The organism is Actinoplanes sp. NPDC051405 (genome assembly GCF_055586185.1).
Window position 1 is genome coordinate 56,186 of the sequence record NZ_JBVJIR010000021.1, and the last position, 54,214, is coordinate 110,399.

Genomic DNA, 54,214 nt, shown 5'->3' on the forward strand with positions numbered 1-54,214 from the left:
CAGCCGGCCAGGGCGAGCTGGGCCCCCTCGCCCTCGAACAGCTCGGCGCCCAGCTGGCGGACGGACAGCACGAGCCGCCGGGCCAGCCGCAGCGCGCCGCCGACCTTGAGCTGGCGGGCCAGTTCCAGACCGGAACGCACCGGCGGGAACGGCGTGAAGAGCACGTCGAGCATCTGCTGGGAGACGTTCCGCCAGTCGTCGTACGCGTGCAGCCACCGCTCCCCGTCCCCGGGGGCGAACTGCTCCATCGAGGCCATGGTGGTCTCGACGTCGCGGTTGACGGTGGCCGCCCGGCCGTCCGGCAGCAGATGGGTCAGCACGTCAGGGGCGTTGGTCCAGCTCAGCCCGTGGTCGCCGAGCTCCAGCCCGCGCATCACCGGCGAGGCGTAGCCCAGCGGGTAGAACGAGCTGAACAGGTCGCTCAGGTAGCCCGGGGCTGTCACGTAGCCCGAGCGCACGGCACCGCCGGGATGCGGCGTGGCCTCCAGCACTTCGACACTCCAGCCGGCATCGGCCAGCAGGTTCGCGGCCACCAGCCCGTTGTGTCCCGCTCCGATGACTATCGCGTCCGCTCGTTCCACGTCACCCGCCGCCTCTCGTCGCGCTCGCCCTACCCGTTCGAGTTTGTCGCAAACAAGGCGCGGGTAGTGCTGTGTGTGCACGGCGTGACGGATGAGGAGCCCCACCATGACTGCCGCCACGGCCCGTACCGAGGCAACTCCGCTGCCCACACGCCTGCGCCAGTTGCGCTGGTCGACCTGGCGCGGGGTGTTGTGGCGCAGTGCCAACGGCTTCCTCGACGACGACTGCGGTGACCTGGCCGCCGCCCTGACCTACAACGCGGTGCTGGCCGTCTTCCCCGTCGGCATCGTCGTGGTCGCCCTGGTCAACCTGGTCACCGACGGCCGTACGGCGGTCAACTCGATCCTCGGCATCCTGGAGGACCTGGGAGCCGGCTCGATCGTCGCCGACCAGAGTCTCAGGAGCGTGCTGGACGCGATCATCGTGCAGCAGAGCTCCGCGAAGGTGCTGCTCGGCTTCGGTCTGCTCGGCGCCCTGTGGTCGGCGTCGAACTACGTCGGGGTCTTCACCCGCGCGTCGAACCGGATCTACGGGGTGCGCGAGGGACGGGCTTGGTGGAAGTTGCGCCCGCTGCAGATCGGCCTGAGCGCGATCGCCCTGGTCCTGATGGCCACGGTCGCGGCCGGCCTGGTGATCAGCGGTCCGCTGGTGGACGCGGTCGGCAACGCCCTGCACGCCGGCGAGGCGGCCAAGCTCACGTACTCGATCGGCCGCTGGCCCGTCCTGGTGCTGATCCTGATGCTGCTGCTCTCGCTGCTGTTCTGGATCGCGCCCAACGTCAAGCAGCCGCGCTTCCGCTGGCTGACGCTCGGCGGCGTGGTGGCGTTGCTGGCCTGGGCCGTCGCCACCTTCGGCTTCGGCCTGTACGTGGCGAACTTCGCCTCCTACGACAAGACGTACGGCAGCCTCGGCGCTGTCATCGCTTTCCTGGTCTGGCTCTACCTGTCCAACTCCGCCCTGATGCTCGGCGTCGAGATCAACGCCGAGGTGCAGCGCGGCCGTCAGCTCCAGGCCGGCAAGGAGGACCCGGACCCGCCGCTGCCGCCCCGTGAGGAACCCGACGACCCGGTTTAGCCGTCCCGAGGCCGGGCACGTTTCCTGGAGACGGGTCGCGAGAGCGACCCGGGCACCACAGCAAGGCGGGGCAACAAAACTGAAGGGGAATCACCGTGAGTACAGTCACCGAGTCCGTTGACGTCAACGTCCCGGTAACCACCGCGTACAACCAGTGGACCCAGTTCGAGGAGTTCCCTCGCTTCATGGGCGGCGTCGAGGAGATCAAGCAGCTCGACGCCACCACCACGCACTGGAAGACCAACATCGACGGGGTCAAGCGGGAGTTCGACGCCAAGATCACCGAGCAGCTGCCCGACGAGCGGGTGGCCTGGACCTCGATCGAAGGCTCCAAGCAGGCCGGCGTCGTGACCTTCCACCGGCTCAGCGACACCACCACCCGCGTCACCTGCCAGATGGACTTCGAGCCGCAGGGCGTGGCGGAGACGGCCGGCGACAAGCTCGGCTTCCTCGACCGCCAGGTCAAGGGCGACATGAAGCGCTTCAAGGAGTACATCGAGCAGCGCGGCACCGAGTCCGGCGCCTGGCGCGGCCAGGTGGACCGCCCGGGAGCATGATCGCGTGAAGAACGGAACGGCCGCCGGCTCACCGGCGGCCGTTTCGCCGTCCCGGACCCCGGGTACGCCACAGACATGACTGATCGCGAAGACGGCGTGTGGCGCGACGAGGAGAAGACCTCGGTGAAGGACCTCAGCGAGGCGATGGCCAGCTGGGACACCGACGGCCAGGGCGACCCGACGGACAACGACGCGGGCCTGGAACAGGCCTTCGGCCACGACGCCCAGGTGACGACGGAGAACGAGGCGGGCCAGACGGACCCGGACCGCGAATACCGCCCCAGCACCACCGGCCGCAGCGGACCACACTAGTTTCTGGCCGGTCGCCAGGGTTCAGCCCCAGACGGTGACGCTGCCTACCTCGGTTCCTACGTTCATCGTGTAGCGGTCCGGGGCTTCGGACCAGGTTGCCGGGGCCAGAACTGTGTTGGTCGGGGCTCGGGTCCGGCCCGCCCACGGGACGGCGACCAGGCCTGCGCCGCCTCGGAGGTGCAGGCGGAGCGGCGTACCCGGGGGCAGCGCGACCGCCACCTCGCCCACTCCGCCGGCCACGATGATCGGGACCGTGCCGCGGGGCGCCGGGAGGCGCATGCTGACCAGGCCGGTGCCGGAGCCGAGTTCCAGGCGGCGCAGCCGGCCGGCCGACAGGTCCAGGTGCTGCTCACCGGCCCCCGCCGGGAGCCGGATGTCCCAGCTCACCGCCCGGTTCAGCAGGATCTCCACGGTGTCCGGGCCGTCGGCGCCGGTCGGGCGCAGGCCCAGCCGGACCCGGCCGTGGGTGCCGGTGACCGCCGGCGCGAGGCCCGAATCGGCCGGGGTGCTGATCCGGTAGAGCAGGCCCGGCAGGTCCGCAAGGCGGACCTCGACCCGCGACGCGGAGTCCCGGACAATCAGAAACGCACCCGTACGGCCGTGCAACGCGCCCGCCAGCACGTGCTCCTGCGGGCCGTCCGCAGCCGGCATCTGCCGGGCGCCCAACGTCGTCACCGGAGCGCAACCGGCCCCGAAAAGGCCCACGATCATGGCGGCGAGCAGCGCGAACACGGGTCGCGAACCACCCGTGGACCGACGATGACGCTGCGCAGTAGGCACCATCGGACAACCCGAGATCGGCCGAAAGGGTGACGGTGAAGCACCCAAATCGGGCCACAATATCCGGATGCGTTCAGCCGGTTTTCTGTCCGAGCGTCAGCGCCGCCTCGCGTGGGTGGGTTTTCTGCTCGCCGCGTTCCAGGCCCCTGCCGCCGCCCAGCTCATCGACGACGCCTCCTGGCTCTTCGCCGTGGTGGTCGCTCTGCTCGTTGCCGCTGTGATCATCGCCGACGACACCCAGCGTCGCCGGCCTACGACGGAGTAGTCCCCGGACCTCTCCGCGTCACCACCCGGAGTCCCGAGCCCAGCGGGCTCGGGACCTTTCACGCGTGGTCCCGTCAGCGGGCCTCGTGGCCCTCGCGTCCCCGGGTGCGCCGGCGTTCCTTCAGCTCGGCCTCGTAGAGGTGACGGCGGCCGCCGGCCAGCTCGTCGCGGGCGTCCTTCTCGAGCGCACGGAACTCGGCGTAGTAGCCGTCATCGAATTCCTCGACGAGCTGGAACGTCCAGTGCCCCGGCACGACGTTGCGCCCGATCAGCTCCTGCGCGATCCGTTCCGCGAGCTTCGGCTGCCCGGCCTGCACCAAGAGCGAGACGGCTTCGTCGAGCTTGAAATCGGCCTCGCCGACCAGCTGGTGCAGCGAATACAGGTGCCCGCGCACCCGCTCGACCGTCTCGAGGGCCTCGCTGAGCTTGCCCAGCGCCTCCACCGTGACGTCGTCCACTCCGTCGGGCCGCCGGTGCTCGCTGTCCGGGCCGTCCACCATCCGTGCCTCCCTGGGCTCTAGGTCCGGTTCCAGGCTTTCCCCATCGGCGCGAGTTCAACCGAGCTGCACCGATCGGGGACACCGTTGGCTACCCCGCGATCCCTACCTTTGCATCTTATGAATGGCCTGTTCAGCGGCGCTGCCGCCCGTGCTGCCCTGCGTTCCGCCCACGCCTGCCTCGAGGAGCTGATGATCTCCGTCGGCGCCGACGGCCTCGATGCCGCGACGCAGTCCCCGGGACTGCTCGCCACCGTCGACCAGCACGCCGCGGGCATCCGCGACAGCCTGTCGTCGGACGTCCGCCCGCTGACGGCGGTCATCCTCGCCGCCTACGCGGAGGGTGTCCGCGACGCGGCGTTCAAGCACGGCTGGCGCCCGCCGGCCGGCCCGATCGACTGGACCGAGAACGACTGGGTGCTCAACCGCCTGCTGGCGGTCTGCTCGCTCGCCCGTACCCTGCCCTGATTTCTCGCTGACAGGCCACACCGACCATTCGGGGCCGGTACCGGATCATCCGGTGCCGGCCCCCTTTCGTGTCCGCCGTCAGGTGGCCGGCCCGTCGTCCCGGCGTACCCGGATGACCTGGGTCTTCTCGCCGTCCGCGGGGTTGCTCTGCTGGGGCAGCGCCTGGCGCAGCTCACTGCGCGAGATCGCGACCGTGCTGTCCGGATCGGCCTCTGTCCCGCTCGGCCGGGCGGTGACATCCGCCGTCGTCTCCGCGGCGTCGTCCGCCGAGCCCGAGGCGTCCCCGCTGTCGCCCGCTTCCGCCGGCGCTCCCCCGCCGGTCGTGTCGGCGGTCGCGTCCGGTCGGCCCGGGGCTGCGTCATCGGCGGTTTCCGGCTCAGACCCGCTATCCACCTGCGACGAGCCGGCCGCCGACGCCGAGACAGCTCCGGCAGCGTCCTGGCCCGGTTTTCCTCCCGCGCCCCGCGCATCATCCGAACGAGCATGAGTGTCGGCGCCGTCATCGGCGCTGGCGTCTTTCTCCGCCTGGCCACCCGCATGCGAAGCGGTATCGGTGCCGTCCTCCGGCCGGCCAGCTGCGTCCCGGCCGGCGTCGCGATGCAACCAGGTCGTCGTCTCAGCCGACTCCGCCGGCTCCGGGTCGTCGAAGCCGGGCACCACATGCGGCCGATCATCACTGCCCGGCCAAGGCCGCTGCATAGGAATGACCTGCGTCTTCTCCGCCGCCGCAGCAGCCGCCGCCCGCTCCCGCGCAGCCTCTTCAGCCGCCCGCGCAGCCTCCTCAGCCGCCCGAGCCGCAGCCTCAGCCGCCCGCGCCTCAGCTTCCGCAGCCTCAGCCCGCGCTGCCTCAGCCGCCGCGTCCTCCCGCTTGCGCCGCTCTGCTTCTTCGACCCGCGCCTGCTCAGCCAGCCGCGCCTGCTCAGCCGCCAACGCCGCCGCGCGCCGGGCCGCTTCTTCCTCGGCCGCCTTCTTCTCGGCCTCGGCCCGGGCCCGCTCGTCCGCGTAGCTGCGGGCGTGCTCCCGGATCGCCGCCGACTCCGCGCTCGCCCGCTCCAGCCAGACCTCCCAGCGCCGCTGCATCGGGCGGATCAGTCCGCCGCCGACACCGACGATGACCACCCCGGCCACGGTCGCCAGCACCGCGATCAGCACCGGCTGGGTCACCGCCGTGGCGATCTGCACCTGCTCCAGCGCCGCGATGACCCCCAGGGCCACGATCAGCCAGTACGCCACCTGCGCGAGCACCCGCCCGTACGCGAGACCGCCGAGCGCGCTGCCGATCAGGTCCCGGACCGCCCCGCCGATCGCCGCGGCCACCACGATGATCACGATGGCCACGAAGGCCCGGGGCAGCCAGCCGATCAGCGCGGTGAGCAGGTCGCTGACCGCGTTCGGGCCCCAGATACCGAAGGCCAGCTGGAGCGCGAAGAGCAGCACCGCGTAGAACGCGATCTTGGCGCAGAGGTCGCTGGGCTCCACCCGGCCGCCCAGTGCCTTGCCGATCGCGCCGCGTTCGACCGCCCGGTCGAAGCCGATCCGGCGCAGGGTCTTGACCACCACCGTGCGGACCAGCCGGGCCAGCACGTAGCCGATGAGCAGGATGGCGAGGAAGGCCAGCGCCGTCGGCACGAACAACAACACGGAACGCCACATGTCGCTCAACGCATCGCTCAGATCGGCGCCGCTCATCTGCTCTCCCTGGAAGGTGTCAGCGGCCGGTGTCGATGCGGCCTGCGCCGACCATAGGTCGCCGGACCCCGATCCGCACCGTCAGCGAGAGGTGAAGCTCAGGAGCAGGGGCTGCCGTCGATCGCGCAGGCGCCCGGCAGGGCGGACAGCAGACCGGCCACCTGGAACGAGAAGGTGACCGCGCCACCGGCGGGCACGGTCGGCTCCCCGGCCGGCGTGAACGTCACCGTCTCGCCGTCCTGTGCGACCGAGGCGCCGGTGGCGGTCACCGCGTTGCCGCCGGGCACGGTCAGGGTCACCCGCCAGCCGGTCACGTCGCGGGTGCCGGGGTTCTCGATGCGGACCGTTCCGGCGTACGCCAGAAGACCGTCCTCGGCCGGGTCCGCGACGTGGCTGATCGTCGCGAGCAGTGGCAGCGGCGGGGCCGGCGCGACGGCCGGCTGCGTCGCGGCCGGTTCCGTCGGCGCCACCGTGGCTGCCGGCGGCGGATTCCAGGGATCGGGCGCGCCGGGCAGTGTCACGGCGTCAGGCCGTGGACGGTCGGTCTCCGAGGTGCCGGAAGTGGTCGCCGCCGTGGTGGTGCTCGTCGAGGCGGGGCCGGTGGTGCGTGCGGCGACCGGTTGCGAGCCGGGCAGCGCGGGGTCGAGCGGCAGCAGCCCGTGGGTGGGCACGGTGGTCGGCGCGGTGCCCTGCGCCCGCGTGCGGGGTGCGTCAGCGGAGCCGTCGAGAGCGGCATAGCCCAGACCGGCGCCGGCCAGGATGGCGACGGCCGCGGCGGCGAGGATCGCGGTCCGAGTCCGGCGGCGCGGCTGCTGTCGAATGTGCGACACGATCGGCGCCGGGGTGGCCGGCGGCGGTGACGGAACGAGAGCAGCCGGCTCGGCCGGGTGCAACTCATAGACGTACGGCGGCACGGGATCGAATTGCTGCAGCTCAGCGACGTATCCCATGACGCCGCGGCTGGGCCGGGGCCGCGGGTTCTCGCTCACCGCGGGACTATAAGCGAGCCAAGATCGGAAGAGCCAAGCCCAATTTCCGTACGGCCGGACTACGCACCGTGAGATCACGCTCGATCGGGTCACGGACGGCACATGCCCCTCACCCAGGCGTACCGGGCATAATCGGACGTCCGTATGGTGCCCCCATCGTCCGAACGGCCGAGGCGGGCTACGCTCATCTCATGGTCGGCATGGGGAGCTCTCTCGCGATGACCACGCTGCCCGATCAGACCGGCGTGCCGCCGGAGCGCGCGATCGACTGCGCCGAGCTCGTCCGCCTGCACCCGTGGGCGGCGACCTCGCTGGGCCCGGCCGAGGCGTGGGATCCGATGGTGCGCGCGACGGTCGACATGTTGCTCGCCTCGCCGGTGCCGATGGTGCTCGCGTACGGCGACGACCACGTGCTGGTCTACAACGACGCGTACGCCGAAGTGCTCGGCGCCCGGCACCCGGCGGCGCTGGGCCGCCCGGCCGCCGACGTGTTCGGCGAGCTGTGGCACACCCCCGGCGTCGGCGGCGTCATCGCCGACGTCTACCGCACCGGCCAGCCGTTCCTCGAGGCCGAGACCCAGGTGGCGGTGGCCCGTGGCAGCGCCGGGCACGTCGAGCAGGCCTCGTTCACCCGCGGGCATTCGGTCATCCGCGACCAGCAGGGCGCTGTCGTCGGCGTGCTGACCGTGGCCGCCGAGACCACCCAGGTGACCCGCCGGCTGCAGAGCCTCGGTGACCTCACCGCCCGGCTGGCCTCGGCATTGACCATCGACGACGTCGCCCGGGTCGTCCTGGCGTACGCGATGACCTCGTTCGACGTCGACCACTGCGTCTTCGCCGTCGACGACGGCGCGGAGTTCCGCTATGTCCGGCGCATCCGCGGCGAGATGATGGACGAGGCGGACGAGCGCCTGCCCCCGCTGTGGAAGAGGTTCGCCGCCGGCCCCGACTCGCCGATGGTGACCGCCGCGCAGACCGGCCGTCCCACCTTCCAGGCCGACGGCGCCCCGCTGGCCAAGATCGCCAGCGACCGGCACGAACGCCGGATCCGCGCGCTGGCCGCGATGCCGCTGCGCACTCCCCTGCTGCGCGGCGCCCTGACCATGGGCTACCGCACCGCGCACACCTGGCTCCCGGCCGAGCGCGCCCTGCTCTATGCGGCCGCCGAGCTGGTGGCCCAGGCCGCCGAACGGGCCCGCCGCTTCGAGGCCCAGCACGGCACCGCCCAGCTGCTGCAACGCAGCATGCTCCCCGAGCACCTGCCGGAGCTGGACCGGTTCCGCATCGCGGCCCGCTACGACGTCGGCGTGGACGGCAACGCGGCCGGCGGCGACTTCTACGACGCGTTCGAGCTGTCCGACGGCCGCCTGGCGATGGTGCTGGGCGACGTGGCCGGCCACGACGTACGGGCCGCCGCCGTGATGGGCCAGGTCCGGGCCGCGCTGCGGGCACTCGCGCTGACCGACCCGGCCCCCGGCACCGTGCTCGCCGGGCTGGACAGGCTGGTCGGCTCGCTCGGCGCGGAGTCGCGCAACGAGGAGATCTTCGTGACCGTCGTGTACGGGGTCCTCGACCCCACCGACGGCACCATCACGCTGGCCAGCGCCGGCCACCCGCCGCCGGTGCTGCGCCGCGCGGGCGCGCCGGGCGGCCCGGCCGGCGCCGAGCTCGTCCAGGTGCCGCCGGGTGCGCCGCTCGGGCTGGGCGGCCGCTGGCGTACGACGGTGCTGCAGCTGGAGCCGGGCGACTCGATCCTGATGTTCAGCGACGGCGTGGTGGAGCGCCGGGACCGGCCACTGAGCGCGGGCCTCGCCGACCTGGTGGCCGCGGCAGCCGGGGCGACCAGCGGTGACCCGCGCAACCTGTGCTCGCTCGCGACGGCGGCCGTGTCCGGCAGCACCGATGACGACGTGGCGGTGCTGGCCGTCGAGCGGGCCGTGACGCTGAGCCGTTCGGCCACGATGCTGGTCCCGGCCGAGCCGACCGGCCCGAGCCGGGTCCGGCAGTGGATGTCGACCCGGCTGCGGGAGTGGTCGGTGCCGGAGCCGGTGATCGGCGCGGCCATCCTGTGCACCAGCGAGCTGACCACCAACGCGCTGCTGCACGCGGGCACCCCGGCCCAGGTGCACATCGACCTGAGTGCGGAGCGCCTGCTGGTGTCGGTGGCCGACACGGGTACGCGCGGCAGCGTGACCCGGGCCCGGACCGACGCCCTGAGCAGCCGGGGCCGGGGGCTGGGCCTGATCGAGGAGCTCAGCGACACCTGGGGCACGGACCCGACGGTGCGCGGCTCCACGGTCTGGTTCGAGATGCTGATCCCACCTCGCTGAGTTTGCGGGCGCCGCACGGGGTAAACGCCCAGGTATGACAGCGAAGCCGGGGGTCCTCTTCGACGTCGACGGCACCTTGGTCGACACCACGTACCTGCACACGGTGGCCTGGTGGGAGGCCCTGCGCCAGTTCGACCACGACGTACCGATGGCGGAGATCCACCGCGGCATCGGCATGGGCTCGGACAAGATCATCGACCACCTGCTCGGCACCGACCGGGACAAGGGCGCGGACGACGAGATGACCACCGCGCACGACATCCTCTACGGCGCCTGGTGGGAGCGCCTGCGCCCACTGCCCGGCGCCGGCGACCTGCTGCGCGCCTGCGCCGGCCGCGGCCTGGCCGTCGTCCTGGCCTCATCAGCCAAGGAAGCGGAACTGAACATCCTCCGCAAGGTCGTCGACGCCGAGGAGGCGATCACCGCGGCAACCTCGTCGTCGGACGCGAAGCAGAGCAAGCCGGCGCCGGACATCCTGGAGGCGGCGCTGGACCAGTCCGGGGTCGACCCCCGGCAGTCGGTCTTCGTCGGGGACGCGGTCTGGGACGTCAAAGCGGCGGCGAAGCTCGACATCCCGTGCATCGGCCTGGCCTGCGGTGGCACCAGCGCGGCGGAGCTGAAGGCGGCTGGTGCCGTAGCAACGTACAAGGACCCGGCGGAGCTGCTGCGCGATCTGGAGAACTCACCGATCGCCGAGCTGCCGAAGCAGGCATAGGCCGTAGGTCACGCCTTGTGCTCGGCGGTCCGCGGTCGGTCGCCCGCGAACAGCGAGAACAACGCCAACGCGACGGCCAGCCCGGCCGCCACCGAGATGACGAATCCCCGATCCATGCCTCGCGGCGCCAGCAGCACCCCGGCGATCAAGGCGACCACGGCCGCGGCAGCCATCGCGAGGCGGACGGTCCGCTGCGCCGTCCCGTTCGCGGTGCCACCGCTCGGGCGGACGCCTCCACCGGCCGAAACGTTGGTTTCCCCGCGCTGTAGGCGCCACACGGCCACGGCGATGACCGTGGCGCCTGCTGCGCCCGCGACACCGGTCACGATGAAGGGCACCGCCAGCCCGTAGAGGCCCGGCCCCGCGGTGCCGATACCGGACAGGGCGAGCATCGCGAACACCACGACCGCGATGCCGTGCTGGGCCACGCTGCGGCGCAGCCGCCGCCGTTCGGAATTCGTCATCGGGTTCGTTCTCCGCCCGCCGCTCCGGTCGGCTTCATCGTCCCACGCGGGCCCGCCTGCTCCGTCCGGCCAGGCCAGTCCGTGACCTGACAAATGGCCGAGCCCGGCCGCGACGCCGAACCGGACCGCGGCCGGCAGAGGGCCGACGCGAGGCAAGCCAGACAAGGGCAAGGGCGGTCGGAGCGCGGCAGACGGCCGGGCGGTCCGCCGCCGGCCAACGGTCAGGGCGGTCACAGCGCGGCGGTCGGCCGAAGCCATCCGCAGCCGACCAACAGCCACGGCGACCCGCGACCGACAAATGACCGGGCCGGTCCGCGGCCAGCGCAAGGATGGCCGAGCCCGGCGCCGGCGCAGCAACACCGGCCCCCACGCTAAGGCCGGCGCCAGTCGTTGCTGGTCAGGTGCGAGCCGGCCTGCGGCCCCATGTTCAGCATCCCGCCATCGACCGGCCACGAAGCCCCGGTCACGTACGTAGCGCCCGCCCCGGCCAGGAAAGCCACCACCGCCGCCACCTCCCGAGCGTCACCCGGCCGGCCCAGCGGCACCCCAGGCCGTTCGACCCCGGTCGGATCCACGTCCTCCTGACCAGTCATCGGAGTCGCGATCTCCCCCGGCGCCACGGAGTTCACCGTGATGCCGTGCTCCGCCAGCTCCAGAGCCAGAACGCGGGTCAGCAGGCCCAGACCACCTTTGGCCGCGCAGTACGCCCCCGCCCCGACCCGCGGCGCCGTCTCGTGCACGCTCGTGATGTTGATGATGCGACCGCCCCGGCCCGCCTCCACCATCCGGCGGCCGGCCCGTTGCGCGCACAGGAACGGCCCGTCGAGGTCGACGGCGAGCACCTGGCGCCATTCGTCCCAGCCGGTGTCCAGCAGCGGGGTGGTTGTGCCGGTGCCGGCGCAGTTGACCAGCACGCCGAGGCCGCCGAGCGCGTCGGCCAGCTCGTCGATGACGTCCGCCGCCTGGGGCAGCCGGGTGAGGTCGAGGTCGCGGATCTCGGCGCGGCGGCCGGCCTTGCGGACCTCGTCGGCGGTGCGCTGTGCCTGCTCGGCGTCGCGGTGGCTGGTGATGCCCACGTCGTAGCCGTCCGCGGCCAGGGCGACCGCCACCGCCCGGCCGATGCCGGACTCGGACCCGGTCACCACCGCCACCCGGGGATGGTTCACGTTTCTGCCAGTCATGGCGGCCGCTTACCCCGGCGCGGTGCCGACAATCACCCCCGCGACGGCATGTTTTGCCCACGCGACGGGCAGTGCAGAGCGGTGCAGCTGTCCGACCTTCTCTTCGCCCTGCTCGGTGTGGGCGCCCTGCTGGCCGGAATTCTGCCTCGGGTCCTCGAACGCCGTCCCCTGTCCATGCCGATCGTCTTCCTCGCCCTCGGGATGGTCGTCTTCGCCCTCCCGCTCGGGCTGCCGGCCGCCGATCCGCTCGCCCATCCGAAGCTCACCGAGCACCTCACCGAGGTGTGCGTCATCGTCGCCCTGATGGGTGCCGGCCTCAAGATCGACAGGCCGCTGACCAGGCGCCGGTGGTCGTCGACGTGGCGGCTGCTGGCCGTCGCGATGCCGGTCACCATCGCGACGGTCGCGCTGTTCGGCTGGTGGTGGGCCGGGCTGGTGCCGGCCACCGCGCTGCTGCTCGGCGCGGCCCTGGCCCCGACCGACCCGGTGCTGGCCGCGGACGTCCAGGTCGGCGAGCCGACCGACGAGGAGGATTCCGAGGACGAGGTGCGGTTCGCGCTGACGTCGGAAGCGGGCCTCAACGACGGGCTGGCCTTCCCCTTCGTGTACGCGGCCATCGCGCTGGCCACCGTCGCCGTGACCGGGGAGAGCTGGTTCGGCGAGTGGGTCCTGAAGGACGTGCTCTACAAGATCGTCATCGGTGTCGCCGGTGGCCTGCTCATCGGCAGGTCATTGGGCCGGCTCTTCTTCCGGGCCCGCAACCGCAACCTGCGCCTGGCCCATCACGCCGAGGGCTTCCTGGCGCTGGCCGCGACGTTCCTGGCCTACGGACTCGTCGAGGTCGCCGGGGGCTACGGCTTCCTGGCCGTCTTCATCGCCGCCCGCGGGATCCGCTCGGCGCAACGGTCGCACGAGTACCACCAGGTGCTGCACGACTTCGCGGAGCAGATCGAGCGGCTGCTCACCGTACTCCTGCTCCTGCTCCTCGGGGGCGCCGTGGTCGGTGGCCTGCTCGGCTCGCTCACCTGGCCAGCCGCCCTGGCCGGGCTGGCTCTGATCTTCGTGGTCCGGCCGGTGGCCGGCTTCCTGTCGCTGCGCGGGGCGCCGGGGCACGCGGCCGAGCACGCGGTCATCGCGGCGTTCGGCATCCGCGGCATCGGCTCGTTCTACTATCTCGCGTACGCGATGACCCACGCCACGTTCCCCGACGTGGATGTCGTATGGGCGACAGTGGCCTTCGTCGTGGTCGTGAGCGTGGTGTTGCACGGCGTGGCGGTCACGCCCGTGATGCGGCTTCTGGACCGATACAACGAGCGGACCCGGACACCCGAGGAGCGCCACGCTCAGTAATCACCGTAACTATGAGTAATCTGCATGCCGTGAAGTCGTAGTTCTTTTAGGACATTGAACCCGGGCGTAGTGGCAGAGCGTATTCATAGCTGTAAGGTGATCGGCATCTCCCCCTGGGCCGAGATTCCACGATGGAACGACAGGAAAGGTGCGGCCGATGCGTATTCGGGGCTTTGCGCCGGCGACACCCTGCTGGGTCGAGCTGGCGAGTGCTGATCCCGCCCGCGCGGCGGACTTCTACGCCGGGCTGTTCGGCTGGGAACCCGCCGGCGACCGCTTCAAGCTCGGCGGCCGGGCCGCGGCCGGGCTGACCCGCGCCCGCGCCGACCGGCCCGCCGGCTGGCTCACCTACCTGACCGAGCACAATCTCGAAGCGTCGATCACCCGGGTCCGCGAGGCCGGGGGCCGCCTGGTCAGCGAGCCGATCGAGGCCCGCGGCGGACGCTCGGCACTGATCGCCGACCCGGCCGGCGCCCTGCTGGGCCTCTGGGAGAGCGCCGGCTTCACCGGTGCCCAGGTCGGCGGCGAGCCGGGCACGATGACCTTCCCGGAGCTGCTCACCGACGACGCGGAGGCCGCGGCCCGGTTCTACGGCCAGGCGTTCGGCTGGCTGCTGCGCGACGAGTACGGCAGCGACGGCACCCGCGGCGAGTGGATCACCACGGCCCACGACGCGATGGCCGGCCTGGCCCCGAGCCGTGGTGGCAGCTGGTGGCGCGCGGCGTTCCAGGTGGCCGACTGCTCGGCGACCATGCGGGCGTGCCGCGACCTCGGCGGCGATGTCATCTCCGGCCCGACCGACATGGGTTTCGGCAGCTATGCCGAGCTGCTGGACCCGTGGGGTGTGCCGTTCGCGGTGGCGGCCCCGGCGGCCCTGCCGGTGGAGCTCAGCATGTCGTTCACCCCCACGGCAGGCATGGAGTTGACATTCGGGGGGTAGTAGCACGCCTGTTCGAGATTTCGAGGAGGCAAGGCCATGGCGAATACCGACCAGGATCCGGCGTCGAACACGATCAAGGATCCGGCCGACTGGACCACCGGTGACGAACCGGCGACCGGCGCCCAGCAGTCGTACCTGCACACGTTGGCCTCGGAGGCCCACGAGGACGTGCCGGAGGACCTGACGAAGGCCGAGGCGTCCCAGCGCATCGACGAGCTCCAGGAGAAGACCGGCCGCGGCCAGTAGGCCACCGCCACCAGAAAGGCGTCGGGCAGTCCGCCCGGCGCCTTTTCTGCGCCCCGATTGTCAACCGAAGTTGACAACAGCGCCGTGTCAACGTAAGTTGACAGCATGACCGAAGCAACCGATCTCGCCGCCGCCGCCGGCAGCGCCGATCCTCGGGTCGGCCTGCGGGCGGTCGTGGCACTGCGCCGCCTCCTGGAGGGCCTCGAAAATCTCCAGGTGGCCAATGCGCGACGCAAGGGCTGGTCCTGGCAGGAGATCGCGGACGCCCTCGAGGTGACCCGCCAGGGCGTTCACAAGAAGCACGCCGGTCGCGTGCCCATGCAGGATCCACGGGAGGGCTGAGATGTTCGAGCAATTCACCCATGGCGCACGCGACGCCGTGATGCGGGCCCAGACGGAGGCCCGCGAGCTGCGGCAGAGCCCGATCGGCACCCAGCACGTGCTGATCGCCCTGCTCGCGGACGCCGCCGGCCCGATCGCCTCGGCCGGCGCGCTGACCACCAAGGGGGTCGACGCCCGTTTCGTCCGGGCCGAGGTCCAGCGCCGGGTGGGGCCCGGCCCCGAGCCGAGCGTCCCGGTGCGCGACACCGACGCGGAGGACGCGGCGGCTCTGAAGGCGATCGGCATCGACCTGGACGCGGTCCGCCGGGCGATCGAGGAGAACTTCGGCCCCGGCGCATTGCGGCTGCCACTGGCCACGGCTCCGAAGCGCCGCGGTCTGCTGCGCCGCGCCCGTCCGCGCACCCGCACCAGCGGGCACATCCCGTTCTCGCCGCGGAGCAAGAAGGTGCTCGAGCTCTCCCTGCGCGAGGCGCTCCGGCTCAAGCACAACTTCATCGCGCCGGAGCACATCATGCTGGGCATCCTGCGCGAGGGTCAGGGACTGGCGGTGCAGATCCTCGCCGGCGCCGGGGTGGACCAGGAACGACTCCGCGAGGAGGTCACCCGTTCCCTGAAGAATCAGGCGGCCTGAGCTCCCGGCCCGGGCCCGGGCCAGCGGGTGGGCGACGGCCAGACAGAACGGTACGGGGGGCAGGGCGGCGCAGGCCCGGATCGCATCGGCTCCGGTGCGTTCCCGGTGGTCGCCCTCCACCCGCCGGAGCAGCCGGCCGGCGATCCCCAGCCGCAGGAGAGCAGGGTGGACGTGGACGTGGCGCAGCCGCTCACCCGGCCACCCCGCAAGCTCCGCACACCGTTGGCCCGGTCATCGGCGGGTGTACCAGACGGTCGCGCGGGTGGGCTGGAACGGATCGACGGCGGTGAGGCCCACCGCGAGGCCCCGGTCGTTGATGTCGTTGCCCTGGCTGGTCTCCCGGCCGAGGGCATCGAGCTCCAGCGTCGCGTCCCGCCGCCAGACCACTCCCCTGGTGGCGCTGACCCCGGTCCGGGACCCGACCACGTCGCCACGCTCGTTGATCGCGCTGCCCCCGGTCTGCGCCTGCGTCCCGCCGGCCGCGTCCAGGTCGGTCATGACGCCGTTCTCCCAGCGGAACGCCCGCTCGGAGCTGGTCGCGCTCGCGGCGCTCCCGGTGATCTGGCCCCGGTTGTTGATGTCGTTGGCCCGCGAGTCGGCCCCGCCGAGCGTGCCGAGGTCGGTCATCCGGCCCTTGCGCCACCGGAAGGCGTGAATGTCGCCGGTGGCGGTGGTGGCGAAACCGACGACCTCACCCCGGTCGTTGAGGTCGGTCACGGTGACCCGGTCGCCGCCGAGCGTACCGAGGTCGGTGACCACCCCGCGGTCCCAGAAGTAGGCCCGGCTGGAGAAGGTCTCGCCGGAGACATGGTGCGCGGCGATCTGACCCCGCGCGTTCACTTTCATCGCGCTGGTGAAGCCGCTCGGGATGCCGGTGTCGGTCAGCACGCCGGCCCGCCAGTGGAACACGTGCTCGGAGCCGTCGGGCAGCGTGCTACGGCCGGCGACGTCACCGTTGGCACCGACCGAACGGGCGTTGCTGGTCGGCCCGCCGAGCGTGCCGAGGTCGATCATCCGGCCCTGCCGCCACCGGAACGCGTGCGTGGAGCCGTCCGGCAGGTCACTGTCACCCACCACGTCACCGGCGTCGTTGAGGTCGAACGCGCCGGTGAACGCGCCACCCAGCCCGCCGATGTCGGTGTAGCGGCCGCGCTGCCAGATGGTGCCGCTGAGGAAGAGCAGCACCTGGTCGCGGTTGTTCACCCGCCAGGCAAGGGTGGCCTCCCCGCCGGGCGGCACGATGTCGATGCCGGGCACCACGCGGCTGGGTGGGGCGGCGGTCGCCGGGACGGCCGTCGTCGCCAGCACCAGGCAGGCGACGGGCAGGATGGAGACCGTCAAACGGCGCACGATCGAACCGGTCATGACCCCACCTTCCGGTGACGCGCCACCGGCCCTACCGGCGGCCCGGACTGCCACCAGAGCACACATCCCATCCGCAGGCAACGAGATTGCGCCAACCCGACTCCGCCGGCCGTCACGCACAGTCCGGCACCGCTCCACTGTGGCCGGCCGGACTGGCGTATTTCTCCAGCACCCAGCGAGGCATCCGCGCCGGCGGCCGAGGTCCCCGACTGAAAGGGCGCCCACCTGGGTAGAGACACCCCGCTGGTCGTCTGGTCGACGCGCGGAGGAAACATGAACTATCGGGTCGAGTACAACGGCGAGGATCTCGAGCTCGCCACCCTGGACGCCGCGCTGGACAACGCGAAGCAGGCCATCGCCGCCGATATCGGGCCGGTCAGCGGGTGGACCGTCGAGCACGACGAGTCGATCAACGACTGGTTCGTCCAGGGGGTGATCAACGGTGAGGCGGTCGGAGCGACCGCGGTCGTGACCGGTCCCGAGCCGATGATGACCGCGCAGACCTACCCGCGGCACGCGCCGGCGCACAGCGACGATCTCGCCCGGCGGCGGGTGTTCACCGGCTCGACGCCGGCCGACGCGCTCGGCATGGCGGCGAACTGGCTGGCCGGCCGCCCGGAGGTCGTCGCCGTCGACGACCTGGGCTGGCGTCAGAAGCGCGACGGTTACGAGCTGCGGGTCTACTACCGCAGCTGACCCAGCCTGGCGTAGAGCAGGCGGTCGCGCCACGCGCCGCGGATCAGGAAGTGGTCGTGCAGATGGCCTTCGCGGGTCATGCCGATCTTCTCCAGCACCCGGACCGAGCCGGCGTTCTCCGGGTCGCAGGTCGCGGTGATCCGGTGCAGGCCGCCGCCGGTCAGGCCGAAGTCCAGGACCGCGCGCGCCGCCTCGGTCGCGTACCCCTGGCCCTGGGCCGCCGGGGCGATCAGATAGCCCATCGTGCCGCGCCGGTGCTCCGGGCTCTCGATGTGCAGCTCCGCCGAGCCGATGAGTGCCTGGTCCGCCCGGCGGACCACCGCGAACTTCCAGGTCCGGCGCGGCGTCTCGGTATCAGACGCCAAGGCGTACGTGAGGAAGACGCCGGTCTCCTCCGGCGTGTTCGGACCCCAGTCCATCCACCGCACGACCTGCGGGTCGCCGGCGATCACGTGCAGCGCCGCGTGGTCGTCGGCGCGGAACGGGCGCAGCAGCAGCCGCGCGGTGCTGAGCTCCATCGCGCGATTATCGCCCGGTGCCCGCGTTCAGCGCTGCGCGTAAGCCCTGGACCGGCCGTCCCGGCGGCTGGCTGAATGAGGTGATGACGCGCGCCGCCTACGACGAGATCGCCGACTGGTACGAGTCCGAGTTCATCCGCCCGCAGTCCGCAGAGGACGATCCGCTGGGCGTGCACGACGCGCTGCGCGAGCTGCTCGGCCCCGGCACGGGTCTCTGCCTGGAGATCGGCTGCGGCACGGGCGTGTACGCCGCGGCGGTCCGCCGGTTGGGCCGCACGCCCATCGGTGTGGATCTTTCCGCCGGGATGCTGCGGCACGCCGCCGGCCGGCTCCCGGTCGCGCGGGGCGACGCCACCCGGCTGCCGTTCGCCGACGCCTCGGTGCCCGCGGTCATCGCGATGATGGTGCACACCGACATGCCCGATTACCCGGCCGTGCTGCACGAGGCCCGCCGGGTGCTCGCGCCCGGCGGCGTCTTCGTGCACGTCGGCGTGCACCCGTGCTTCTGCGGCGCGTTCGCCGACCGCGCCGACCCGGCCGCCACCGTGATCCGCCCCGGCTACCGCGAGCGCGGCTACAGCCGGGACTCCTGGACCAGCCAGGGCGTGCGCGACAAGGTCGGCGCGATGCACTTCCCGCTGGCCGAGCTGCTCGGCGCGTTCGTCGCCGCCGGGCTGACCGCGGACGGGTTCGTCGAGGGCGGCGAGCCGACGCCGATCACCTTCTCAGTGCGGGCCCGCTGACCACTCGGCCAGCGCGGTCTCGCTGGTGACGTGGTCCAGCGCCAGGATCGCCGCGCCGTGCAGCGCGCCGTCGTCGCCGTGCACCGCGTCGACCACCGGCGGCGGTTGTCCACGATGGAACGCCATGAGCCCTTCCGTGTAGGCGGCGTCGAAGACGTCCGGGGCGGCCGCGCGCAGCGGAGCGGCGAGCCCGCCGAGCGTGACCATGTCCGGGTCGTGCACGTTGACCAGGCCGCCGATGCCCGCGCCGAGCGCGCCCGCGACGGCCGCCAGGGCCCGGCGGGTGGCCGGGTCGCGCGGTGAGCGGTCCAGGACCTGCCGGGCGAACCCGCGGGGATCGGCCGGGGCGGGCACGCCGAGGTGCCGGGCCAGGGCGCGGCCGTCGATCTCGAGATCCCAGCAGCCGCGCGCCCCGCACGGACAGGGCAAGGACCGTTTCCCGTACGGCTGATGGCCGTACTCACCCGCAGCACCGTGCGCACCGGTCGATGGTTGCCCGTCCACCGTGAAGGCCCCACCGATGCCGACCTCGACCATCAGGTGCAACGCCGCCCGCGCCCCCACCGCTGCCCCGGTGCGGGCCTCGGCGAGCCCGGCCAGCGTGGCGTCGTTGCCGGGCAGCAGCGGAACGGTGCCGCCGGCGGTGAGCGTGGTCAGGTCGACGTCCCGCCAGCCCAGCGTCGCGGACTGGGCGAGCCGGCCGTCGTGGATCGACCCGACGACGGCGAGGGCGATCGCGCGCAGCCGGTGCCCGTAGCGGTCCCGCACAGCGTCGATCACCCGGCGGATGTCCGCGAGCACGGTCTCCGGGTCCCGGCCGACGTGCCGGAAGCCGGTGACGTCACGCAGCTCCCCGTCGACGCCGGCCACCGCGTACCGCCAGTCGGCCATGCGGAGGTCGATCGCCAGCACGACCGGTCCGCCGGGGTGAGCGCCGAGCACGGTGGTCGGCCGGCCCCGGCCCTGCGGCGGCGCGGGCGTCTCGGCGAGCAGGCTCAGTGCCCGCATCCGGCCGGTGAGCTCGGTGGCCAGGCCGCTGGTGAGCTGCAGGTCATGGGCCAGGGCGGCGCGGGTGGACCCCGGATGCAGACGCAGCCAGGCGAGCACCTGGGACGCCGTGTGCCAGCGGGTCTCCTGGGCGCGGCGACGAACGGGACTTGCCATGACGGGGGTTCACCACCTTATGCTCGTACGACGAGGATAATGGAGGACGGCGTGGACCTGACCATCATCGAGGCGGTGCTCTTCGACATGGACGGCACCCTGGTCGATTCCGACGCGGCCGTCGAACGCGCCTGGCGGGTGTGGGCCGCGGAGTACGCCGTGGACCCGGCCGCCGTCCTGGCTGTCGCGCACGGCGCCCCGGCCGAACGTACGGTCCGGCTGGTCCGTCCGGACCTCACCGAAGCCGGCGTCGCCGAGGCCGCGGCCCGCCAGCTGACTTTGCAGTACGACGACCTGTCCGACGTCGTGGCCACACCCGGCGCACCCGAACTGCTGGCCGCGCTGCGCCTGCCGTGGGCCATCGTGACCAGCGCAGACGTCCGGCTGGCCAAGGCCCGGCTGGGCGCCGCCGGCATCGCGGCACCACTGCTGGTCACGGTCGAGGACGTACGGGTCGGCAAGCCGGACCCGGAGGGCTACCTGCGCGCCGCCGAGCTGCTGGGCGTCGCGCCGGAGCGCTGCCTGGTGGTCGAGGACGCGGAGGTCGGGGTGACGGCGGGCCGGGCCGCCGGTGCTCAGGTGGCCGCCCTCAAGGGCGTCGACGCCGACCTGCCCATCATCGATCTGCGCGCTCTCAACCGACTCCTGGTCGCCGCGGGCAAAGCGCACGCCTGACCAGGCCGCCGCCAGGAAGTGATCGCATGGACAGCAATGTCAGGCAGGCCGGCATCGCGCAGGCGGCGCTGGGCTACGCGATCACCGCCCTCGGCGCGTGTCTCGTGCTGCTGGCCGGCGACTTCGGCGTACCCCCGGAGGCGCTGGCCTGGCTGCCCGCCACCTTCGGCTTCGGCCTGCTCGCGATGGCCCCGGCCGGACCGCTGCTGTTGCGGAGCAGTCCGCCCCCGGCCCTGATCGGTGGCTCGCTGGCCGTGGCGGGCGGATCGACGCTGCTCGCGCTCGCACCCGTCCCGGGCGTGGCCGTCGCGGGAGCTCTGCTGCTGGGTGCCGGCGGGGCGGCGTTCGCCCTGGTCACCCCGGCGCTGCTGGCCGGGGCCCAGGCGGCGGTGCAGCTCACCAAGGTCAACGCCGCGTCCAGCACCGCGTCGGTCCTGGCCCCGGCGACGATCGGCGGTCTCAACGCCACCGGTGTGGTCAGCGGGCGGCTCGCGCTGCTGGCCGTCGTACCCCCGCTGCTTTTTCTGGCCGCGACCACCCGCCCGGCCGCGACCGGATCCGGGCCGCAACCGGGTGCCCGGCCCGCGGCCGGCGCGGTGTCGCGGCGCTGGGGCGTCGTGGTGCTGGCCGTGTCGGTGGAATTCTGCTTCACCATCTGGGCGGTGGCCCGGCTCGCCGCCGCCGGCCTGACGCCCGGAACCGCCGCCACGCTCGGCACGGCCTTCCCGGTCGGCATGGCGCTCGGCCGGCTGGCCGGTCCGGCCCTGATCCGCCGGATACCGGTGGTGCCGATCGGCGCCGCGGTCACCGCGGCGGGCGCGCTCGTGGTCGTCGTCGCCGGCGGCGCGGCCGCGATCACCGCGGGCCTGGTGGTGGCCGGTGCGGGCGTGGCCACCCGCTATCCGGTGGCCCTGGCCGGGCTGGTCGCGACACCCCGGTTGAGCGCCGCGCACGCCGCGTCCTTGGGCGCGCTCGCTTCGGGTACGGCGATTCTGGCGGCCCCGGCGGCGCTGGCCCGGCTCGCCGACCTGGTGGACCTGCGGCTCGCCTTCCTGATCACTCTCCCGCTGCTGGCCGCCCTGCTCCAGTTGCGCCGCCGGTGACGATCGCCACCGCGCCGCACCCCTGTTATTTCAGATTTGAAGGAGTATGGTTCTGGGCATGACCGAACCGCTCAGCGCCACCCAGCAGGCCGCCTGGCGCGCCTTCGTGGAGAGCAGCTGGGCGCTGCACAACCGCCTCGAGGACGACCTGCGGGCCGGCACCGGGTTGAGCATGGCGGACTACCACGTGCTGGTCGTGCTCTCCGAGGCGCCGGAGCACCGGCTCCGGATGGGTGAGCTGGCCGGCCGCCTGGTCTTCTCGCCCAGCCGGTGCACCTACCAGATCACCACCATGGTCAAGCGCGGCCTGGTCCGGAAGCAGAGCTGCTCCGACGACGGCCGCGGCCAGGAGGCCGTGCTGACCGACGCCGGAATGGCCGCGCTGACCGCCGCCGCGCCGCTGCATCTCGCCACCGTGCGGGAGACGTTCATCGACGACCTCGACGATGCCGAGCTCGCCACCATCACCCGCGTCTTCGGACGCCTGGGTCCCCGACTGCGCACGCAGCCGGTCGCAGTCTGAGGGAGAAGATCATGCCAGCGATCACCGTCGACGACGTCCTGGTCCTGCCGCGCCTGCCGCAGCTCGACCCGGCCACCACCAGCTACCGGCCGGTGCGCCGGCTGACCACCGCCCCGTCCGGCTTCGAGGGCGAGGGCTTCCCGGTCCGGCGCGCCTTCGCGGGCGTACCGGTGAACGAGCTCGACCCGTTCATCCACCTCGACCAGATGGGCGAGGTCGACTACGCGCCGGGCGAGCCCAAGGGCACCCCGTGGCACCCGCACCGCGGCTTCGAGACCGTCACCTACATGATCGACGGCACCATGGACCACCAGGACTCCCTCGGTGGCGGCGGCACGATCACCAACGGCGACACCCAGTGGATGACCGCGGGCGGCGGCATCCTGCACATCGAGGCCCCGCCGGAGAAGCTGGTCACCAGCGGCGGGCTGTTCCACGGCCTGCAGCTGTGGGTCAACCTGCCCCGCGCGGCCAAGATGATCGCCCCGAAGTACCAGGACATCCGCGGCCGCGAGTCGGCCCTGCTGACCACCCCGGACGGCGGCAGCCTGATCCGCGTGATCGCCGGCGAGGTTGCCGGGCACGCCGGCCCCGGCTCGACGTTCACCCCGATCAACCTGGCCCACGTCACGCTGCAGCCGGGCGCCCAGCTCGACCTGCCCTGGCAGCCGGACTACAACGCCCTGGTCTACGTGCTGGCCGGCCGCGGCACGGTCGGCGTGGAGCAGCGCCCGATCCAGATCGGCCAGCTGGCCTCCCACGGCGCCGGCGACTCGATCCGGGTGAACGCGGACAAGACCCAGGACTCGAACATCCCGGCGATGGAACTGTTCATCCTGGGCGGCCGGCCGATCCGCGAGCCGGTGGCGCACTACGGGCCGTTCGTGATGAACACCCGCGAGGAGCTCATGCAGGCGTTCGAGGACTACCAGAAGGGCCGCTTGGGAGTGATCCCGGCGGAGCGCCTGCCGCACACGAACTGACAGCGGGCGCTCGGCTCAGCGGGGCGGCGAGCAGAGACCCAGCCACTGCTCGGCGCCCCAGGCGTCGAACCGCTCGACCTCGGCGAACCCCAGCTTCGCGGCGAGCCGCATCGACGCGACGTTGGCGGTCTGGGTGGTGAGCACCACCGGTTCGCCGGGGAGCGCGGTGGCGAGCCAGCCGAGTGCCGCCGCGCACGCCTCGAAGGCGTAGCCGAAGCCCCAGGCCCGCGGCAGGAGCAGGTAGCCGAGATCGACCTTTCCCGCGGCTGCCGGGCGGCGGTGGCCGGTGGCTCTCCGGAGCAGCACCTGGCCTATCATCGCCCCGTCGAGATCAACGACGAAGCTGCCGGGCCACCGCTCGGGGGCCGGGGGTAGGTCGCGCTCAAGCTCGGCACGAGGCCGGGGGCCGCCGAGATAGGTGTGCACCTCGGATGAGGCCAGCAACTCGACGAAGGCCGTACGGTCCCGGGTCGCGGACTCCCTGAGCGTGAGCCTCTCGGTTCTGATCGGCTCGGGCGGCCAGGTGACGGGTCCCAGATCCTGCATTCCGCGCACGTTAACGGGTGGCCGCCAGTTCGCTCCTGGTTCGTGTCGGTCGCAACCGAAGCCGTCGTTGTCCCGGTCCAGGTCGTAGATGTCGGTGCCGATGGCCTTGACCACGCCGTCGACACGGGACGGTCCGTTGCCGCCGCTGTAGTGGGGGTCGCAGTCAACGGACTCCGGCGACGCCGCGATCTTCTGCGTCTCTTGAACCGTCCGCTTCTGCACTACGGGAGCCGCCCGGGCCCACAACCCTTGTGCTGGGATTCGCTGGCCCGTCAGCTTCTCAGCTTGTGAAGGACTCCTCCCCGAACCAGCCGACTCCGATGTGCTCCCGATGGTGCCTCGGCTGCTCGACCTCGTCGATCAACGCGATCGCCAGGTCGGCATAGGAGATCCGCGACCCGGCATCCGCGGGCAGCACCCGGTAGCCGCCGAGGCGCGGGCCGCCGTGGTCGAAGTCGCCGGCCGGGCTGACCACCACCCAGTCCCCCTCGAGAGCGGCGACCCCGGCCGCATGGGCAAGGTAGAAGTCACGCCACTCCTGCGGGTAGCCGTCGGTGTCCATCAACAAGGTGCCGTCGGCGGTGGGCAGCACGCCGGCCAGTCCGACCACGACGATCCGTCCCGCTCCGGCAGAGGACAAGGACTTCGCCGCTCGTACGAAGAAGTCCGGACCGCTCTGATAGACCGCGCTGATCACCGCGTCGGCGCCATCGGCATGGGCGGCGGCGTCCAGCACATCGCCCGCGACGACCCGCGCATCGGGCGGACCTTGATAGCGGGAAACGTCCCGCACGACCGCGGTCACGTCATGGCCACGGGCCAGGGCCTCGGCCACAGCGGTACGCCCGGCCCGGCCGCCCGCCCCGAAGATCGCGATTCTGCTCATGCCGGGACGCTATGCCGGCCACCGATATCCGCCCGGATACGAAGGTGCGCCGCGGTATCCCCCGGGATACCGGCCGGGCCGTTACCGTGGACGGATGCGTGCGCCGCTGGAGCCGGACATGTTCGATCCGGTCTGCCCGTCGACCCTCACCCCGATCCGTTTCGGGGACAAGTGGGCGGGCATGGTCCTCCGCTGTCTGGAGGGCGGGCCGCGACGCTTCTCGGAGCTACGGGTGCCGCTGCCCGGCGTCACCGCACGGACCCTCACCCGCTCGCTGCGCGGCCTCGAACGCGACGGTTTCGTCTGCCGCGCCGAGGGCCACGGCTACGCACTGACGCCGCTGGGCGTCAGCATGCTGGAGCCGATGAACGCCGCCTGCGCCTGGACCCGCGAGCACTGGGACGAACTCATCGATGCCCGCGAAGCCGGCCTCGGCCTGGCCGTCGACAGCCCGCGCTAGCAAGCGCACCGGCCCGGCCGCCGGCAACGCGGGTCGCAGCGCCGGTCAGTTGGGGAAGGACTTCGGGTCGACGTCGCTGGTCGAGGCGTTGCCGCCGACCACCGGGGTCAGGGTGATCGTCCAGATCGAGGCCGAGAACGACGTCGTGCTGAACTTGAACGTGTCGTCGAACTTGCTGAACGAGCAGTCCCGCGTGAAGCCCTTCTTGCCCTTGTCCCAGTCCTCGCCCGACGCCGTGTAGACGCGGTACGTGCCGTCGCGCACGCCCTTCGCCGTGAAGGTGGCGCCGCCGCGGACGTACACGGTCAGGACCGGCTTGGGCTTTTTGCCCTTGGCCGGCACCAGGCTGACCGTCGTGTCGTCCGCGCCGTTCTTGATCTTCAGGTGGCCGGAGCCGCCGGTGCTCGAACGGGTGATGAACGTGCCGTTCTTGAGGCGGCGCTTGCTCTCCTTGGGCGCCGCCGGCAGGAACGTGCCGAACTTGAACGCCGGGTCCGCGGCCGCCAGCTTCTTCGCGTCCTCGCGGATGCCGTCGGCCCAGCCCGACTGCAGGACCGTCGCCCACGGGGAGGCGGCCGGGCATTCCTGCTTGGCCGAGGCCGACTCGTCGACCATGTCGCCGAGGCTCTGCAGCTCCAGGGTCAGCTGGCCGTGCGCGGCCGCCGCGGCGGCGGGTGGCTGGACGGCGCGCAGCTTGTCGGCCTCGGCGCGGATCGTGGTCACGGCCGTCGGCGCCGCCTTGGCGAAGGCCGCGCTGTCGGCGGTGTTCAGCTTGCGGAAGCTTGTGCCGATCGCCGTGTCGGAGGCCGCCAGCACCTGGGCGTACTGCTCCGGGGCGAGCGGGGTGGTGGATCTGGGGGCGCTGCTGCCGGCGGTCGCGGCCACGCCGTTGCGGTTGCCGGCCTGCGGGCTGTCGTCGTCGTCCCCGCTGAAGACGCGGACGACGCCGCAGCAGCCCAGGGCGAGCAGCACCACGAGGCTGCCGCCGATCACCGCGTTGCGCTTGTTGTTACGCGGCGCGGCCTGCGGCGGCCCGGCAAAAGCCTGGGGCTGACCCGGGAAGGGCTGGGGCTGCCCAGGAAAAGGCTGGCCGGGGAACGGCTGGCCGGGATGAGGCTGGCCGGGGTAGGGCTGGCCGGGGTAGGGCTGGCCGGGGTAGGGCTGGCCGGGCGGCGGCGGGTAACCCGGCCCGGCCGCGGGAGCACCCGGGTAGGGCTGCGGCGGCGGGAACGGTGACGACACCCGGATGGTCACGGCGACGTTGCCGGCGGTCGGGCTCTGCACCCAGACGACCGCGCCGTCGACGGTGCCGGGGGGCACCACCACATTGAGCGGGCCGTGCGTCGGCGACCAGACGGTCCTGCTGGTCCCTGCTGCCGCCTCCGCCTGCGGGACCTCGATGACTGCGCTGCTGTACCCCGGATCCCCCGTCATGCCGACGAGTATGGGCCAGGCGCGCCAACCGGCGCTGCCCCATATCCGTCACATGCCACAACGGTTCGGTATCGGCAGCTCAGGACATCAGCAGCATCGCGCCCACGCCGGCGAGCACCAGCAGCAGCATGGCGATGAGCAGGCCGCGCTCGGAGGCGGCGGCCGCGTCGGCCGGGGTGGCGGTCGAGGTCAGGGGCTCAGTCGTCATGGAGTGTTTCCCATCTCACAGGGGGACGCGTGCTTCAGCGTGCGTTCGGCCGTCAAGGGGCCTACGGTGAGGGCGTCGTCGACCTCGGAAGGGCTGCCCCGTGCCACTGGAGGACTGGTTCCTGACCGCGGACGAGCGTGGCAACCCGGACTCAGACATACCCACCTGGTGCACGGGAAACACCGCCGAACCGCTTATCCACGGAAGAACGTATTTCGACCGGTTGGTGAACGAGGTGGAAGCGCTGCGTGAAGGCGACCACCTCTTCTTCACCGACTGGCGGGGTGACCCGGACGAGCGGATGCGCGACGACGGGCCGACCATCGCCGAGCTGTTCGCCGCGGCCGCCAAACGCGGCGTGGTGGTCAAGGGCCTGCTCTGGCGCTCGCACGTCGACAAGCTGGCGTACAGCGAGGAGGAGAACCGCAGCCTCGGTGACGACATCGCCGCCGCCGGCGGTGAGGTGCTGCTCGACCAGCGGGTACGCCGCGGCGGCTCGCACCACCAGAAGCTTGTGATCATCCGTCACCCGGACGAGCCGGAGCGTGACATCGCCTTCGCCGGTGGCATCGACCTGTGCCACAGCCGCCGCGACGACGCCGACCACCACGGTGACCCGCAGCCGATCGCGATGGCCTCCGCGTACGGCAAGAATCCGCCCTGGCACGACGTGCAGCTGGCCCTGCGCGGCCCGGTGGTCGGCGCCCTGGATCTCACCTTCCGCGAGCGCTGGACCGACAAGGTGCCGCTGGACCAGCACGGCCCGATCTCCACGATCGAGGACAAGCTGCGCGGCGCCGATCTGCACGCCGACAAGCTCCCGCCGCAGCCGCCGGACCCGCCGGAGTGCGGTCCGCACGACATCCAGGTCCTGCGCACCTATCCGGCGATGCGCCCGCCGTACGGCTTCGCCCGGCTGGGTGAGCAGAGCATCGCCCGGGGCTACACGAAAGCCATCAAACGGGCCCGCCGGCTGATCTACCTCGAGGACCAGTACCTGTGGTCCAAGGAGGTCGCCCAGCTCTTCGCGGACGCGCTCAACGACAACGAGAATCTGCACCTGGTCGCGGTCGTCCCCCGGCACCCGGACGTGGACGGCCGGTTCGCCCTGCCGCCCAACCAGGTCGGCCGCGAGGAGGCCATCGAGCTGTGCCGCAAGGCCGCCCCGGACCGGGTGCACGTCTTCGACGTGGAGAACCACGCGGGCACTCCGGTCTACGTGCACGCCAAGGTGTGTGTGGTCGACGACGTCTGGGCCAGCACGGGCAGCGACAATTTCAACCGTCGTTCGTGGACCCACGACAGTGAGCTGTCGTGCGCCGTGCTGGACAACACCCGCGACGAGCGGGTGCCGCTGGATCCGGCCGGCCAGGGTGAGGGCGCCCGCACATATGCGCGTGACCTGCGGCTCGCCCTCATGCGTGAGCACCTGGACCGCACCGACGACGAGGGGCTGATCGACCCGGACGACGCGGTGCGCACGATCAGCGCCGCCGCCGACGCGTTGCGGGACTGGCATGCGAACGGTGAGCGGGGCCCTCGTCCCCCGGGCCGGCTGGTGCCCCACGAGACCGAGCGCCTGCCGTGGTGGCAGCGGTTGTGGGCCGTCCCGGCGTACAGGCTCATCTATGACCCGGACGGACGGCCGTGGCGGGCCCGCCGGGCCGGCACCTGGTAGTGCCAGGCATACCCCCGGTGTAGCCGTGGACGGCTGGGAACGACCCCGCGGCGGTCATTACCGTGACGCTGTGTCAACAATCGAGACTCCCTGGCAAGCCCTCCGCAGCCGTCACTACCTGCTCACGTCGAGCCCGTGGCGCGCGATCCTCTACGGATTGACCACCCTGCCGCTCGCCGGTGTCGTCGGTGTCGGGCTCGGCACGCTGATCCTGCCCTGGCTGGCCGCCGGCCTGCGGTTCAACGACGGCCGGGTGATCGACGGCCCGCTGCTGTTCGTGATGGTCACCGCCCTGGCGATGTTCGCCGGGGCGGGACCGCTGGTCGCGATCCCGCTCGCCGCCGTCGAACGCGGCCGGCTGGCCCTGATCGACCAGCGGCCCGTGCAGTCGGCCCACCGGCCGTTGCGCACGGACCCGATCACCTGGCTGCGGGTCCGCTACACCGAGGCGGCCACCTGGCGGGAGGTCCTCTACGGCGCCTTCCTGGGCCTGATCGTCCCGGTCGTCTACGGCATGTACGCCTTCCTCGCCCTGATCGACTTCGCTTTCCTGGTGAGCCCGCTGTTCGCCGCGTCCGGCACGGACAGCTGGCAGTTCGGGGTGTTCACGGTCAGCACCCTCGGGCAGGCGATCCCGCTGGCGATCGTCGGGCTGCTGCTGATCCCGGTCCTGATCTACCTGCTCGGCCTGATCGCCGCCGGTCAGGCCGCGACGGCGCGGGCGCTGCTCGGCGACCGGGACGGCACGGCGTTGCGGGCGGTGGCGCAGTCGCGGGCCCGGCTGGTGGACGCGTTCGAGGCGGAGCGGCGGCGCATCGAGCGGGATCTGCACGACGGCGCCCAGCACCGGCTCACCAGCCTCACCCTGCAGCTCGGCATGGCCCGGCTGGACGTGCCCGCGGATTCGCCGGCCGCGGCGCCGCTGGCGCAGGCGCACGACGAGGCCAAGGAGCTGATGGTGGTGCTGCGGGAGCTGATCCACGGCATCCGGCCGCAGTCGCTGGCCGATCTGGGTCTGCCCGCCGCGCTGCGGGAGCTGACGGTCCGCTCGCCGCTGCCGGTGACGGTCACGGTCGCGGAGGGCCTGCAACGCCCGGCTCCGCACCTGGAGAGCACGGCCTACTTCGCGGCCTCGGAGGCCCTGGCCAACGTGGTGAAGCACGCCGCGGCGAGCCGCGCCGATGTGCTGCTCGCGCAGGCCGGCGACATGCTGGTCCTGGAGGTACGCGATGACGGGCACGGTGGCGCGGACCCGGCACACGGCACCGGGCTGACCGGGCTGGCGGACCGGGTGGCCGCCGTCGGTGGCCGCCTGCTGCTGGCCAGTCCCGCGGGTGGCCCTACCCTGATCCGGGTGGAGCTTCCGTGGCAGAGCTGATCCGGGTGGTGCTGGCCGAGGACGGTGTGCTGCTGCGCGAGGGCCTGGTCGGGGTGCTCTCCCGCTTCGGCTGCACGGTGGTGGCGGCGGTCGGTGACGGCCCCGGGCTGCTCGCGGCGGCCGCCGAGCACCGGCCCGACCTCGTGATCACCGACATCCGGATGCCACCCACCTTCACCGACGAGGGCCTGCGGGCGGCGGTCACCCTGCGCCGGGAGCAGCCGGGACTGGCGGTCGTCGTGCTGAGCCAGTACGTGCAGGAGGAGTACGCGGCCGCGCTGCTGGACACCGGCGACGGCCGCCGGGTCGGTTACCTGCTCAAGGACCGCATCGTCGACGTGCAGGAGTTCATGACCTCGCTGCACACGGTGGCCGGCGGTGGCACGGTGGTGGATCCCGAGGTCGTACGCCGGTTGCTGCGCCGGCCCAAGGACCCGCTGGCGGCGCTGTCCCCGCGCGAGCGGGAGGTGCTGGGGCTGGTCGCCGAGGGCCACTCGAACTCGGCGATCGCGGCCCGGCTGTTCGTGACCGAGGCGGCCGTCGGCAAGCACGTGGGCAGCATCCTGGCCAAGCTGGATCTGCCGCCGGCCGAGGACACCAACCGCCGGGTGCTGGCCGTCCTGGCCTATCTGCGCGCCTGATCCCCCGAAACGCTTGACCCTGACGCTACGTCAACCCTGGACCCTGGGTGCCATGAGCACCTCACCGATGAGCGAACCCGCGATCCAGCTGCGGGGCCTGGAGAAGTCGTACAAGGAGCTGCGCGTGCTGCGCGGCGTGGACCTCGACGTGGCGCGGGGCAGCATCTTCGCGCTGCTCGGCTCGAACGGGGCCGGCAAGACCACGGTGGTGCGGATCCTCTCCACCCTGCTCAAGGCCGACGCCGGCAGCGCGACCGTCAACGGATTCGACATCGCGACCCACGGCGGCGACGTCCGCGAGTCGATCAGCCTGACCGGGCAGTTCGCCGCGGTCGACGAGATCCTCACCGGCCGGGAGAACCTCGTCCTGGTCGCCCGGCTGCGGCACCTCAAGAATCCGGGGACGATCGCGGACGGCCTGCTGGCGCGGTTCTCGCTGACCGAGGCGGGCGCCCGGCGGGTGGGTACGTACTCCGGGGGCATGCGCCGCCGGCTGGACATCGCGATGAGCCTCATCGGGGACCCGCCGGTGGTCTTCCTCGACGAGCCCACCACCGGGCTCGACCCGCAGGCCCGCATCGAGGTGTGGCAGGCCGTCCGCGAGCTCGCCGAGGGTGGTACGACCGTGCTGCTCACGACCCAGTACCTCGACGAGGCCGAGCAGCTCGCCGACCGGATCGCGATCCTGCACGAGGGCCGGATCATCGTGAACGGCACCCTCGACGAGCTCAAGCGGCTGCTGCCACCGGCCAAGGTCGAGTACGTCGAGAAGCAGCCCACCCTCGAGGACGTCTTCCTCACCCTGGTCGGCACCACCACGAAGGGCGAACAGCGATGAACAGGCACTTCCTGGGCGACACCGCCGTCCTGCTGGGCCGATCACTGCGCCACATCGTGCGCAGCCCCGACACCATCATCACCACCGTGGTCACGCCGATCGCCATGCTGCTGCTGTTCGTCTACGTCCTCGGCGGCGCGATCCAGACCGGGACCCGGTCGTACGTGAACTACCTGCTGCCCGGCATCCTGATCATCACCATCTCCTCGGGCATCTCCTACACCGCGTACCGGCTGTTCCTGGACCTGCAGAGCGGCATCTTCGAGCGGTTCCAGTCCATGCCGATCGCCCGGGCGTCCGTGCTGTGGGCCCACGTCCTGACCTCACTGGTCGCCAACTCCATCTCGCTCGTGGTGGTCCTGCTGGTCGCCCTGGTGATGGGCTTCCGGTCGGGTACGGGCGTGCTGGGCTGGCTCGCGGCCGCCGGCATCCTCGTCCTGTTCACCCTGGCGCTGACCTGGCTCGCCGTGATCCCCGGTCTGACCGCGAGCTCCGTGGACGGCGCGAGCGGGTTCGCCTACCCGCTGATCTTCCTGCCGTTCATCAGCTCGGCCTTCGTGCCCACCGAGTCCATGCCGGGCCCGGTCCGCGCCTTCGCCGAGAACCAACCGGTGACCTCGATCGTCAACACGCTCCGGGCCCTGTTCACCGAGCAGCCGGTGGGCTCCGGGATCTGGACCGCTCTGGCCTGGTGCACCGGCATCCTGGTCGTGACCGTGGCCTTCGCGATGCGCACCTACCGCCGCCGGATCAGCTGAGCGAGGATCGGAGCATGCTCACGATCGGCCAGCTGGCGGCGTACGCCGGTGTCACGGTGCGGGCGGTGCGGCACTATCACCAGATCGGGCTGCTGCCCGAGCCGGAACGGGACGCGTCGGGCTACCGCCGGTACGGCGCCCCGGCAGTCGTGGCGCTCATCAAGATCCGCACTGTCGCGGACGCCGGCGTACCGCTGTCGCAGATCGGGCTGATGCTGCAGGCCGACGCCGACACCCTCGCCGAAACCGTCGAGAAGATCGACAACGACCTGCGCGAGGAGATCGAACGGCTGGAGCTCAGCCGCAAGCGGATCGCGCAGCTCGCCGCCGGCGACGCTCTGGTGCTCCCGCCGGAGGTCACCTGCTATCTCGACCGGCTCCGCGAGCTCGGGGTGTCGCCGCGGATACTGGCGGGTGAGCGGGACGGGTGGATCCTGCTCGCGGCCCGGTGGCCCGAGCACATGCCCGAGGTCATCGGGTACAAGTTCGCGGAGCTGGAGGACCCGCAGCTCGTCCGGCTCTACCGGGTCCTCTCGGAGGTCGGGGACAGCGACGCCGACGACGAGTCGCGCCTGGAGGAGGTTGCCGACCTCATGGCCGGCCTGCTCGAGCGGGCCTACGCCGCCGGCGAGCCCGACCTGGGCGAGGAATGGCAGGACGAGATGCCGTTCGACCTGATGAACAATCTCGCCGCCGAGGCCGATCCGCGGATGCCACGGATCGTGGAACTCATGCGCGAACGCGGCTGGGACGGCTGGACCCGGCTCAAGCGGGTGGACTAGGCGAGGTCAGGGCGCTCCGGGCGCAGCGACCAGGCCGCCGGGGCCCAGATCGGCGCCTGCGGGTCACCGGTCAGCTGGAAGGTGATCTGCCACGCCCGCATCGACGGCTGGCCCGCCGCCTCCCAGCGGTCGATGATCGCGACCGCCTGCTCGCCGTACTCGATCGCCTGGTCTCCCCCGGCCAGGACCGAGCCGTCCGGCAGGATCGCCGCGCCGCCGGTGCCCTGCTCGTCGAGCAGCACCACACCGCTGACGTCCCGGTCGGGCAGTGCCGCGTGGGTGGCCCGGCTGCTCCACACGCCGGCCGCGTACCAGAGGTCACGGTAGGCGTAGGAGCCCAGCGGCGGGTCCCAGCGCGGCGGCGCGAACGGCGCGAACGCGGTCAGCGCGCCGGTCGGCACCGGATGCGGATGGGAGCGCGGATGGGCCGCGGTCAGCGGGCCGGCGGCGCTCATGAACCCGGACGGACAGATCACCGTCGCGGTGACCGGGCCCTCCGCGGCGCCGTGAACCGCCAGCACCGGGTGCGTACCGGCGTGCTCGACGGGCACGACGATCGGGCCCGGCCGGGTCTGCGCCAGCCAGCGCGGTGATACCCCGGCGACCCCGACGGTCACGATCGCCCGGTCGAAGGTCTCGCCCGGCGCGCCCGCGTAGCCGTCACCGGTGAGCACCCGTACGCCCTCGACGCCGGCCGCGGCCAGCGCGGCCCGGGCCCGTTCCGCGACGTCGGCCTGCACGTCCACGCTGGTGACCCGGGCACCCAGCGCCGCCAGCAGCGCGGCGTTGTAGCCGGTGCCCGCGCCGATCTCCAGGATCCGGGCGCCGGGCTGCACCTCGAGGCCCTCCAGCATGATCGCCATCAGCGACGGCTGGCTGGACGAGCTGACCGCCACCCGGGCGTCGACCTTGGTGACCAGCACGTCGTCGCGGTAGACGGCGTCGCGGAAACCCGCCGTGCCGGGCCGGGCCCACGAGCCGTCGCGGCGCTGGAAGCCCTCGGCGACGAACAGCTCCCGCGGCACCGCGGCGAACGCGGCGGCCAGTTCGGGCGTCAGCGGGGCGCCGTTGCGACGGAGCTGCTCCACGAAGCGTCGCCGCAGGTCAGTCACCCCACCACCGTACGGCCGCGGCGGCCGCGGCGCTCAGTCGCGCCGGCACGTCGGCCCGGTGGTACGGCCACTCGGCGGGCTCGATCCGGTCCAGGAACTCCTGGTACAACGCGGCGGAGCGCAGCTCGGCGACCGGCCTGATCAGGTCGAGGACCCGCTCGGGGTCGGCGCCGGGCACGTCCGAGCGCCACCGCTGGGCCCACTGCTGCAGCACCTTGCCGGGCTCCTCCAGCCCCTCGCAGAGCCGCAGGATGTCGTACGCCGGATGGGCGACCGTGGAGTCACCCCAGTCGACGATCACCCGGGACTCGCCGTCGGCGCGCACGTTGCCCGGATGCAGATCGCCGTGCACCAGCGTGTCGGGCAGTCCGCAGGCCTCGATCGCGGCGATCCGCCCGGGCAGCGCGTCCAGCACCGCCGCCAGCCCGTCGATCTCGTCCAGGAACGGCTCGGCCACCCGGGCCAGCCGGTCGATGTCGAAGCGCCGGTCGGGCACGCCGGCCGCCAGCAGCTCGTCGACCCGGCCGGCGAAGTGCACCTGGGCCGGGTGCCAGTCGGCGGCGACGGCCGCGCGGAAGTCCTCGTCGGCGTCGTACCGGTCCTCACCGGGCACGTGGGCGAGCAGCATCCGGCCCGGGGCGCCGGCCGCCAGGACCGTGGGCACCAGCCCGGGCTCGAAGCCGGCCAGCAGCGCCAGCACGGCGGGCTCGTGCGCGAACATCCGCGGGACCTGCTTGAGCCAGGCCACCGGGGTGCCGGCGGCGTCGAAGTGCCAGATCATGGACAGGTTCCAGGTGCGCTGCTGCACGGGGGTCACATCGTCGCGGCCGAGCGCGGCCAGCGCCCAGGCCACCGAGGCAGCCGGGCCGCCGGGTACGGCGTACGGGGCGCGCAGCGGGTGCGGCGTCAGGTCGGCCTCGGCCGGCGCGAGCGGCACGCCGGGCGGCTCGAAGACCTGGGCCAGGCAGGTTACGTGGCCGCCGGGCTGGGCCGGGCGGTCGGCCGTGAGCAGGCGCAACACGTGCACGTCGAGGCCGTGCCGCTCCCGGGTGGCGGCGACCACGTCGGCGGCCTCGGGCCACCAGGGCAGCTCCATCTCGACCGGTGGCAGGGCGCCGAGCACGGCACCGGCGGCATCGACGAGGACAAGCGTCACGGTTCGGCCCACGCCAGGACGGTAGCGGCCGGGCCGGGTTCGGGCGACCGTGTTTCCGCCACCCCGCGCCGTTACCCGGGCGACATCTGGACCCGGCTACCGTGACGTCCGTGAACAACTCCCAGGTCGGTGCCACGCTCGTCTTCGACGTCACCGAGCCCGCCGAGATCGTCCTGCTGATCGCCGCCACGGACCCGGTGTCGGAGTCCCTGTCGCTGTCCAGCGACGGCCGCAGCGTGGAGGCGGTGGAGCTGCCCGGTCGCCAGCACTACGTACGGGCCCCCAAGGGCAGGCTGACCGTCAACTACGCGGCGGAGGTGGCCGTCTCCCGGCCGGTCCCGGTGGACGTCACCGAGCTGGACCGGATCGTCGCGTTGCGGCCGAGCCGGTACTGCCCGTCGGACAAGATGGCCGGCTTCGCGGGCACGCTGTTCAGTGGCCTGCCGGACGCCACCGCGACGGTCCGGGCGATCCGCGACTGGGTGCACGACCACCTCAGCTACGAGGCGGGCAGCAGCGGGCCGAGCACCGACGCCGCGGACACGCTGCTCGACGGCCGGGGCGTCTGCCGCGACTACGCCCACCTCGTCGCCACGCTGTGCCGGGCGATGAACGTGCCGGCCCGCGTGGCGGCGGTCTACGCGCCGGGGCTGTCCCCGATGGACTTCCACCTGGTGGTCGAGACCGCGCTGGACGGCCGGTGGCAGGTCTGGGACGCGACCGGGCTCGCGCCCCGGCAGAGCCTGATCCGCATCGCGACCGGCCGGGACGCGGCGGACACGGCGCTGGCGACCACCCTGTCCGGCCTGCTGACCATGCCGGAGCTGGTGATCACCGCGGTGGCCGGCGGCGACCTGCCGCAAGACGACCACACCGGCCTGGTCGAGCTGGCCTGAGGAGGACAGGGGCCCGCGAGCGGACGCCGGGCGGGCACGAGCCGCCGCCGAGCCTTACGTCACAGCCTCGAAGCGGGCGCGCAGGACGGCCCCGTCCGGGCGGCCGTGCAGGCGCAGCCGGGCCATCCCGCCGTCCGGGAAGATGTCCAGCCGCACGTGGGTGGCGACCGGGACCACCGACACCCCGAAGCGGTGCCGGGTGTCCGGGGACAGCCGCACCTGCGGCAGCAGGTCGAACCAGTCGGTCGGGTCGTCGAGCAGCCCGGTGCGGGCGTCGATGCCGCGCAGGGTGGCGCTGCCCGGGGCATTGCCCTTGAAGTGGCTGGTGTCCAGCTCGGCCAGCTCGATCACCGACGGCACGGCCAGCTGCACCAGCACCCAGTCGTTGCCGTCGTCGCGGCGGCGGGAGGTCTCCCAGCCGTCGCCCATGGACCGGGCCAGGCCCGGGTAGATCATGTTCTGCGGGTGGCCGTAGAACATGTTGCTGCACCCGGCGATGCGGGCGCCGTACTCGGCCGCGGCCACGTCGAAGACGCTCGGCAGCAGCCGCGGGTCGGGCACGACCTCGCCGTGCACCCGCAGCCGGGCCACCCCGCCGTCCGGGTAGATGTTCAGCCGGATGTGGGTGTAGCGCTGGCTGGAGTCGACCGGGAACAGGTTCTGGCTGTCCCCGACCAGCGGCGAGCGCGGCACCAGCGGCACCCAGTGCGCCTCGGCGAGCTGGATCGGATCGGGATAGCCCTCCAGCGCCGCGCCTTCGACCGACGCGTGCGGCGGGTAGTTGCCGGTGAAGAAGGCGGTGTCGATGTCGATGCCGTGCACGATGCCCGGCGCGCCGAGCCGGATGATCGCGGTGTCGTGCCCGGGCTCGCGCCGGCGCCGGGTCTCCCAGCCGTCGTACACCTGGCCCTTGTGCCCGAAGGTCTGCGGCGCGAACACCGGCCGGGCCGGCTCGACGAGATGGTCGGCGGCGGCGAAGAACTCGTCGTTGGCGAACACCACCCCGCCGCCGAAGGTGCGCGACGCCAGGTCGGGCAGCAGCGTGAACTCCTCCATCAGGAACCCTCCCGGGTCAGGAAGACGCCGCGGGGGGCGTCGCCGGTCACGGTTCGTCCGCGCAGCCAGGTCGTGCGGACCACCCCCGTCAGGACCTTGCCCGCGTACGGCGTGACGGGGTTGCGGTGGTGCAGCCGTACGGGATCGACGGTGAAGTCCGCGGCCGGGTCGAAGGCGACCAGGTCGGCGTCCGCGCCCACCGTGATCCGGCCCTTGCCGGTGAGCCCGACCAGGTCGGCGGGGCGCCGGGCCATCCAGCTCACCACGTCGGCCAGGGAGTGTCCCCGGGCACGGGCGGCGGTCCAGACGACCGGCAGGCCGAGCTGCACCGACGCGATGCCGCCCCACGCTGCCGCGAAGTCGCCGGTGTCCTGCCGCTTGAGCTCGGGGCTGCACGGCGAGTGGTCGCTGACCACGCAGGTGATCAGGCCGTCGGCGAGCGCGGCCCAGAGCCGGTCGGCGTTGGCGGCGTCGCGGATGGGCGGGCAGCACTTGAACTCCGTGGCGCCGGGCGGGATCTCGGCGGCGTCCAGGGTCAGGTAGTGCGGGCAGGTCTCGGCGGTGACCCGCAGGCCGTCCGCCTTGGCCTGGGCGATCAGCGGCAGGGCGCTCGCCGCGGACAGGTGCAGGATGTGCACGCGCCCGCCGGTGGCGCGGGCGGCCTCGATCGCGGTGGCGACGGCGGCGTGCTCGGCGTCCGGCGGCCGGGAGGCCAGGAAATCCGCGTACGCCGGGGAGGACAAAGCGGCGTGCAGGTGGTCGGGGTCCTCGGCGTGCACCACGAACTGGGCGTCGACCGCGCGCAGGGCCTCGCCGAGCTGGTCGGGGGTGAGCGGCGGGAACTCGGGCACGCCGGAGTCGGCCAGGAAGGCCTTGAAGCCGTACACCCCGGCGGCGTGCAGGGCGGGCAGCGCGCCGGTGTTGCCCGGGATCGCGCCGCCCCAGAAGCCGACGTCCACGTGGATCTGGCCGCGGGCGGCGGCCTGCTTGACCGCGAGGGCGTCGGCGTCGACGGTCGGCGGCAGGCTGTTGAGCGGCATGTCCACGATGGCGGTGACCCCGCCGGCGGCAGCGGCCCGGGTGGCGGTGGCGAAGCCCTCCCACTCGGTGCGGCCGGGCTCGTTGACGTGCACGTGGGTGTCGACCAGGCCGGGCAGCAGGGCGAGGTCACCCAGGTCGACATCCTCGGCGGTCTCCAGCACGGCGGCGTAGTCGTCCACGGCGACTATCCGGCCCCCGGCGACCGAGACCGCGGCGGGCTGCTCGCTGCCACCGACGACGGCACGACGGGACCGCACCACCAGATCGACCATGCGCCGAGCCTAGCCGCCAACTGTTGCCACACGGCTACGTCGGGTGAAGCCGAGCCACAAGATCACAATCGGGTGTCCGGTTCCCGACCGGGCGGATCATCGGGGCTGAGCGGAGCGCCGTCGGCCCGGTATAAAGATCGCGCAGCGGGCGCAGCCCCCGACGCATCACCCGAGGGGGACGTGGAGTGCCGACCGTGCCGACCCGCCGTATGACCTCCCGCAAGGTGGCCCTGACCGCCGCGTTCCTCGCCCTGGCCGCGGGCGGCACCGCCGCCTGCGACACCACCACCTACGACGACTCCGACGACTCGACCTACGTCTACGACGGCCACGACGCTGGCCCGGGGTCGGACGCGGTGGCGGACACCGGCGAGGTGGACGACGAGGACGAGTACTACGACGAGGAAGAGGAGGAGGACCAGGAGCCGGTCGACGAGGTGTTCTACTGCGCCGACGAGGACGGCGAGATCGTCGACGAGGACAACTGTGCCGACGCTGATGAGACCTCGTCGTTCTTCCTGTACCACTCCCCCTACTACGCCCGGGGTCTCCGGCCGGGCACGTACCTCGACGGCGGCGACTCCTTCTCGGCCGGCGACCGGGCGACCCGGCGCGCGTTCAAGCTGCCGCCCACCGGCAAGGTCGGCAACGGCACCGTCAAGACCAACGTCGTCGGTCGCGGCAGCACCGGCTCCGACCTCGCCGGCGGCACCTCGGGCGGCTGAGCGGTCCGCCGCTCAGAGCAGTGCGGTCAGCTCCTCCCGGGTGAAGCCCGCGTCGTCCAGCGCCCCGCAGTCCAGCCCGCGCAGCAGATAGCCGGCCAGCGCCCGGGCCGTGGCCGGCTCGTCGAGGATGCCGCCCGACTGCCGGTCCAGATACCGGCGCAGGCGGATCGAGGCCGCGTCGACGCCGTCGGCGAAGAAGGCGTAGGTGGCCGCGAAACGGGTCGGCAGCTGCGCCGGGTGCAGATCCCAGCCCTGGTAGAAGCCGCGTTCCAGGGAGCGGCGGACCAGGCGGTGGTGCAGCGCCCAGGCGTCGTGGACGGCCACGTCCGAGCCCATCGGGAGGATGTTCGTCGAGCCGTCGGAGAGCCGGACGCCGGTGCCGGCCGCCGCCGCCTGGATGACCGCCTTGGCGTAGTCGGCGACCGGGTGGTCCATCGCCTGGTACGCCGCCGCCACCCCGGCCGCCGCACTGTAGTCGTACGTGCCGTAGTGCAGGCCCGTGCACCGGCCGTCGGCCGCGGTGATGAGGCGGGCCACGGTCGCTGTGCCGTCCGCGCCGAGCACCGCCGACGGCAGCTCGATCTGGATCTCGAAGGTCAGCGTGCCGGCGGCCAGGCCGTACCCGCGCTCCAGCGTCTCGCACAGCACGACCATGGCGGTGACCTGGTCCGGGCCGCTCACCTTGGGCAGGGTCACCGTGAACGGCTCCTGGTGCAGCGACAGGAACAGATCCAGGGTGCGCATGCAGCGGTGCCGGGTGGCCGCCTCCAGCGACTTGATCCTGATCCCGACGAACGGCGGGCGCGGTCCCTCGGCCAGCACGGCCACGGCCGCCTTGACCGCCGCGTCCTCCTGGTCGTCGTCGCGGACGCCGTAGCCGTCCTCGAAGTCGATCCGCAGGTCCTCGATCGGCTCGGTGGCCAGCTTGGCCCGGACCCGGTCGGCCAGCGCGGCCGGGAACGGCAGCGGCGGGCAGTCGTCCAGCGCCGCCAGCGCCTGGGCGCCCCACTGCCGGAAGCCGCCGATCCGGTCGGCCGGGATGTACACCGTGTGCACCGGCTGCCGCCCGGTCCGCTCCCCCGGATACCGCGTGGCGAGGAACCTGTCGTGGGCGGCGAGCCGGTGGTCCAGGGCGGCGTAGTCGTCGTCGCTGAGCCGCATCGTCAGTCGATCGAGTCGTAGGCGGCCGTCGTCAGGAAGTCCGCGAAGTCGTCGGCGAGGGCCACCCGCTCGAAGAGCTTGCGCGCGTCGTCGAAGCGGCTGCCCGCCCAGGCCTGGTCGCCCAGCGCCGCGCGGATCTTGGCGAGCTCCTCGTCCTCGATCCGCCCGACCAGGTCGGCCGTGATCGTGGTGCCGTCGTCCAGGCGTACCCCGTTGTGGATCCACTGCCAGACCTGGGAGCGGGAGATCTCCGCGGTGGCCGCGTCCTCCATCAGGTTGTTGATCGCGACCGCGCCGTTGCCGCGCAGCCAGGCCTCCAGGTACTGCAGGGCGACCGAGACGTTGCCGCGCAGGCCCGCTTCCGTCACCGCACCGCCGGTGGCCGCCACGTCGAGCAGCTGCGCCGCCTCGACGCTGACGTCGTCACGCCGGCGGTCGAGCTGGTTGGGCCGGTCGCCGAGCACCCGGTCGAAGATCTCCTGGCAGACCGGCACCAGGTCGGGGTGGGCCACCCAGGAACCGTCGAAGCCGTCGGCGGCCTCGCGTTCCTTGTCCTCGCGGACCTTGGCCAGGGCGACCTCGTTGACCGCCGGGTCGCGGCGGCTGGGGATGAAGGCGGCCATGCCGCCCATCGCGAAGGCCCCGCGCCGGTGACAGGTCGAGACCAGAAGCTCCGTGTACGCCCGCATGAACGGCGCGGTCATGGTCACCGCGGCCCGGTCGGGCAACACCATCGCCGGGTTGTCCCGGAAGTACTTGATGATGCTGAACAGATAGTCCCAGCGGCCCGCATTGAGCCCCGAGATGTGCGGGCGCAGCGCGTACAGGATCTCGTCCATCTCGAACGCGGCCGGAATGGTCTCGATCAGCACGGTGGCCCGGATGGTGCCGACCGGGATGCCCAGCGCCTCCTGGGCGTAGGTGAACACGTCGTTCCAGAGCGCCGCCTCTTTGTGCGACTCCATCTTGGGCAGGTAGAAGTACGGCCCGCTGCCCCGGCTGAGCAGCTCGGCGGCGTTGTGGAAGAAGTAGAGCCCGAAGTCGACCAGCGCGCCGACGGCCGGCTCCCCGTCCACCGGCAGGTGCCGCTCGTCCAGGTGCCAGCCGCGCGGCCGCATCACGATGGTCGGGTACGGCCCGTCGCCCAGCTCGTAAGTCTTCTTGTCGGTCTCCAGCCGGATCGTGCGCCGGATCGCGTCGTGCAGGTTCTGCTGGCCGTCGACCACGTTCGACCAGTGCGGGGTGTTGGCGTCCTCCAGGTCGGCCAGCCACACCTTGGCGCCGGAGTTGAGGGCGTTGATGGTCATCTTGCGCTCGGTCGGCCCGGTGATCTCGACCCGCCGGTCGGTGAGGTCGGCCGGTGCGGCCGGCACCTGCCAGTCGCCCGCGCGCACGTCGGCCGTCTCGGCCAGGAACCCGAGGCTGCCACCGGCGGCGATCTCGGCGCGCCGGGCCGCGCGGGCGGCCAGCAACTCGTTGCGCCGCGGGCGGAACCGCCGGTTCAGGTCAGCTACGAACGCCACGGCCTCGTCGGACAGAATCTCGGTCACGGTCGGCGACTCCCCTCACTGCGATGGCTGGCTCGGAACGCACGCCTCTCCTCGTACCGTATCGGTCTGCGCGCCGGCCGCACGGAACTCGGTCCGGACATGGCAGTGGCCCCCGCGGGGAAACGGGGGCCACTGCTTTTCTCTATCTGGGGATGAGGGCGCCCCTGGGGATGGGGGGGCACCCGGTGGTGCCGACCTAGAAGTTGCCGAACGAGTCGCACTTGGCTTTCTGGACGATGCAGTTCTTGACCCGGCTGCCGAGCGCCTCGTCCTCCCAGGCGAAGAACGCGTCGCCGTGCATCGAGGAGGCGTTGCCCGACGACAGCTTGAAACCGGCCGTGCTGCCCGAGGTCGGGTAGCCGATCACGAAGGACAGCGACGGGATCGCCACCGGGAACTTGCCGCTCGCGCAGGTGCCGTCCGGGCCGGTCCCGCCGACGTGCGACTTGTGGTCCGGGCTGTCCAGGTGCACGCCGTCCCAGCAGTCCGGGAAGGTGAGCTGGAAGGTCAGCTCGGCGGTCTTGGCGCAGACCGGCCAGTTGCCGTCCGCGCTGCGGCCGACCTCGCCGCCGGCCCCGGCGCACCAGAACTGGCCGGGAGCGCCCTGCGGGGTGGCCACCTGCCGCTTGGCGTCGCCGACGATCATGCGGAAGCCCTGCGGGAAGGGCACGGTCCTGGTGGGGTCCTTGAGGCGCGAGCCGTAGTAGACGGTGACACCGTGCGGGTTGACGGCCTTGCCGTTCTCCTGCAGCTCGGGCACCCAGTACGCGGAACGGTCCTCGCCGGGCTTGCAGCTCGACCCGGCGTTGGCCAGCAGCGTCATGGTCGTGGTGTTCGCGTCGGTGCTGTTGTTGCCCAGGAACGTGTGCATGTGCGAGGCACCGGACATGCCCGGGAAGACGATCGGGTCGTCGGGCTTGGAGTGGCTGACCGTGCAGGAGGCGTTGAACTCGGGCACCCGTACGTTGCCGGCCGGCACGGCCTTGGGCTTCATCGCCTCGAACGCGGCCAGCTGCGCCTTCCACTTGGCCTGGTCCATGGTCACCCAGCCGTCACCGGAGGGCGTCCCGCCCGGGGCAGAGGTGGTGGGTGCGGAGGGTGCGGGTGCGGAGGACGTCGGCGTGGCGGGCGCAGCCGCTCCGAACGTGAACCAGTTGACGTTCACGAAGTCACCGGCCTGCGCGCTCTTGAGCACGGCGAAAACGGTCTGCTGCCCCGTGGGTACGGACTTCGCCGTCGCAGTGACCGTCGACCACTTCTGCCAGCCACCGGTCCGGGCGACCGGGAACGTCGCCAGCAGCGCGCCGGTCTGCGAGCCCAGGTGCAGCTCGATCGACCCGCCCGTGGCGTTGTCCGAGGCGATCCGGGCGGAAAGGCCGGCGCCGGTCACCGAGACGTTGTCGTAGCGCAGCCAGTCCCCGGCGGCGAGCCAGCCGACGTTCTTCCCGCCGTCGGCGTCGCCGGTGCCCTCGACCTGCGCGCCGGACTGGGCGGCGTACGCCTCGGCCTGCACCCGGCCCGGCACCACGGTCTCGGCGGCGCTCGCGTTGGCGATGTAGATACCACTACCGCCCAGCGCGGCGGCGACCGCGGCGGCCAGGGCGACGCGGGTGGTGCGCCGGCGCCGCTTGGCGACCTCGCCGGGCGCGACATGGGCTCCAGTTGTTCGCATAACCATTCCTTCGCTGCGGCCGTACCGGGGCGGTGAAAGCTATTCGCCAGGGAGTATGCACAGCTCAGGAGGCTTGTATCAAGGCGCGAAAGAAGATTTGAAAATTGCCCGACAATGGCCCGCAGGTCGCGGCGGTCTCGCTTCCCGATAACAATTAATCGAGGCGGCTTCCTTAAGTTTTCCTAAAATCCGTCGAGCAGCCGACGGTGGGCCCGGCGAGCGCGCAGCGTGAGCGCGCGGGCGTCGGCGTTGACCAGCCGGCCGCTCTCCACCACCGGGCGGCCGCCGACCAGGGCCAGCTCCACCGGCGCGGCGGGACCGAGGACCAGCGCCGCGACCTTGTCGTCGATGCCGTCGTGGCCGAGCCCGTCCAGGCGCCAGAGCACCAGGTCCGCGAGCTTACCCACCTCGATGGAACCGAGGTCGTCGGCCCGGCCGAGACAGCGGGCGCCGCCCATCGTGCCGAGCCGCAGCGACTCGCGGGCCGACAGCGAGGTCGGGCCGCCGCGCAGCCGGGCGACGTACAGCGCCTGGCGCAGCTCCTCACCCAGGTGCGCCGCCTCCTGCGAGGCTGAGCCGTCCACGCCGAGGCCCACCGGGGCGCCGGCGTCGAGCAGGTCCCGGACCCGGGCCAGGCCGGCCCCGAGGCGGGCGTTGGAGCTGGGGCAGTGCGCGACCCCGGTGCCGGTCGCGCCGAGCTTGGCCACGGCCGCGTCGTCCAGGTGTACGCCGTGCGCCAGCCACACGTCCTCGCCGAGCCAGCCGAGCTGTTCCGCGTACTCCACCGGGGAGCAGCCGAACCGGGAACGGCAGAACTGCTCCTCGTCGTCGGTCTCGGCGAGGTGGGTGTGCAGCCGGACGCCCTTACGCCGGGCCAGCGCGGCGGCCTCGCTCATCAGCTCACGGGTCACGGAGAACGGCGAGCAGGGCGAGACGCCGATCCGCAGCATCGACCCGGGCGACGGGTCGTGCCACCGGTCGATCGCCGCCTCGGTGGCCGCCAGCGCCGCGTCCGTCTCCTCGACCACGTTGTCCGGCGGCAGCCCGCCCGAGGAACGGCCCAGGTCCATCGAGCCGCGGGTCGGGTGGAACCGCAGCCCGATCTGCCGGGCGGCCTCGATCTCGGCGGCCAGCACGTCGCCGCCGTCGTGCGGGAAGACGTAGTGGTGATCCATGCTGGTCGTGCAGCCCGAAAGGGCCAGCCAGCCCAGGCCCGCGCCCGCGGCGGCACCGACCGCCTCGGCGTCGATGCGGCCCCAGATCGGGTAGAGCGTGGTGAGCCAGCCGAACAGGTTGTCATCCTGGGCCAGGCCCCGGGTGACCCACTGGTAGAGGTGGTGGTGGGTGTTCACCAGGCCGGGAGTGAGCAGGCAGCCGGTGCCGTCGACCCGGCGCGGCGAGCCGGCCACGGCACCCGGGCCACCCGCGCCGACCGCGGCGATCCGGCCGTCGTCGCCGACCACCACGTGGCCGTCGGTGTGCTCGGTGCCCTGCGCGTCGACCGTCGCGACGGTGACGTTCTCGATCACGATCACAGGTACCACTCCGCACTGGCCGGGGACACGTCGTCGCGGGTGACGGTGCCCTCGATGAGACCGTACGGGCGGTCGCCGGCCTGGAAGACCTCCTGCGGGTTGTCCAGCCCGAACGGCGACAGGTCCATCAGGTAGTGATGCTTGTTGGGCAGGGCGAGCCGGATCTCGGCGATCTCCGGCCGGCTCTCCAGCGCCCGCTGCCCCATCGCGTACAGGGTCTGCTGCAACGAGTAGCTGTAGGTGTCCACGAACGCCTCGACCAGCGCCTGCGTCGCCCCGGCGAACGAGTCGTCCCAGTCGGCGGCGTCGTCGCGGTGCCGCCAGCGGGCGTCGACCGCCGTGGCCAGGATGCGGTCGGTCGTCTCCGGCAGCGTCGTGTACTTGTCGCGGGGATACCCGTGGAACTCCGAGTCGGTCGTGTTCAGCAGGACCAGGTCCTTGAGGCCGGAGACCACCTGCGTGCCCTGCTCCGCGACGGTCACCACGGCGGTGCGGACGTGGTCGCCCGAGCGGCGGAACGAGTGCGGGCCGAGGCGCTCCCAGCCGTACGCCTCCAGCGTCACCTTGGCCGCGGAGACCTGCGGCTGCGTGGTCACGAAGTGCCGGGCCAGCAGCAGGCCGAACGCCTCGGGGGCGCCGACGCCGTGCTCGCGGGCGAACGCGTACACCGTGTTCTTCATCGTGTCGGTGGGCAGCACCCCGGCGTTGTCGCCGCTCAGGTGCGTCGCCGCGAGGTCGCCGGAGAGCGCGACGCTCACGTTGAGATCCACCAGGTCATGGCGGTCACCGCCGCGGCGCACGTGCACCAGGCGGGTCTCCGCCTTGCCGTACCGGTTGCGGCCCAACACGATCGCCACGGGTCAGCTCCCTCGGTAGGTGGTGTAGCCGTAGCGGCTCAGCAGCAGCGGCACGTGGTAGTGCCGGTCCGGGTCGTGCACGTGGAAGGCGACGGTGATCTCCGGGAAGAAGGCCTGACCACCGAGGTACGGCTCCACGTAGAACACCAGCCGGTAGCCGCCGGCCTGCCAGTCGTGCAGCGGGACCCGGTGACGCAGCCGGCCGTCGTCGTCGGTGCGGCCCTCGGCGATCAGCTTCCAGCCGTCGGAGTCGCGGCGCTCGAGGCGCACGTACACGTCGCGGGCCGGATCGCCGGTGACCGTGTCCAGGATGTGGGTGGAGATCCTGGCGTGCGACGTCGCCGCCGTGCCATCAGTCGAGGGCATCGAGCAGCCTCTCCAGTCGCAGCAGGGCGATCTTGCGCAGCTCGTCGGTGACGACGGCCCGCTCGGTCGCCTCGTCGTTGCCGATCCGCTCGCGTGCCGCCGCCAGGATCTCCTCCTGGGTCCGCCCGCTGGCAAAGATCAGGAACACGTGCCCGAACTTGTCCTCGTAGGCGTGGTTCGCCGCGGTCAGCGCGACCCTGGTCTCGTCGTCGCCGCTGCCCGCGGCCGTCGACTGCTCCCGCCGCGACCACGCGGCCTCCTTCGAGTCGCCCTGCGCCCGCTCGCCGATCCGCGGATGCGCCGACAGCCCCTGCAGGACCTCGGGCCAGCTCAGGCTGCGTGCGGCCGCATCGGCCGCGGCCATGACCGCTTCCTTCGACGGGTACGGCCGCAGCGCCGCGACCGCCCGGCCCCACGCGGGAGCGGCGCACACGGCGAGCAGCTCCGCCTCGAGCTTGCCGGCGGGCAGGGAGTTGAACGCCTCGACCCGGTCCATCCGTTCACCCCCTGTTGTGCCGACGGACAGTCAAGCAGGACACCCCGATCTTGCACCAGTATCCCCGCGCCCGGGGCGTTCCCGCGGCCGTGCGCGAGACTGGTCCGGTGCTGATCGCCGCGGAAGCCCTGCCCGACCTGCCCATCCGCGCGGTCCTCCCGGAGGTCACCGCCGCCCTGGCCGCGGCGGGCGCCGCAGTGCTGGTCGCGCCCCCGGGCACGGGCAAGACGACGCTGGTCCCGCTGGCCCTGGCCGGCGCCGCACCCACTGCCAAGGTGGTGGTGGCCGAGCCCCGCCGGGTCGCGGCCCGCGCCGCGGCCCGCCGGATGGCGGCCCTGCTCGGCGAGCAGGTGGGCGAGCGGGTGGGTTACACGGTGCGCGGTGACCGGCGGGTCTCGGCCCGGACCCGGGTCGAGGTCGTGACCACCGGTGTCCTGGTACGCCGTCTGCACCGCGACCCGGAACTGGCCGGCACGGCGGTGGTGATCCTCGACGAGTGCCACGAACGCCACCTGGACTCGGACCTGGCGCTGGCCTTCCTCATCGAGGTCCGCGCGGCCCTGCGCCCCGACCTGCACGTCCTGGCCACATCGGCGACCGCCGAGTCGCAGCGCCTGGCCGAGGTACTGGGCGACGCACCCGTCGTGCGGGCCGAGGCCGCGCTGTACCCCGTCGAGGTGCACTGGTCGCCGCCACCGCAACCGATCACCCCGCCGCACGGCCTGCGCGTGGACCCGAAGCTCCTCGACCACGTGGCCACGACGATCCGCCGCGCCCTGGCCGAGGGCGACGGCGACGTACTGGCGTTCCTGCCGGGCGCCCGCGAGATCGAGACGGTGGCGACCAGACTCCGCGGCATCGACGCCGACATCGTCCCCCTGCACGGCCGGCAGTCCGGCTCCACTCAGGACGCCGCGTTGCGCCCCAGCCCCGTACGCCGGGTCGTGCTGGCCACCGCGGTCGCGGAGAGCAGCCTGACGGTTCCCGGCGTACGCGCGGTGGTCGACGCCGGCCTGAGCCGCGTCCCCCGGATGGACCACAGCCGCGGCCTGGGCGCCCTGGTCACGGTGCCGGTCTCGCGCGCGTCGGCGACCCAGCGGGCCGGCCGGGCCGGCCGCGAGGCTCCCGGCCGGGTCTACCGATGCTGGTCCCAGGCCCAGCACGACCGCCTGCCGGCCCAGCCGGAACCGGAGATCGCCGCCGCCGACCTGACCGGATTCGCCCTGAACCTGGCCGAATGGGGCCACCCCGACGGCACCGGCCTGAACCTCCCGGACCCCCCACCCACCGGCGCGATGCAGGTGGCCACGGCCACCCTGCAAGCCCTGGGCGCCACCGACGCCGACGGCCGGATCACCCCCCGAGGCCGAACCCTGGCCGACGCGGGCCTGCACCCCCGCCTGGCCCGGGCCCTCCTGGACGGCGCCACCACCATCGGCCCCCGCCGAGCCGCCGAAGTGGTCGCCCTCCTGGACGCCGACCGGACAGCCGACGACCTGGCAGCAGCCTGGCGCCGAGCCCGCACCGATCGAGACCCGGCCTGGCGCACCGAGGTCCGCCGCCTGACCTCGGCAATCCCCTCGCCGGAAACCACCCACGGGGACGGCGGCCGGGAGTGGCTACCGGATGACCTGGCTGCGGGACTGATCGTCGGCCTGGCGTACCCGGAACGGGTGGCCAAAGTCCGCGAGCCCGGCGGCCGCGCGTACCTGATGGCCGGCGGAACCGCCGCCGACCTCACCGCCGGCAGCAGCCTGACCGGCACAACCTGGCTGGCCATCGCCGACGCGGACCGGGCCCCGGGCGCCCGCACCGCCCGCATCCACAGCGCCGCCCCCCTCGACGAAGCAACAGCCCGCGAGGCGGCCTCAACCCTGCTGGAATCCGGCACAGAAATCGGCTGGCTGAACGGCGACGTGGTGGCCCGCCGCACCGAACGCCTGGGCGCGATAACCCTGGTCGAACGCCGCATCGACAAGCCAGATCCGGCCCGCCTGCAGGCCGCCCTCCTCGACGGCCTCCGCCGCGAAGGCCTCACCCTGCTCACCTGGTCCCGAGCAGCCAAAGAGCTCCGCGACCGCCTGGCCTTCGCCCACACCGCCCTCGGCCCACCGTGGCCCGCCGTCGACGACGAATCCCTGCTGAAGAACCTGGAGGACTGGCTCCCCCTGGGCCAATCCCGCCGCCGCGCCGACCTGGCCAAGATCGACACAGCCGGAGCCCTCCGCCGCCTCCTCCCCTGGTCGATAGCAGGCCGCCTGGACGACATAGCCCCGGAACGACTCCCGGTCCCGAGCGGCTCAAACGTCAGAATCGACTACACAGACCCAGCAGCCCCGGTCCTGGCGGTAAAGGTCCAGGAAGCATTCGGCTGGCGGGAAGCCCCCCGCCTGGCCGACGGCCGCATCCCGATCCTGCTGCATCTGCTCTCCCCAGCCGGCCGCCCGGTAGCCGTAACCCGAGACCTCGCGTCCTTCTGGTCAACGGGCTACCCCCAGGTAAGAGCAGAACTCCGCGGCCGCTACCCCCGCCACCCCTGGCCGGAAGACCCGACAACAGCCCCACCGACCCGCCGCCTGAACCCCCGGACCCGCTAGGACGCCAGGTGAGGTGAGGAATGCGGGGAGGGCTGGGCCGGAATGGTCGCGGTGAGCAGGTGAACAGGCCCGGGCTGACCGAACAGATAACCCTGCCCGAGATGACACCCGAGAGCAGCAAGGGCATGAGCCCGAGCAGGCGTCTCGATCCCCTCGGCCACCACAGCGATCCCCAGCTCAGCGCAGATAGCCAGCACAGAACGGCACAGAGCCCCGGCCCGCTCCGGCGACACGTCCACATCGGTCAGGGTCGAGTCGAGCTTCACGATGTCCACCGGCAGTGAGTGCAACTGGGCCAGCGCGTTGTACCCGCTGCCGAAGTCGTCCAGGGCCACCCGTACGCCGCGCCGGCGCAGCCGCTCCGCGACCTCGATCGCGCGGGGCATGTCCGGGATGCGGCGGGTCTCGGTGATCTCCACGACCAGCCGGGACGGCCGCACGTTGTGCCGTTCCAGCGCCTGGGCGACCGCCTCCTCCAGCCCGTGCTGCCCCAGCCGGGCCGCCGAGACGTTGACGTGCACGTCGATCGGCCGGCCGTACGTGTTGGCCAGCCCCGCCGCGTCCGCGCAGGCCCGGTCCAGCACGAAGTCGTCGATCGCCGCGACCAGCCCGGTGCGTTCCGCGACCGTCACGAACACGTCCGGGTCGACCGGTCCGGCCACCGGGTCGGTCCAGCGGGCCAGCGCTTCCACCGCGACGATCGCGCCGTCGCTGAGCCGGACGATCGGCTGGTAGTAGACCTCGAAGCCGGCCGCCGCCGGGGCGCCGGACAGAGCCCGGGCCAGCAGGTGCGGCAGGTCCGCGTTCGGTCCGCCGTCCGCGCCGCCGGAGTAGCGGGCGAGGGCGTTCTTGCCGCGGCGTTTGCTGACGTACATCGCCGCGTCCGCGCGGCGCAGCAGCGTGTCCGCGGAGAGCTCCGGGTCGCCCGGCTCGGGCACGACCAGGCCCAGGCTGGCGCTGATGCCGACCGTGTGGCCGTCGATGACGAACGGTTCGCGCAGGGCCGCCAGGATGCGGTGGCCGGCCGGTTCGGCGTCGGCGGCGCGGTGGTCGAGCAGCACCGCGAACTCGTCGCCGCCGAGGCGGGCCACCAGGGCTCCGGGGCCGACCGCGGCGACCAGCCGGTCGCCGATCGCGCGCAGCAGCCGGTCGCCCATGGCGTGGCCGAAGCTGTCGTTGATGAGCTTGAAATCGTCCAGGTCGGCGAAGAGCAGCGCCACCGGTACGCCGCGGTGCCGGTACGCGTCCAGGGCCAGCACCAGCCGTTCGCGGAACAGCGCCCGGTTGGCCAGGCCGGTCAGCGAGTCGTGGTACGCCTGGTGGTGCAGTCGTTGCTGGCCTTCGGAGACGCGGGCGAGCAGCACCGTGTTGTCGACGATGGTGAACATCTGCCGGGCCACCACCAGCCCCAGGCCGAGCCAGCCGAGGTACGCCTCGTACGAGGTGAGCTGCCCGCCGGTCCCGGTGCGCACCGCGATGACCACGCCGGTGGCGACGACCGGCACGTACGGCAGCAGCAGGTGCAGCCATTCCGCCTCGGCCTGTTCGTCGAGGCTCGGGTCGGCCAGCCCGGGGTTGCTGATCGCCGCGAGGGCGAGCAGCGCCGGCCCGAGCAGGTAGCCGGCCGACTCGACCGGGGTGAGCACGCCGCTGCTGAGCTGGAGCAGCCGCAGCGTGTCGGAGACGCCCAGGGCCAGCATGGCCAGCGCGGTGAGCCGCAGCGGCACCCGCGCCGCCCGGGAGGCCGGCCGGGTGGCCAGCAGCAGCATGACCATGACCGCGATCAGCAGGTCCGCGACCGGGTACGCCGCCGCGAAGCCCACCACCCACGGGTTCTCCCCCACCTCGTGGAAGATCCGCCGGGGCACCGCCGACCAGACCAGGGCGAGCAGCGAGCCGGCGATCAGGACGCTGTCGATGACCAGCACGATCCGGTCCCGGCGCAGTGACGCCTGCACCGGCCGGGGCAGGGCCATCGAGCCGGCGACCAGGGCCAGGACCGTGAAGACCGGCAGGAGCAGGACGCCGATGTCGGTGACGTCGGCCGCGACGGCCCGGGTCGGCTCGAGCACGTCGCTGACGGTCCACCAGAGGCGGACGGCCGCGAAGCCGGCGAGGCCGGTGCCGAGCAGGATCCGCCAGCGGCGCCGGTGACCGGACCTGTCCCGCCCGGCGGCGAAGCAGACCACGGCGGCGAGCACCCCCGCCGCGCACTGGGCGGCGTCGGTGAAGAGTCGCTGGCCGGCTCCGGCGGGCACGGCGTACGCGCCGATCGCCGTGACGGCGGCGACGAGCGCCAGCGTCACGGCTGACTGTGCCGACAGCCGTCCCGTCGTCATCACCACCCGCAGCAGAGCCGCGGCTGGCCGTCCCGCGACCGGAGTAAGGTACCGCAGCCCCGGGCCGTTGCGGGAAGCCCGCGGTGCCCCGGGATCATGCCGCTCAGTCGACGGCGACCAGATCGGCGACGATCACCGTGATGTTGTCCGGGCCGCCGCCCTGCAGTGCAAGATCGAGCAGCCGTTCGGCGCAGCTCTGCGGGGCGTCGCAGGCGAGCATCTCGGCCTCGATCCGCTCGGCCGAGACCACGGTGGTGAGGCCGTCGCTGCACAGCAGCCAGCGGTCGCCCGGCTCGGGCTCGACGATCACGTACGACGGGCTGACCGGCTCGCCCTGCAGCGCCTGGGTGACGACCGCGCGGCGCGGGTGGCTGCCCGCCTCCTCCGGCCGGATCAGGCCCTGGTCGACCAGCATCTGCACGTACGTGTCGTCCTTGGTGAGCTGGTTGAGCCGGCCGTCGCGCAGCAGGTAGGCCCGGGAGTCGCCGACGTGGGCGAGGGCGGCCCGGTCGCCGGAGAAGATCACGGCGGTCAGCGTGGTGCCCATCCCCTGCAGGGCGGCGTCGGTGGCGACGGTCTCGGCGATCCGGCCGTTGGCCACCTCGAGCGCCTTGTGCAGCGCGTCCATCTGGCTGTCGTTGTCGATCGGCACGTCGAGGGAGGTCATCGCCTCGACGGCGAGGCGGCTCGCGACGTCGCCGGCGGCCATGCCGCCCATCCCGTCCGCGACGACGAGGAGCCGGTCACCGGCGTAGTAAGCGTCCTGGTTGTTGCTCCGGACGTGGCCTCTATCGGTGACGGCCGCCCACCGCAGGTGCAAGGTCATGGCGTGCAGCCTGCCAGGTCCGGTCCAACCTGTCTGCACGTGGTCGGCGGCGCGTCGCGACAAGCCGTGCGTACCCGTGCAAATCCCGAGGTCATCGCGGTCGCAGCGGGCGGCCGAGGCAGCGCGGGTCGACGTCGGTGACCGGCCGGGTGGGTGCGACCCATTCGAGCGCGGACTCGTCGATCGGCCAGCCGCGTACCGTGATCCGGCTGTTCTGGGTCCGGATGGGCTCCGGGCACAGGGTCTTGGACCGCACGTCGGCGTTGGGGATGAACAGCACCTCGCCGCCGCGCCGCAGGATCGTGGTGGCGGTGTCGTCGACGGTGATCAGCTGGCCGCGGACGACCTCGACGGCGGCGCCCTCGGCCCCGATCTCCACGGCGCTGTTGGGCAACACCGGCGCGCGCAGGAAGACCACGCCGACCACGAACGGGGCGACGATCATCGCGCCCACGGCCGGCCAGTGCGTGGCGAGCCGGGCGGCGCGGGGCGGGAGCGGCCCGGTGAGCAGCCAGCCGAGCAGCGACGGGGCGATCAGCAGCGCGGCCGTGCCGTACTCGCCGGCGGCCAGCGACATCCGGATGCCCGGCCGGACCCAGAGCAGGATCAGCAGGCCGAGCACGATCGGGATCACCAGGGTGACCACGGTCAGCATCCGGCGCTCGCCGGGGTAGCGCTGCACCGCGGTCAGCGCCAGGATGACGGCCACCAGCATGAGCAGGGTGGGCAGCAGGCGCAGCTGCCAGGTGAAGCCGGCGAGCGCCACCGCGACCGCCACCACCCAGTCCGGCATGCGCAGGGCGGTGAGCGCCAGCAGCGAACGCCGGGCGGCCTCCTCCTGGTCCGGTGAGCTGATCAGCAGCAGGCCGCCGAGGGCCCGCAGCACCAGCACGACCGCCGGGACGGTCCAGATCAGCGTGATGATCAGCGCGCTGATCATGCCGAGCGGGCTGATGTACTGCACCAGCAGCAGCATCGTCGGCAGGTCCTGCCGGCTCAGGTACCAGAGCCGGAGCACGAGCAGCACCAGCGGGAACGCGGGCAGCGCGGTGAGCACCCAGTTGAGCTGGTTGCGGCGCACCCGGCGGACCGGACGGACGATCGGCGTCACGGTCACGGGACCACCTCCTCCCAGGGCAGCTCGCGGACCCGGGGCCGGGCGGTAACGGGCTGCCCGGGCCGGGACAGCGGCACGAGCTGATCGTCGGCCGCTTTGTTGGGGGCCGTCTCGGGCAGGATGTTGTTCTGGTACGCCTGCTCCCAGCGCGCGTCCTTCGGGTCTTTGAAGGACCGGTAGAGCGTGATGTTGACGAGGTCACGCAGGGCCGCGTTGGCACCGACGCTGACGCCCCACGCCTCGGTCTTGTCCAGGCCCAGGTCCCAGTGGTCGTACTTGTCCGGGTAGCGGGCCTTGAACCCGCCGAGGATGGCCGCGTCGGTGGTGACCGCGTCGACCTTCTCGATGTCCAGCAGTCGGAAGCACTCGGAGATCCGGTTCCGCCGCGTGATCCTGGCATCGGACTCGTCGGCGGTCTTCGCGCTGGTGGAGCTGGACAGCGAGCAGACGTCCTTGTCCTTGAACTCTTCCAGGCTGGCGACCGGGTCATGACCTTTGAGGGTGATCACCGACTGCTCGGTGTGCAGGTACGACTGCGTGAACATGACGTTGGGCTCGCGCTCACGCTCCTCGGTGATGCTGTAGCTGGCGATCACCATCTTGACCGGCACCGGCTTGCCGTCCAGGTCGGTGGCCTCCATCCGGGCCCG

At 72.5% G+C, this 54,214-nt stretch carries 57 protein-coding genes (2 of these 57 cut by a window edge); 28 read left to right on the plus strand and 29 right to left on the minus strand.

Going from position 1 to position 54,214, the window contains the following annotated elements:
- Positions 1-581, minus strand: the 5' end (the start) of a protein-coding gene (locus tag ACZ6S4_RS36395) for a phytoene desaturase family protein (RefSeq protein ID WP_465479257.1). The gene continues 1,009 nt to the left of window position 1, outside the view; the window shows 581 of its 1,590 coding nt (coding positions 1-581); its start codon is at positions 579-581; its stop codon lies beyond the left edge, outside the window.
- Positions 582-687: 106 nt separating this feature from the next.
- Here ACZ6S4_RS36395 and ACZ6S4_RS36400 point away from each other — a divergent pair, with 106 nt between their 5' ends.
- From ACZ6S4_RS36400 to ACZ6S4_RS36410, 3 genes are all read left to right on the plus strand, one after another.
- A complete protein-coding gene (locus ACZ6S4_RS36400; protein ID WP_465479258.1) occupies positions 688-1,656 on the plus strand; it encodes a YihY/virulence factor BrkB family protein in 969 nt (322 codons plus the stop codon).
- 95 nt (positions 1,657-1,751) lie between these two features.
- Positions 1,752-2,213 (plus strand): SRPBCC family protein, encoded by a 462-nt coding sequence (locus tag ACZ6S4_RS36405; protein WP_360553324.1) that lies wholly within the window; start codon positions 1,752-1,754, stop codon positions 2,211-2,213.
- Positions 2,214-2,288: 75 nt separating this feature from the next.
- Entirely contained in the window at positions 2,289-2,525 is a 237-nt protein-coding gene (locus tag ACZ6S4_RS36410; RefSeq protein WP_465479259.1) for a hypothetical protein, read from the plus strand.
- Between the two features lie 21 nt (positions 2,526-2,546).
- On the opposite strand, the gene ACZ6S4_RS36415 is transcribed toward ACZ6S4_RS36410, so the two are convergent.
- Entirely contained in the window at positions 2,547-3,257 is a 711-nt protein-coding gene (locus ACZ6S4_RS36415; protein WP_465479260.1) for a hypothetical protein, read from the minus strand.
- 115 nt (positions 3,258-3,372) lie between these two features.
- On the opposite strand from ACZ6S4_RS36415, the gene ACZ6S4_RS36420 reads away from it, so the two are divergent.
- Entirely contained in the window at positions 3,373-3,570 is a 198-nt protein-coding gene (locus tag ACZ6S4_RS36420; RefSeq protein WP_212990676.1) for a hypothetical protein, read from the plus strand.
- A 73-nt stretch (positions 3,571-3,643) separates the two neighbouring features.
- Here ACZ6S4_RS36420 and ACZ6S4_RS36425 read toward each other — a convergent pair whose 3' ends face one another.
- Complete coding sequence (locus ACZ6S4_RS36425; protein ID WP_465479261.1) at positions 3,644-4,069, minus strand: hypothetical protein; 426 nt, start codon at positions 4,067-4,069, stop codon at positions 3,644-3,646.
- A 117-nt stretch (positions 4,070-4,186) separates the two neighbouring features.
- On the opposite strand from ACZ6S4_RS36425, the gene ACZ6S4_RS36430 reads away from it, so the two are divergent.
- A complete protein-coding gene (locus ACZ6S4_RS36430; RefSeq protein WP_465479262.1) occupies positions 4,187-4,534 on the plus strand; it encodes a DUF6401 family natural product biosynthesis protein in 348 nt (115 codons plus the stop codon).
- Positions 4,535-4,612: 78 nt separating this feature from the next.
- Here ACZ6S4_RS36430 and ACZ6S4_RS36435 read toward each other — a convergent pair whose 3' ends face one another.
- Complete coding sequence (locus ACZ6S4_RS36435) at positions 4,613-6,223, minus strand: mechanosensitive ion channel family protein (RefSeq protein WP_465479263.1); 1,611 nt, start codon at positions 6,221-6,223, stop codon at positions 4,613-4,615.
- A gap of 98 nt (positions 6,224-6,321) precedes the next feature.
- Positions 6,322-7,212, minus strand: a complete 891-nt coding sequence (locus ACZ6S4_RS36440) for a cellulose binding domain-containing protein (protein ID WP_465479264.1) — start codon at positions 7,210-7,212, stop codon at positions 6,322-6,324.
- Between the two features lie 191 nt (positions 7,213-7,403).
- Here ACZ6S4_RS36440 and ACZ6S4_RS36445 point away from each other — a divergent pair, with 191 nt between their 5' ends.
- A complete protein-coding gene (locus ACZ6S4_RS36445) occupies positions 7,404-9,542 on the plus strand; it encodes an ATP-binding SpoIIE family protein phosphatase (RefSeq protein WP_465479265.1) in 2,139 nt (712 codons plus the stop codon).
- Between the two features lie 34 nt (positions 9,543-9,576).
- Complete coding sequence (locus ACZ6S4_RS36450; RefSeq protein WP_465479266.1) at positions 9,577-10,257, plus strand: HAD family hydrolase; 681 nt, start codon at positions 9,577-9,579, stop codon at positions 10,255-10,257.
- Positions 10,258-10,265: 8 nt separating this feature from the next.
- Here ACZ6S4_RS36450 and ACZ6S4_RS36455 read toward each other — a convergent pair whose 3' ends face one another.
- Positions 10,266-10,721, minus strand: coding sequence for a hypothetical protein (locus tag ACZ6S4_RS36455; protein ID WP_465479267.1), 456 nt, complete (start codon positions 10,719-10,721; stop codon positions 10,266-10,268).
- Between the two features lie 371 nt (positions 10,722-11,092).
- Positions 11,093-11,902 (minus strand): SDR family oxidoreductase, encoded by an 810-nt coding sequence (locus tag ACZ6S4_RS36460; protein ID WP_465479268.1) that lies wholly within the window; start codon positions 11,900-11,902, stop codon positions 11,093-11,095.
- A gap of 81 nt (positions 11,903-11,983) precedes the next feature.
- Here ACZ6S4_RS36460 and ACZ6S4_RS36465 point away from each other — a divergent pair, with 81 nt between their 5' ends.
- From ACZ6S4_RS36465 to ACZ6S4_RS36485, 5 genes are all read left to right on the plus strand, one after another.
- Positions 11,984-13,252, plus strand: coding sequence for a cation:proton antiporter (locus tag ACZ6S4_RS36465; RefSeq protein WP_465479269.1), 1,269 nt, complete (start codon positions 11,984-11,986; stop codon positions 13,250-13,252).
- Positions 13,253-13,409: 157 nt separating this feature from the next.
- Positions 13,410-14,192 (plus strand): VOC family protein, encoded by a 783-nt coding sequence (locus tag ACZ6S4_RS36470; protein ID WP_360553313.1) that lies wholly within the window; start codon positions 13,410-13,412, stop codon positions 14,190-14,192.
- Between the two features lie 36 nt (positions 14,193-14,228).
- A complete protein-coding gene (locus ACZ6S4_RS36475; RefSeq protein ID WP_360553312.1) occupies positions 14,229-14,438 on the plus strand; it encodes a DUF3072 domain-containing protein in 210 nt (69 codons plus the stop codon).
- 105 nt (positions 14,439-14,543) lie between these two features.
- Complete coding sequence (locus ACZ6S4_RS36480) at positions 14,544-14,780, plus strand: helix-turn-helix domain-containing protein (RefSeq protein ID WP_465479270.1); 237 nt, start codon at positions 14,544-14,546, stop codon at positions 14,778-14,780.
- Between the two features lies 1 nt (position 14,781).
- On the plus strand, positions 14,782-15,411 hold the full coding sequence (locus ACZ6S4_RS36485) for a Clp protease N-terminal domain-containing protein (RefSeq protein ID WP_465479271.1): 630 nt from the start codon (positions 14,782-14,784) through the stop codon (positions 15,409-15,411).
- Between the two features lie 231 nt (positions 15,412-15,642).
- On the opposite strand, the gene ACZ6S4_RS36490 is transcribed toward ACZ6S4_RS36485, so the two are convergent.
- On the minus strand, positions 15,643-16,776 hold the full coding sequence (locus tag ACZ6S4_RS36490; protein WP_465479272.1) for a hypothetical protein: 1,134 nt from the start codon (positions 16,774-16,776) through the stop codon (positions 15,643-15,645).
- A gap of 273 nt (positions 16,777-17,049) precedes the next feature.
- Between ACZ6S4_RS36490 and ACZ6S4_RS36495 the strand changes: the two genes are divergently transcribed.
- Complete coding sequence (locus ACZ6S4_RS36495; protein WP_433720158.1) at positions 17,050-17,472, plus strand: hypothetical protein; 423 nt, start codon at positions 17,050-17,052, stop codon at positions 17,470-17,472.
- Here the strand turns inward: ACZ6S4_RS36495 and ACZ6S4_RS36500 are convergent.
- Entirely contained in the window at positions 17,460-17,990 is a 531-nt protein-coding gene (locus ACZ6S4_RS36500) for a GNAT family N-acetyltransferase (protein ID WP_465479273.1), read from the minus strand. The genes ACZ6S4_RS36495 and ACZ6S4_RS36500 overlap by 13 nt on opposite strands.
- 17 nt (positions 17,991-18,007) lie before the next feature.
- On the opposite strand from ACZ6S4_RS36500, the gene ACZ6S4_RS36505 reads away from it, so the two are divergent.
- Positions 18,008-18,733 carry a class I SAM-dependent methyltransferase gene (locus tag ACZ6S4_RS36505; RefSeq protein WP_465479274.1) on the plus strand — a complete coding sequence of 242 codons (726 nt, stop codon included), beginning with the start codon at positions 18,008-18,010 and terminating at the stop codon, positions 18,731-18,733.
- Here ACZ6S4_RS36505 and ACZ6S4_RS36510 read toward each other — a convergent pair.
- On the minus strand, positions 18,716-19,897 hold the full coding sequence (locus ACZ6S4_RS36510) for an ROK family protein (protein WP_465479275.1): 1,182 nt from the start codon (positions 19,895-19,897) through the stop codon (positions 18,716-18,718). The genes ACZ6S4_RS36505 and ACZ6S4_RS36510 overlap by 18 nt on opposite strands.
- A gap of 51 nt (positions 19,898-19,948) precedes the next feature.
- Between ACZ6S4_RS36510 and ACZ6S4_RS36515 the strand changes: the two genes are divergently transcribed.
- The 4 genes from ACZ6S4_RS36515 to ACZ6S4_RS36530 are packed head-to-tail and all read left to right on the plus strand — an operon-like array spanning position 19,949 to position 23,181.
- On the plus strand, positions 19,949-20,572 hold the full coding sequence (locus ACZ6S4_RS36515) for an HAD-IA family hydrolase (RefSeq protein ID WP_465479276.1): 624 nt from the start codon (positions 19,949-19,951) through the stop codon (positions 20,570-20,572).
- Between the two features lie 26 nt (positions 20,573-20,598).
- Complete coding sequence (locus ACZ6S4_RS36520; protein ID WP_465479277.1) at positions 20,599-21,675, plus strand: hypothetical protein; 1,077 nt, start codon at positions 20,599-20,601, stop codon at positions 21,673-21,675.
- Between the two features lie 58 nt (positions 21,676-21,733).
- Positions 21,734-22,198 (plus strand): MarR family winged helix-turn-helix transcriptional regulator, encoded by a 465-nt coding sequence (locus ACZ6S4_RS36525; RefSeq protein WP_433720165.1) that lies wholly within the window; start codon positions 21,734-21,736, stop codon positions 22,196-22,198.
- A gap of 11 nt (positions 22,199-22,209) precedes the next feature.
- Positions 22,210-23,181, plus strand: a complete 972-nt coding sequence (locus ACZ6S4_RS36530) for a pirin family protein (protein WP_465479278.1) — start codon at positions 22,210-22,212, stop codon at positions 23,179-23,181.
- Between the two features lie 15 nt (positions 23,182-23,196).
- Here ACZ6S4_RS36530 and ACZ6S4_RS36535 read toward each other — a convergent pair whose 3' ends face one another.
- Together ACZ6S4_RS36535 and ACZ6S4_RS36540 are read right to left on the minus strand one after the other, a co-directional pair.
- Positions 23,197-23,949: a GNAT family N-acetyltransferase gene (locus ACZ6S4_RS36535; RefSeq protein WP_465479279.1), complete on the minus strand. Its 753-nt coding sequence runs from the start codon at positions 23,947-23,949 to the stop codon at positions 23,197-23,199.
- A 58-nt stretch (positions 23,950-24,007) separates the two neighbouring features.
- Positions 24,008-24,613: an NAD(P)-dependent oxidoreductase gene (locus tag ACZ6S4_RS36540; protein ID WP_465479280.1), complete on the minus strand. Its 606-nt coding sequence runs from the start codon at positions 24,611-24,613 to the stop codon at positions 24,008-24,010.
- Positions 24,614-24,707: 94 nt separating this feature from the next.
- On the opposite strand from ACZ6S4_RS36540, the gene ACZ6S4_RS36545 reads away from it, so the two are divergent.
- Entirely contained in the window at positions 24,708-25,073 is a 366-nt protein-coding gene (locus ACZ6S4_RS36545; RefSeq protein ID WP_465479281.1) for a winged helix-turn-helix transcriptional regulator, read from the plus strand.
- 45 nt (positions 25,074-25,118) lie between these two features.
- Here the strand turns inward: ACZ6S4_RS36545 and ACZ6S4_RS36550 are convergent, their stop codons facing one another.
- The gene (locus tag ACZ6S4_RS36550; RefSeq protein WP_465479282.1) at positions 25,119-26,507 is read right to left on the minus strand and encodes a hypothetical protein; all 1,389 of its coding nucleotides are present in this window, start codon (positions 26,505-26,507) and stop codon (positions 25,119-25,121) included.
- Between the two features lie 79 nt (positions 26,508-26,586).
- Entirely contained in the window at positions 26,587-26,715 is a 129-nt protein-coding gene (locus ACZ6S4_RS36555) for a hypothetical protein (protein WP_465479283.1), read from the minus strand.
- A 100-nt stretch (positions 26,716-26,815) separates the two neighbouring features.
- Here ACZ6S4_RS36555 and ACZ6S4_RS36560 point away from each other — a divergent pair, with 100 nt between their 5' ends.
- The 6 genes from ACZ6S4_RS36560 (at position 26,816) to ACZ6S4_RS36585 (ending at position 32,790) form a co-directional block, all read left to right on the plus strand.
- Positions 26,816-28,393, plus strand: coding sequence for a phospholipase D family protein (locus ACZ6S4_RS36560; RefSeq protein WP_465479284.1), 1,578 nt, complete (start codon positions 26,816-26,818; stop codon positions 28,391-28,393).
- A 70-nt stretch (positions 28,394-28,463) separates the two neighbouring features.
- Positions 28,464-29,771: a sensor histidine kinase gene (locus ACZ6S4_RS36565; protein ID WP_465479285.1), complete on the plus strand. Its 1,308-nt coding sequence runs from the start codon at positions 28,464-28,466 to the stop codon at positions 29,769-29,771.
- The gene (locus ACZ6S4_RS36570) at positions 29,759-30,412 is read left to right on the plus strand and encodes a response regulator (protein WP_465479286.1); all 654 of its coding nucleotides are present in this window, start codon (positions 29,759-29,761) and stop codon (positions 30,410-30,412) included. The genes ACZ6S4_RS36565 and ACZ6S4_RS36570 overlap by 13 nt, the downstream gene beginning before the upstream one ends.
- A gap of 52 nt (positions 30,413-30,464) precedes the next feature.
- Entirely contained in the window at positions 30,465-31,250 is a 786-nt protein-coding gene (locus ACZ6S4_RS36575) for an ABC transporter ATP-binding protein (protein WP_465479287.1), read from the plus strand.
- Positions 31,247-32,008: an ABC transporter permease gene (locus ACZ6S4_RS36580; RefSeq protein ID WP_465479288.1), complete on the plus strand. Its 762-nt coding sequence runs from the start codon at positions 31,247-31,249 to the stop codon at positions 32,006-32,008. The genes ACZ6S4_RS36575 and ACZ6S4_RS36580 overlap by 4 nt, the downstream gene beginning before the upstream one ends.
- Positions 32,009-32,022: 14 nt before the next feature.
- The gene (locus ACZ6S4_RS36585) at positions 32,023-32,790 is read left to right on the plus strand and encodes a MerR family transcriptional regulator (RefSeq protein WP_465479289.1); all 768 of its coding nucleotides are present in this window, start codon (positions 32,023-32,025) and stop codon (positions 32,788-32,790) included.
- Here ACZ6S4_RS36585 and ACZ6S4_RS36590 read toward each other — a convergent pair.
- The gene (locus tag ACZ6S4_RS36590; protein ID WP_465479290.1) at positions 32,787-33,902 is read right to left on the minus strand and encodes a methyltransferase domain-containing protein; all 1,116 of its coding nucleotides are present in this window, start codon (positions 33,900-33,902) and stop codon (positions 32,787-32,789) included. The two genes, ACZ6S4_RS36585 and ACZ6S4_RS36590, sit on opposite strands and share 4 nt — an antisense overlap.
- Positions 33,895-35,070 (minus strand): phosphotransferase family protein, encoded by a 1,176-nt coding sequence (locus ACZ6S4_RS36595; RefSeq protein ID WP_465479291.1) that lies wholly within the window; start codon positions 35,068-35,070, stop codon positions 33,895-33,897. Before ACZ6S4_RS36595 ends, ACZ6S4_RS36590 begins: the two co-directional genes overlap by 8 nt.
- A 98-nt stretch (positions 35,071-35,168) precedes the next feature.
- Between ACZ6S4_RS36595 and ACZ6S4_RS36600 the strand changes: the two genes are divergently transcribed.
- On the plus strand, positions 35,169-35,954 hold the full coding sequence (locus ACZ6S4_RS36600) for a transglutaminase-like domain-containing protein (RefSeq protein WP_465479292.1): 786 nt from the start codon (positions 35,169-35,171) through the stop codon (positions 35,952-35,954).
- A gap of 54 nt (positions 35,955-36,008) precedes the next feature.
- Here the strand turns inward: ACZ6S4_RS36600 and alc are convergent, their stop codons facing one another.
- On the minus strand, positions 36,009-37,010 hold the full coding sequence (gene alc / locus ACZ6S4_RS36605; RefSeq protein ID WP_465479293.1) for an allantoicase: 1,002 nt from the start codon (positions 37,008-37,010) through the stop codon (positions 36,009-36,011).
- Positions 37,010-38,323, minus strand: coding sequence for an allantoinase AllB (allB, locus tag ACZ6S4_RS36610; RefSeq protein ID WP_465479294.1), 1,314 nt, complete (start codon positions 38,321-38,323; stop codon positions 37,010-37,012). Before allB ends, alc begins: the two co-directional genes overlap by 1 nt.
- Positions 38,324-38,517: 194 nt before the next feature.
- Here allB and ACZ6S4_RS36615 point away from each other — a divergent pair, with 194 nt between their 5' ends.
- On the plus strand, positions 38,518-39,048 hold the full coding sequence (locus ACZ6S4_RS36615) for a hypothetical protein (RefSeq protein WP_465479295.1): 531 nt from the start codon (positions 38,518-38,520) through the stop codon (positions 39,046-39,048).
- 12 nt (positions 39,049-39,060) lie between these two features.
- On the opposite strand, the gene ACZ6S4_RS36620 is transcribed toward ACZ6S4_RS36615, so the two are convergent.
- The 7 genes from ACZ6S4_RS36620 to uraD form a co-directional block, all read right to left on the minus strand.
- On the minus strand, positions 39,061-40,209 hold the full coding sequence (locus ACZ6S4_RS36620; RefSeq protein ID WP_465479296.1) for a DUF6986 family protein: 1,149 nt from the start codon (positions 40,207-40,209) through the stop codon (positions 39,061-39,063).
- A gap of 2 nt (positions 40,210-40,211) precedes the next feature.
- Positions 40,212-41,759, minus strand: coding sequence for a malate synthase A (gene aceB / locus ACZ6S4_RS36625; protein ID WP_465479297.1), 1,548 nt, complete (start codon positions 41,757-41,759; stop codon positions 40,212-40,214).
- Positions 41,760-41,955: 196 nt separating this feature from the next.
- Positions 41,956-43,431 (minus strand): DUF1996 domain-containing protein, encoded by a 1,476-nt coding sequence (locus tag ACZ6S4_RS36630; RefSeq protein WP_465479298.1) that lies wholly within the window; start codon positions 43,429-43,431, stop codon positions 41,956-41,958.
- Positions 43,432-43,613: 182 nt separating this feature from the next.
- Positions 43,614-44,966, minus strand: coding sequence for an 8-oxoguanine deaminase (locus ACZ6S4_RS36635; protein ID WP_465479299.1), 1,353 nt, complete (start codon positions 44,964-44,966; stop codon positions 43,614-43,616).
- Positions 44,963-45,823 carry a factor-independent urate hydroxylase gene (gene pucL / locus ACZ6S4_RS36640; protein WP_465479300.1) on the minus strand — a complete coding sequence of 287 codons (861 nt, stop codon included), beginning with the start codon at positions 45,821-45,823 and terminating at the stop codon, positions 44,963-44,965. The genes ACZ6S4_RS36635 and pucL overlap by 4 nt, the downstream gene beginning before the upstream one ends.
- 3 nt (positions 45,824-45,826) lie before the next feature.
- A complete protein-coding gene (gene uraH, locus ACZ6S4_RS36645) occupies positions 45,827-46,189 on the minus strand; it encodes a hydroxyisourate hydrolase (RefSeq protein ID WP_451915079.1) in 363 nt (120 codons plus the stop codon).
- On the minus strand, positions 46,176-46,685 hold the full coding sequence (uraD, locus tag ACZ6S4_RS36650) for a 2-oxo-4-hydroxy-4-carboxy-5-ureidoimidazoline decarboxylase (protein ID WP_465479301.1): 510 nt from the start codon (positions 46,683-46,685) through the stop codon (positions 46,176-46,178). The genes uraH and uraD overlap by 14 nt, the downstream gene beginning before the upstream one ends.
- Before the next feature lie 113 nt (positions 46,686-46,798).
- Between uraD and hrpB the strand changes: the two genes are divergently transcribed.
- The gene (gene hrpB / locus ACZ6S4_RS36655; RefSeq protein WP_465479366.1) at positions 46,799-49,282 is read left to right on the plus strand and encodes an ATP-dependent helicase HrpB; all 2,484 of its coding nucleotides are present in this window, start codon (positions 46,799-46,801) and stop codon (positions 49,280-49,282) included.
- Here the strand turns inward: hrpB and ACZ6S4_RS36660 are convergent.
- The 4 genes from ACZ6S4_RS36660 to ACZ6S4_RS36675 form a co-directional block, all read right to left on the minus strand.
- Entirely contained in the window at positions 49,279-51,588 is a 2,310-nt protein-coding gene (locus ACZ6S4_RS36660) for a putative bifunctional diguanylate cyclase/phosphodiesterase (protein WP_465479302.1), read from the minus strand. The genes hrpB and ACZ6S4_RS36660 overlap by 4 nt on opposite strands.
- 136 nt (positions 51,589-51,724) lie before the next feature.
- On the minus strand, positions 51,725-52,447 hold the full coding sequence (locus ACZ6S4_RS36665) for a PP2C family protein-serine/threonine phosphatase (RefSeq protein ID WP_465479303.1): 723 nt from the start codon (positions 52,445-52,447) through the stop codon (positions 51,725-51,727).
- 91 nt (positions 52,448-52,538) lie between these two features.
- A complete protein-coding gene (locus ACZ6S4_RS36670) occupies positions 52,539-53,564 on the minus strand; it encodes a hypothetical protein (RefSeq protein WP_465479304.1) in 1,026 nt (341 codons plus the stop codon).
- Positions 53,561-54,214 carry the 3' portion of a transporter substrate-binding domain-containing protein gene (locus tag ACZ6S4_RS36675; RefSeq protein ID WP_465479305.1) on the minus strand. It continues 486 nt past the right edge of the window, so only the last 654 of its 1,140 coding nucleotides appear in the window; its start codon lies beyond the right edge, outside the window; the stop codon is at positions 53,561-53,563. Before ACZ6S4_RS36675 ends, ACZ6S4_RS36670 begins: the two co-directional genes overlap by 4 nt.

Excerpts from the sequence above, each read along its gene's own strand:
- ACZ6S4_RS36500 (WP_465479273.1), bottom strand. The coding sequence starts at position 17,990 with ATGGAGCTCAGCACCGCGCGGCTGCTGCTGCGCCCGTTCCGCGCCGAC.
- ACZ6S4_RS36545 (WP_465479281.1), top strand. The coding sequence starts at position 24,708 with ATGCGTGCGCCGCTGGAGCCGGACATGTTCGATCCGGTCTGCCCGTCG.
- ACZ6S4_RS36470 (WP_360553313.1), top strand. The coding sequence starts at position 13,410 with ATGCGTATTCGGGGCTTTGCGCCGGCGACACCCTGCTGGGTCGAGCTG.
- ACZ6S4_RS36425 (WP_465479261.1), bottom strand. The coding sequence starts at position 4,069 with ATGGTGGACGGCCCGGACAGCGAGCACCGGCGGCCCGACGGAGTGGAC.
- ACZ6S4_RS36435 (WP_465479263.1), bottom strand. The coding sequence starts at position 6,223 with ATGAGCGGCGCCGATCTGAGCGATGCGTTGAGCGACATGTGGCGTTCC.
- ACZ6S4_RS36580 (WP_465479288.1), top strand. The coding sequence starts at position 31,247 with ATGAACAGGCACTTCCTGGGCGACACCGCCGTCCTGCTGGGCCGATCA.
- ACZ6S4_RS36400 (WP_465479258.1), top strand. The coding sequence starts at position 688 with ATGACTGCCGCCACGGCCCGTACCGAGGCAACTCCGCTGCCCACACGC.
- ACZ6S4_RS36520 (WP_465479277.1), top strand. The coding sequence starts at position 20,599 with ATGGACAGCAATGTCAGGCAGGCCGGCATCGCGCAGGCGGCGCTGGGC.
- ACZ6S4_RS36550 (WP_465479282.1), bottom strand. The coding sequence starts at position 26,507 with ATGACGGGGGATCCGGGGTACAGCAGCGCAGTCATCGAGGTCCCGCAG.
- ACZ6S4_RS36555 (WP_465479283.1), bottom strand. The coding sequence starts at position 26,715 with ATGACGACTGAGCCCCTGACCTCGACCGCCACCCCGGCCGACGCGGCC.
- ACZ6S4_RS36525 (WP_433720165.1), top strand. The coding sequence starts at position 21,734 with ATGACCGAACCGCTCAGCGCCACCCAGCAGGCCGCCTGGCGCGCCTTC.
- ACZ6S4_RS36490 (WP_465479272.1), bottom strand. The coding sequence starts at position 16,776 with ATGACCGGTTCGATCGTGCGCCGTTTGACGGTCTCCATCCTGCCCGTC.
- alc (WP_465479293.1), bottom strand. The coding sequence starts at position 37,010 with ATGGAGGAGTTCACGCTGCTGCCCGACCTGGCGTCGCGCACCTTCGGC.
- ACZ6S4_RS36455 (WP_465479267.1), bottom strand. The coding sequence starts at position 10,721 with ATGACGAATTCCGAACGGCGGCGGCTGCGCCGCAGCGTGGCCCAGCAC.
- uraH (WP_451915079.1), bottom strand. The coding sequence starts at position 46,189 with ATGCCCTCGACTGATGGCACGGCGGCGACGTCGCACGCCAGGATCTCC.
- ACZ6S4_RS36445 (WP_465479265.1), top strand. The coding sequence starts at position 7,404 with ATGGTCGGCATGGGGAGCTCTCTCGCGATGACCACGCTGCCCGATCAG.
- ACZ6S4_RS36540 (WP_465479280.1), bottom strand. The coding sequence starts at position 24,613 with ATGAGCAGAATCGCGATCTTCGGGGCGGGCGGCCGGGCCGGGCGTACC.
- ACZ6S4_RS36420 (WP_212990676.1), top strand. The coding sequence starts at position 3,373 with ATGCGTTCAGCCGGTTTTCTGTCCGAGCGTCAGCGCCGCCTCGCGTGG.
- ACZ6S4_RS36410 (WP_465479259.1), top strand. The coding sequence starts at position 2,289 with ATGACTGATCGCGAAGACGGCGTGTGGCGCGACGAGGAGAAGACCTCG.
- uraD (WP_465479301.1), bottom strand. The coding sequence starts at position 46,685 with ATGGACCGGGTCGAGGCGTTCAACTCCCTGCCCGCCGGCAAGCTCGAG.
- ACZ6S4_RS36630 (WP_465479298.1), bottom strand. The coding sequence starts at position 43,431 with ATGCGAACAACTGGAGCCCATGTCGCGCCCGGCGAGGTCGCCAAGCGG.
- ACZ6S4_RS36480 (WP_465479270.1), top strand. The coding sequence starts at position 14,544 with ATGACCGAAGCAACCGATCTCGCCGCCGCCGCCGGCAGCGCCGATCCT.
- ACZ6S4_RS36430 (WP_465479262.1), top strand. The coding sequence starts at position 4,187 with ATGAATGGCCTGTTCAGCGGCGCTGCCGCCCGTGCTGCCCTGCGTTCC.
- ACZ6S4_RS36530 (WP_465479278.1), top strand. The coding sequence starts at position 22,210 with ATGCCAGCGATCACCGTCGACGACGTCCTGGTCCTGCCGCGCCTGCCG.
- ACZ6S4_RS36575 (WP_465479287.1), top strand. The coding sequence starts at position 30,465 with ATGAGCACCTCACCGATGAGCGAACCCGCGATCCAGCTGCGGGGCCTG.
- ACZ6S4_RS36450 (WP_465479266.1), top strand. The coding sequence starts at position 9,577 with ATGACAGCGAAGCCGGGGGTCCTCTTCGACGTCGACGGCACCTTGGTC.
- ACZ6S4_RS36585 (WP_465479289.1), top strand. The coding sequence starts at position 32,023 with ATGCTCACGATCGGCCAGCTGGCGGCGTACGCCGGTGTCACGGTGCGG.
- ACZ6S4_RS36475 (WP_360553312.1), top strand. The coding sequence starts at position 14,229 with ATGGCGAATACCGACCAGGATCCGGCGTCGAACACGATCAAGGATCCG.
- ACZ6S4_RS36665 (WP_465479303.1), bottom strand. The coding sequence starts at position 52,447 with ATGACCTTGCACCTGCGGTGGGCGGCCGTCACCGATAGAGGCCACGTC.
- ACZ6S4_RS36485 (WP_465479271.1), top strand. The coding sequence starts at position 14,782 with ATGTTCGAGCAATTCACCCATGGCGCACGCGACGCCGTGATGCGGGCC.
- ACZ6S4_RS36620 (WP_465479296.1), bottom strand. The coding sequence starts at position 40,209 with ATGCGGCTCAGCGACGACGACTACGCCGCCCTGGACCACCGGCTCGCC.
- ACZ6S4_RS36495 (WP_433720158.1), top strand. The coding sequence starts at position 17,050 with ATGAACTATCGGGTCGAGTACAACGGCGAGGATCTCGAGCTCGCCACC.
- allB (WP_465479294.1), bottom strand. The coding sequence starts at position 38,323 with ATGGTCGATCTGGTGGTGCGGTCCCGTCGTGCCGTCGTCGGTGGCAGC.
- ACZ6S4_RS36510 (WP_465479275.1), bottom strand. The coding sequence starts at position 19,897 with ATGGCAAGTCCCGTTCGTCGCCGCGCCCAGGAGACCCGCTGGCACACG.
- ACZ6S4_RS36460 (WP_465479268.1), bottom strand. The coding sequence starts at position 11,902 with ATGACTGGCAGAAACGTGAACCATCCCCGGGTGGCGGTGGTGACCGGG.